This is a genomic window from Jiella mangrovi (assembly GCF_017815135.1).
Taxonomy (GTDB): Bacteria; Pseudomonadota; Alphaproteobacteria; order Rhizobiales; family Rhizobiaceae; genus Jiella; species Jiella mangrovi.
The window spans coordinates 1-53985 of the sequence record NZ_JAGJCF010000025.1; the positions used below are offsets into that span (position 1 = coordinate 1).

At 65.3% G+C, this 53985-nt stretch carries 54 protein-coding genes and 3 tRNA genes; 37 read left to right on the forward strand and 20 right to left on the reverse strand.

What is annotated here, in order from left to right; all coding sequences use genetic code 11:
* Positions 1–136: 136 nt before the first annotated feature.
* From J6595_RS21130 to J6595_RS21150, 5 genes are all read right to left on the reverse strand, one after another.
* Positions 137–212, reverse strand: a tRNA-Arg gene (locus tag J6595_RS21130).
* 20 nt (positions 213–232) lie between these two features.
* The gene (locus J6595_RS21135) at positions 233–538 is read right to left on the reverse strand and encodes an ETC complex I subunit (RefSeq protein WP_280891623.1); all 306 of its coding nucleotides are present in this window, start codon (positions 536–538) and stop codon (positions 233–235) included.
* Positions 539–585: 47 nt separating this feature from the next.
* Positions 586–662, reverse strand: a tRNA-Pro gene (locus J6595_RS21140).
* Positions 663–792: 130 nt separating this feature from the next.
* The gene (locus J6595_RS21145; protein WP_209597492.1) at positions 793–1257 is read right to left on the reverse strand and encodes a DUF192 domain-containing protein; all 465 of its coding nucleotides are present in this window, start codon (positions 1255–1257) and stop codon (positions 793–795) included.
* Between the two features lie 288 nt (positions 1258–1545).
* Positions 1546–2121, reverse strand: a complete 576-nt coding sequence (locus J6595_RS21150; RefSeq protein ID WP_209597494.1) for a cold-shock protein — start codon at positions 2119–2121, stop codon at positions 1546–1548.
* A gap of 343 nt (positions 2122–2464) precedes the next feature.
* On the opposite strand from J6595_RS21150, the gene J6595_RS21155 reads away from it, so the two are divergent.
* The 5 genes from J6595_RS21155 to J6595_RS21175 all read left to right on the forward strand — a co-directional run bounded on the left by J6595_RS21155 (position 2465) and on the right by J6595_RS21175 (position 6403).
* Positions 2465–2986 carry a hypothetical protein gene (locus J6595_RS21155; RefSeq protein ID WP_209597496.1) on the forward strand — a complete coding sequence of 174 codons (522 nt, stop codon included), beginning with the start codon at positions 2465–2467 and terminating at the stop codon, positions 2984–2986.
* A 374-nt stretch (positions 2987–3360) separates the two neighbouring features.
* The gene (locus J6595_RS21160) at positions 3361–3801 is read left to right on the forward strand and encodes a VOC family protein (RefSeq protein ID WP_209597498.1); all 441 of its coding nucleotides are present in this window, start codon (positions 3361–3363) and stop codon (positions 3799–3801) included.
* Positions 3802–4052: 251 nt separating this feature from the next.
* Entirely contained in the window at positions 4053–5090 is a 1038-nt protein-coding gene (locus tag J6595_RS21165; protein ID WP_245199014.1) for a YcbK family protein, read from the forward strand.
* 291 nt (positions 5091–5381) lie between these two features.
* Positions 5382–5457, forward strand: a tRNA-Glu gene (locus J6595_RS21170).
* Positions 5458–5560: 103 nt separating this feature from the next.
* Positions 5561–6403, forward strand: coding sequence for a sulfurtransferase (locus J6595_RS21175; protein ID WP_209597500.1), 843 nt, complete (start codon positions 5561–5563; stop codon positions 6401–6403).
* Between the two features lie 55 nt (positions 6404–6458).
* Here the strand turns inward: J6595_RS21175 and J6595_RS21180 are convergent, their stop codons facing one another.
* Positions 6459–7154, reverse strand: coding sequence for an FCD domain-containing protein (locus J6595_RS21180; protein ID WP_209597502.1), 696 nt, complete (start codon positions 7152–7154; stop codon positions 6459–6461).
* A gap of 158 nt (positions 7155–7312) precedes the next feature.
* Between J6595_RS21180 and J6595_RS21185 the strand changes: the two genes are divergently transcribed.
* The 5 genes from J6595_RS21185 to J6595_RS21205 are packed head-to-tail and all read left to right on the forward strand — an operon-like array spanning position 7313 to position 12916.
* A complete protein-coding gene (locus J6595_RS21185; RefSeq protein WP_209597504.1) occupies positions 7313–8812 on the forward strand; it encodes an ABC transporter substrate-binding protein in 1500 nt (499 codons plus the stop codon).
* Between the two features lie 3 nt (positions 8813–8815).
* A complete protein-coding gene (locus J6595_RS21190; protein WP_209597505.1) occupies positions 8816–9655 on the forward strand; it encodes an ABC transporter permease in 840 nt (279 codons plus the stop codon).
* A 5-nt stretch (positions 9656–9660) separates the two neighbouring features.
* Entirely contained in the window at positions 9661–10581 is a 921-nt protein-coding gene (locus J6595_RS21195; RefSeq protein WP_209597507.1) for an ABC transporter permease, read from the forward strand.
* Positions 10582–10583: 2 nt separating this feature from the next.
* Positions 10584–11933 carry a M20/M25/M40 family metallo-hydrolase gene (locus J6595_RS21200; protein WP_245199018.1) on the forward strand — a complete coding sequence of 450 codons (1350 nt, stop codon included), beginning with the start codon at positions 10584–10586 and terminating at the stop codon, positions 11931–11933.
* Positions 11930–12916 (forward strand): ornithine cyclodeaminase family protein, encoded by a 987-nt coding sequence (locus J6595_RS21205; protein ID WP_209597512.1) that lies wholly within the window; start codon positions 11930–11932, stop codon positions 12914–12916. Before J6595_RS21200 ends, J6595_RS21205 begins: the two co-directional genes overlap by 4 nt.
* A 90-nt stretch (positions 12917–13006) precedes the next feature.
* Here the strand turns inward: J6595_RS21205 and J6595_RS21210 are convergent, their stop codons facing one another.
* Together J6595_RS21210 and J6595_RS21215 are read right to left on the reverse strand one after the other, a co-directional pair.
* Positions 13007–13693: an SDR family NAD(P)-dependent oxidoreductase gene (locus J6595_RS21210; RefSeq protein ID WP_245199003.1), complete on the reverse strand. Its 687-nt coding sequence runs from the start codon at positions 13691–13693 to the stop codon at positions 13007–13009.
* A 2-nt stretch (positions 13694–13695) separates the two neighbouring features.
* Positions 13696–15540, reverse strand: a complete 1845-nt coding sequence (locus tag J6595_RS21215) for an ABC transporter ATP-binding protein (RefSeq protein WP_209597516.1) — start codon at positions 15538–15540, stop codon at positions 13696–13698.
* A gap of 256 nt (positions 15541–15796) precedes the next feature.
* Here J6595_RS21215 and J6595_RS21220 point away from each other — a divergent pair, with 256 nt between their 5' ends.
* From J6595_RS21220 to J6595_RS21235, 4 genes are all read left to right on the forward strand, one after another.
* Positions 15797–16801 carry a 1-aminocyclopropane-1-carboxylate deaminase/D-cysteine desulfhydrase gene (locus tag J6595_RS21220; RefSeq protein ID WP_209597518.1) on the forward strand — a complete coding sequence of 335 codons (1005 nt, stop codon included), beginning with the start codon at positions 15797–15799 and terminating at the stop codon, positions 16799–16801.
* A 3-nt stretch (positions 16802–16804) separates the two neighbouring features.
* A complete protein-coding gene (locus J6595_RS21225) occupies positions 16805–18832 on the forward strand; it encodes a hydantoinase/oxoprolinase family protein (RefSeq protein ID WP_209597520.1) in 2028 nt (675 codons plus the stop codon).
* Positions 18829–20406 carry a hydantoinase B/oxoprolinase family protein gene (locus J6595_RS21230; RefSeq protein WP_209597522.1) on the forward strand — a complete coding sequence of 526 codons (1578 nt, stop codon included), beginning with the start codon at positions 18829–18831 and terminating at the stop codon, positions 20404–20406. Before J6595_RS21225 ends, J6595_RS21230 begins: the two co-directional genes overlap by 4 nt.
* Before the next feature lie 106 nt (positions 20407–20512).
* Positions 20513–21196, forward strand: a complete 684-nt coding sequence (locus J6595_RS21235) for a tetratricopeptide repeat protein (protein WP_209597524.1) — start codon at positions 20513–20515, stop codon at positions 21194–21196.
* On the opposite strand, the gene J6595_RS21240 is transcribed toward J6595_RS21235, so the two are convergent.
* The 6 genes from J6595_RS21240 to J6595_RS21265 all read right to left on the reverse strand — a co-directional run bounded on the left by J6595_RS21240 (position 21171) and on the right by J6595_RS21265 (position 27551).
* Positions 21171–21872, reverse strand: a complete 702-nt coding sequence (locus J6595_RS21240) for a hypothetical protein (RefSeq protein ID WP_209597526.1) — start codon at positions 21870–21872, stop codon at positions 21171–21173. The genes J6595_RS21235 and J6595_RS21240 overlap by 26 nt on opposite strands.
* A gap of 73 nt (positions 21873–21945) precedes the next feature.
* Positions 21946–22806 carry an ABC transporter permease gene (locus tag J6595_RS21245; protein WP_245199006.1) on the reverse strand — a complete coding sequence of 287 codons (861 nt, stop codon included), beginning with the start codon at positions 22804–22806 and terminating at the stop codon, positions 21946–21948.
* On the reverse strand, positions 22803–24068 hold the full coding sequence (locus J6595_RS21250) for an ABC transporter permease (RefSeq protein WP_209597528.1): 1266 nt from the start codon (positions 24066–24068) through the stop codon (positions 22803–22805). The genes J6595_RS21245 and J6595_RS21250 overlap by 4 nt, the downstream gene beginning before the upstream one ends.
* A 3-nt stretch (positions 24069–24071) precedes the next feature.
* A complete protein-coding gene (locus J6595_RS21255) occupies positions 24072–25211 on the reverse strand; it encodes an ABC transporter ATP-binding protein (protein ID WP_209597530.1) in 1140 nt (379 codons plus the stop codon).
* A 76-nt stretch (positions 25212–25287) separates the two neighbouring features.
* Positions 25288–26217 carry a lysophospholipid acyltransferase family protein gene (locus tag J6595_RS21260; RefSeq protein ID WP_209597532.1) on the reverse strand — a complete coding sequence of 310 codons (930 nt, stop codon included), beginning with the start codon at positions 26215–26217 and terminating at the stop codon, positions 25288–25290.
* 185 nt (positions 26218–26402) lie between these two features.
* Entirely contained in the window at positions 26403–27551 is a 1149-nt protein-coding gene (locus tag J6595_RS21265; protein WP_209597534.1) for an extracellular solute-binding protein, read from the reverse strand.
* Positions 27552–27736: 185 nt separating this feature from the next.
* Between J6595_RS21265 and J6595_RS21270 the strand changes: the two genes are divergently transcribed.
* Complete coding sequence (locus J6595_RS21270; RefSeq protein WP_209597536.1) at positions 27737–28648, forward strand: CehA/McbA family metallohydrolase; 912 nt, start codon at positions 27737–27739, stop codon at positions 28646–28648.
* 22 nt (positions 28649–28670) lie between these two features.
* Here J6595_RS21270 and phnF read toward each other — a convergent pair whose 3' ends face one another.
* Complete coding sequence (gene phnF / locus J6595_RS21275) at positions 28671–29408, reverse strand: phosphonate metabolism transcriptional regulator PhnF (RefSeq protein WP_209597537.1); 738 nt, start codon at positions 29406–29408, stop codon at positions 28671–28673.
* 206 nt (positions 29409–29614) lie between these two features.
* Here phnF and phnG point away from each other — a divergent pair, with 206 nt between their 5' ends.
* From phnG to J6595_RS21290, 3 genes are read left to right on the forward strand one after another with little or no spacing between them, the layout of a single operon-like run.
* A complete protein-coding gene (gene phnG / locus J6595_RS21280; RefSeq protein WP_209597539.1) occupies positions 29615–30091 on the forward strand; it encodes a phosphonate C-P lyase system protein PhnG in 477 nt (158 codons plus the stop codon).
* Complete coding sequence (phnH, locus tag J6595_RS21285; RefSeq protein ID WP_209597541.1) at positions 30091–30693, forward strand: phosphonate C-P lyase system protein PhnH; 603 nt, start codon at positions 30091–30093, stop codon at positions 30691–30693. Before phnG ends, phnH begins: the two co-directional genes overlap by 1 nt.
* Position 30694: 1 nt before the next feature.
* The gene (locus J6595_RS21290) at positions 30695–31834 is read left to right on the forward strand and encodes a carbon-phosphorus lyase complex subunit (RefSeq protein ID WP_209597543.1); all 1140 of its coding nucleotides are present in this window, start codon (positions 30695–30697) and stop codon (positions 31832–31834) included.
* 14 nt (positions 31835–31848) lie between these two features.
* Here the strand turns inward: J6595_RS21290 and J6595_RS21295 are convergent, their stop codons facing one another.
* On the reverse strand, positions 31849–32019 hold the full coding sequence (locus J6595_RS21295) for a hypothetical protein (protein ID WP_209597545.1): 171 nt from the start codon (positions 32017–32019) through the stop codon (positions 31849–31851).
* 56 nt (positions 32020–32075) lie between these two features.
* On the opposite strand from J6595_RS21295, the gene J6595_RS21300 reads away from it, so the two are divergent.
* Positions 32076–32954: an alpha-D-ribose 1-methylphosphonate 5-phosphate C-P-lyase PhnJ gene (locus J6595_RS21300; RefSeq protein WP_280891639.1), complete on the forward strand. Its 879-nt coding sequence runs from the start codon at positions 32076–32078 to the stop codon at positions 32952–32954.
* Between the two features lie 173 nt (positions 32955–33127).
* Here the strand turns inward: J6595_RS21300 and J6595_RS21305 are convergent, their stop codons facing one another.
* Positions 33128–33523: an endonuclease domain-containing protein gene (locus J6595_RS21305; RefSeq protein WP_209597547.1), complete on the reverse strand. Its 396-nt coding sequence runs from the start codon at positions 33521–33523 to the stop codon at positions 33128–33130.
* Between the two features lie 251 nt (positions 33524–33774).
* Here J6595_RS21305 and phnK point away from each other — a divergent pair, with 251 nt between their 5' ends.
* The 15 genes from phnK (at position 33775) to J6595_RS21380 (ending at position 47845) form a co-directional block, all read left to right on the forward strand.
* Complete coding sequence (gene phnK, locus J6595_RS21310; protein WP_209597549.1) at positions 33775–34551, forward strand: phosphonate C-P lyase system protein PhnK; 777 nt, start codon at positions 33775–33777, stop codon at positions 34549–34551.
* Positions 34552–34554: 3 nt separating this feature from the next.
* Positions 34555–35280 (forward strand): phosphonate C-P lyase system protein PhnL, encoded by a 726-nt coding sequence (gene phnL / locus J6595_RS21315; protein WP_209597551.1) that lies wholly within the window; start codon positions 34555–34557, stop codon positions 35278–35280.
* Positions 35280–35894 carry a DapH/DapD/GlmU-related protein gene (locus tag J6595_RS21320; protein WP_209597553.1) on the forward strand — a complete coding sequence of 205 codons (615 nt, stop codon included), beginning with the start codon at positions 35280–35282 and terminating at the stop codon, positions 35892–35894. Before phnL ends, J6595_RS21320 begins: the two co-directional genes overlap by 1 nt.
* A 121-nt stretch (positions 35895–36015) precedes the next feature.
* Positions 36016–36888: a phosphonate ABC transporter ATP-binding protein gene (gene phnC / locus J6595_RS21325; protein ID WP_209597555.1), complete on the forward strand. Its 873-nt coding sequence runs from the start codon at positions 36016–36018 to the stop codon at positions 36886–36888.
* Between the two features lie 53 nt (positions 36889–36941).
* Positions 36942–37952, forward strand: coding sequence for a phosphonate ABC transporter substrate-binding protein (gene phnD, locus J6595_RS21330; RefSeq protein WP_209597557.1), 1011 nt, complete (start codon positions 36942–36944; stop codon positions 37950–37952).
* Positions 37953–38064: 112 nt separating this feature from the next.
* The gene (gene phnE, locus J6595_RS21335; protein WP_209597559.1) at positions 38065–38910 is read left to right on the forward strand and encodes a phosphonate ABC transporter, permease protein PhnE; all 846 of its coding nucleotides are present in this window, start codon (positions 38065–38067) and stop codon (positions 38908–38910) included.
* A gap of 60 nt (positions 38911–38970) precedes the next feature.
* The gene (locus J6595_RS21340; protein WP_209597561.1) at positions 38971–40110 is read left to right on the forward strand and encodes an alpha-D-ribose 1-methylphosphonate 5-triphosphate diphosphatase; all 1140 of its coding nucleotides are present in this window, start codon (positions 38971–38973) and stop codon (positions 40108–40110) included.
* Positions 40100–40684 carry a phosphonate metabolism protein/1,5-bisphosphokinase (PRPP-forming) PhnN gene (gene phnN / locus J6595_RS21345; RefSeq protein WP_209597562.1) on the forward strand — a complete coding sequence of 195 codons (585 nt, stop codon included), beginning with the start codon at positions 40100–40102 and terminating at the stop codon, positions 40682–40684. Before J6595_RS21340 ends, phnN begins: the two co-directional genes overlap by 11 nt.
* 173 nt (positions 40685–40857) lie before the next feature.
* Positions 40858–41139 (forward strand): BrnT family toxin, encoded by a 282-nt coding sequence (locus tag J6595_RS21350; RefSeq protein ID WP_209597564.1) that lies wholly within the window; start codon positions 40858–40860, stop codon positions 41137–41139.
* Positions 41136–41423, forward strand: coding sequence for a BrnA antitoxin family protein (locus J6595_RS21355; RefSeq protein ID WP_209597566.1), 288 nt, complete (start codon positions 41136–41138; stop codon positions 41421–41423). The genes J6595_RS21350 and J6595_RS21355 overlap by 4 nt, the downstream gene beginning before the upstream one ends.
* A gap of 174 nt (positions 41424–41597) precedes the next feature.
* A complete protein-coding gene (locus J6595_RS21360) occupies positions 41598–42881 on the forward strand; it encodes an imelysin family protein (RefSeq protein ID WP_209597568.1) in 1284 nt (427 codons plus the stop codon).
* 94 nt (positions 42882–42975) lie between these two features.
* Positions 42976–44505 carry a di-heme oxidoreductase family protein gene (locus J6595_RS21365; RefSeq protein ID WP_209597570.1) on the forward strand — a complete coding sequence of 510 codons (1530 nt, stop codon included), beginning with the start codon at positions 42976–42978 and terminating at the stop codon, positions 44503–44505.
* Between the two features lie 41 nt (positions 44506–44546).
* Complete coding sequence (locus J6595_RS21370; protein ID WP_209597572.1) at positions 44547–45677, forward strand: imelysin family protein; 1131 nt, start codon at positions 44547–44549, stop codon at positions 45675–45677.
* A gap of 65 nt (positions 45678–45742) precedes the next feature.
* A complete protein-coding gene (locus J6595_RS21375) occupies positions 45743–46867 on the forward strand; it encodes a DUF1513 domain-containing protein (protein WP_245199011.1) in 1125 nt (374 codons plus the stop codon).
* Between the two features lie 225 nt (positions 46868–47092).
* Positions 47093–47845 carry a hypothetical protein gene (locus J6595_RS21380; protein ID WP_209597574.1) on the forward strand — a complete coding sequence of 251 codons (753 nt, stop codon included), beginning with the start codon at positions 47093–47095 and terminating at the stop codon, positions 47843–47845.
* Positions 47846–48116: 271 nt separating this feature from the next.
* Here the strand turns inward: J6595_RS21380 and J6595_RS21385 are convergent, their stop codons facing one another.
* The 3 genes from J6595_RS21385 to J6595_RS21395 form a co-directional block, all read right to left on the reverse strand.
* On the reverse strand, positions 48117–48758 hold the full coding sequence (locus tag J6595_RS21385) for an MBL fold metallo-hydrolase (RefSeq protein ID WP_209597576.1): 642 nt from the start codon (positions 48756–48758) through the stop codon (positions 48117–48119).
* Positions 48759–48858: 100 nt separating this feature from the next.
* Positions 48859–49539, reverse strand: a complete 681-nt coding sequence (locus tag J6595_RS21390) for a spermidine synthase (RefSeq protein WP_209597578.1) — start codon at positions 49537–49539, stop codon at positions 48859–48861.
* Positions 49540–49631: 92 nt separating this feature from the next.
* Entirely contained in the window at positions 49632–50522 is an 891-nt protein-coding gene (locus J6595_RS21395; RefSeq protein WP_209597580.1) for a branched-chain amino acid aminotransferase, read from the reverse strand.
* 211 nt (positions 50523–50733) lie between these two features.
* Between J6595_RS21395 and J6595_RS21400 the strand changes: the two genes are divergently transcribed.
* The 3 genes from J6595_RS21400 (at position 50734) to J6595_RS21410 (ending at position 53610) form a co-directional block, all read left to right on the forward strand.
* Positions 50734–51282, forward strand: a complete 549-nt coding sequence (locus J6595_RS21400) for a MarR family winged helix-turn-helix transcriptional regulator (RefSeq protein WP_209597594.1) — start codon at positions 50734–50736, stop codon at positions 51280–51282.
* On the forward strand, positions 51279–52004 hold the full coding sequence (locus J6595_RS21405; RefSeq protein WP_209597582.1) for a response regulator: 726 nt from the start codon (positions 51279–51281) through the stop codon (positions 52002–52004). Before J6595_RS21400 ends, J6595_RS21405 begins: the two co-directional genes overlap by 4 nt.
* Positions 52005–52314: 310 nt before the next feature.
* Positions 52315–53610, forward strand: coding sequence for an ATP-binding protein (locus J6595_RS21410; protein WP_245199028.1), 1296 nt, complete (start codon positions 52315–52317; stop codon positions 53608–53610).
* The last annotated feature ends 375 nt before the right edge of the window (positions 53611–53985 follow it).

Genomic DNA, 53985 nt, shown 5'->3' on the forward strand with positions numbered 1-53985 from the left:
ATGAGGTACGATCTGGGATATATCGACCTGGAACAGAGAACCTTGCAAACAATCGACAATCCGTTCGGCACGAGATTGTCACCCATGTCTTAGGAACGTTCTGTCACCCATGTCTCCGGGCCGGACAATTCCGAACTGGCGACCCCGGCAGGATTCGAACCTGCGACCATCGGCTTAGAAGGCCGGTGCTCTATCCACTGAGCTACGGGGCCGAAGCCGGTCCTGCCCGCCCTCAGTGGGTCCAGGGCTGACGGCGATCGTATTTGAAGTTGTCGGCATAAGCGACCCGGGCCCGCTTCGGCGCGTGGGCTTCCTCGACACGGTAGAGAATATCGTTGCGCTCGGCATATTCGATCGCCTGCTCCTTCGTTTCGAAGGTGAGGCGGACCTGCGAGCGCGTGTCCTTGGAGGAGGTGTAGCCCATCAGCGGCTCGACCTCTTTCGGCGCTGCGGGCTCGAATTCGAGCATCCACAGACGCGTCTTCGCCTTCCCAGACTGCATGGCTGTACGAGATGGTCGAAAGATGCGTGCAACCATGTGCGCCCTCGCTACGTCGCTGTCCCTTGCGACCGGACACCCGTGTTTGGTCGGAGCGGCAGGATTCGAACCTGCGACCCTCTGGTCCCAAACCAGATGCGCTACCAGGCTGCGCTACGCTCCGCACACGGGGTGACCCGTTTCGCCAAAGCGGTCTGAAGGGCTTTGGCTGCCAAGTCAAGCATCATCGTCGCCAGCGCAGCAACGATCGGGGGATGGGGCGGGAAAAACGCTGCCGGCCGACGACCATCGGCCTATTGCGGCGGAATGACCTCGTTTTCCAGACGGTCGCCGATCGAGACGCCGTAACGGGCGGCAGCCCCGCCATTGAGTTCCAGCACATAGCGCACCGGCTCGCCCGAGGGGATGATCGCCAGCGACAAAGGCTGGGCGTTGGTCTTGATCGTCACCACCTCGCCGGCCTCGTCCATGAACAGCATGTCGAGCGGAATCAGCGTGTTCTTCATCCACATCGCGACGTCGCGCGTCTCGTCGAAGCGAAACAGCATGCCCTGGTCCTGCGGCATTTCCGGGCGATTCATCAGGCCGACTTCCCGCTCCTTCGGCGTCAAGGCGAGCTCCACCATGATCTCGTGATCACCCGTCTTGGTGTGCAGCACCGCTTTCGACAGGTCGCCGGCCGCCCAGGCGAAGTAGCCGGCGGCCAGAATTGCCGCGATCGCCACGAGGCCGCCGGTCAAGAGTTTTCTGGAACGCATGCGACCTCCACGCTTTCGGCACGACCCGTTCAGTCCCCGCCCGAGCACACCTCATAAGGCGCCGGGCCGGCTACGGGCACGTCCGGTCGTCACTTTCATGCATTGTTTTTCGCCGAGATGCCAGCGCGTCGCGGCCGTTCGCTCGCGAGACTACGAGACTGCCGGACTGATTCCGTTTGCACTCCGCCTGGTCATGGTCGCTCGCCACGACCAGATACGTCCGAAGGACTCGTCGCTCGAAGGGTTTCGAGGCAACGAGAGGCGACAGGCGCGACGGTCGTCCCGCGATCAGTGGACGGCCGGCCCGCTGCCGCTTGGCGTCTGGATTTCGGCGGCCATCAGCCCCTTGTCACCGGCGCCGAAGCGCACGAGGACTTCCTGGCCCGGCCGCAATTCGGACAGGCCGTAGCGTCGCAACGTCTCCATATGGACGAAAATGTCGGCCGTGCCGTCGCCGCGGGTGAGAAATCCGTATCCCCGCGTGCGGTTGAACCACTTGACCACGGCCGGAACGAGATCGCTGCTGGCGACGACGGTGGTGTGTGTGCGCGAGGGCGGGAGCTGCGCGGGATAAACCGCGGTGGAATGATCCATCGACAGGATCCGGAAGGCCTGCAGGCCCTTGTCGCCGCGCTGCACTTCGCAGACGAGACGTGCCCCCTCCGGCGCAGCCCCGTAACCGTCGCGGCGCAGGCAGGTAACGTGGAGAAGAATGTCTGGGCCGTCGTCGTCAGGGACGATGAAGCCGAACCCCTTCGACGCATCGAACCATTTGATATGTCCCGAAACGACGATGAGACCGACGTCACCGCTCGTCGCCGCATCATCGGAGGGACTGATCCGTGTCGAAAGTCTTTCCGGCATCCGGGGGTTCCGCCTTTTACGCCAACCGAATCGCGAGCCACAAACTTAGCATTAACTGTCCCATGTGCGGCAAGAGGCCGTAGGGTAAAATAGGGTTTTTCGACAGAAATCATGAGATTTCTCGACTATTGCAAATGATGCTGCAGGCTTACAAGCAACGCGCCGGCCGCCGCTCACCCTCGCCAAGCACTGCCGATGCGCGTGGTTTATCGACTTCATTGCCGACCAACGAACTACTCGGCGCGTCACGATCTCTCCCGCTTGCTGCGGCTGAGGAACCAAGCTGATCTTCCGCGAGTTCTCTTGGCTGGGCACAGCAGAACCCAAAACCGGGAGAAACGCCATGAAAAAGTTCATGATTTTCGCATCCGCCCTCACCATCTCCGCCGCCGGCCTCGGCGCTAGCGGCGCCTGGGCCGATTGCGCATCCGACCTAAAGGCCATGCGTTCTGAAATGGGACAGCAGAGTTCGACGCAGACGGCATCGACCATGTCCGGCGAGCAGTCCGGCTCGACCACGTCCTCGCCATCGAACGGCAATGAAACGGCGCAGAACGCGACCGGCGAGTTGAGCGGCGTCGCCCCGACGTCGGCCTTGGGCGAGGTCGCCGGCGGCAACCAGACGTCGGCCGACAAGAAGGCCGAAGAAGTCGATCAGAACGCCATGAGCGGCTCCAGCCAGTCCGACACGGCCTCGACCGACGACAGCCAGATGTCGACGGCTTCGACCTCGCCCAACGCGGGCGGCGGAGAGGAGAAGAGCCAGATGAGGACCGCCCATCTCGAAGCAGCCCAGTCGGCTCTCGACGCAGGTGACGAACAGGCCTGCATGGCCGCACTCGAGGCCGCCAGGTCGGCGAACTGACCAGACCGCGCCGCGCGGCGATCCGAACGGGTCGCCGCGGATGAAACCGGATCGGTCGCGGGGGCTCGCCGGCCCCCGCTTTTCTCGTGCGGTGGCGATGGCGGCCCGCATTTGGCAGCCGTGCCGCGCCGCGCCGAGTTCTCATGCCGGTTTTATCACTTCAACACACACAGTCTGACGGCATGGCGAAAGGACTTGGCACGAAAGGATGCGGCGCTAACCTTTCATGCGGCCGTCGCTCGCCCGGGGCAGCGCCGGCCAGCCGGAGTTTTACGGGCCCGTCCTTGCTCGATCACGAGATGGGGCCGGGTTGACGACGTCTCAAGCGCGTGAAGAGACCGCGCCTGGCGTCAACGAAAGATCAGGAGCCGAGAATGCGATATCTCCACACGATGGTCCGGATCACGGACATCGACCAATCCCTCGATTTTTACTGCAACAAGTTCGGCCTCGTCGAAACCCGGCGCATGGACAGCGAAAACGGCCGCTACACGCTGATCTTCCTGGCCGCGCCCGGTGACATGCCGGAAGCGGCAGAGACCAAGGCTCCGCTGATGGAACTCACTTACAACTGGGATCCGGAAGACTACAGTGGCGGCCGCAATTTCGGTCACCTCGCCTTCGAGGTCGATGATATCTACGCGACCTGCCAGAAGCTGATGGACGCAGGCGTCACGATCAATCGTCCGCCCCGCGATGGACGGATGGCTTTCGTGAAGTCGCCCGACGACATCTCCTTCGAACTGCTTCAGAAAGGCGATGCGAAGGAACCGGCGGAACCCTGGGCGTCGATGGAGAATACCGGCAGCTGGTGAAACGACTCGCCACAAACGTGAAAAGACTGTAAACGTCCTGAGGACACATTGTGGCCGTATAGATCGCCACGACGTTGCGTCAGATCGCTGCGGACATTTCGCAGGCCTCGATGGGGATCGAGGCATTTGGCGCAAGCAGGGCACCGGGTTCGGCTGCTAGGCCGGCCCGGAACAGCAATCGGCGGCACGGACCGCTTGGGGGATGACGGGTGGAGATCTTGCCCGTCGCGGAGAGGGAAAACTTGACGACCATGTCTGAGGTCGCCACGGGCCGCGTTTTCAGCCGAACCTTTTTTGCCGGTGCGCTGCTTGCAGCCATGCCGTTTTTCGCGTCTTGCGTTTCGGCCGTCGATGATACCTCGGCCTTTGGTTTTGCCGGAGCGTCCTCGAGCGCACCATCTGACGGCGACGATACCGAGACGGTGACGGCCTCTGGCGCCGACGGCGCGCCGGACGACGCAGCCAAGACGGCCGCAAACGGCGAGGCTTCCGACGCTTCGGCTCCGGCGGGCGGGGCGAGCATTGCCGACAACGATGCCGGGGCGGACGAGAGCCCGGCATCGCCCTCGACACTTCGAGACAGGATGACCAAGGCCCGTCCGGTCGCGGCCTATGCCGGCGGCTCTGTCACCGAAGGCGACGCGGTTGCGGCCGAAGAGACCGCCGCCCGCCCAGCGCAGACATCGCTGTTTGCATCGCTATTCGCCAAGGAGAAGGCGCGCACGCCGATCGCCAACGCCAGCAAGGGCAAAAGCCGCCGCGTCATCCTCAGGCACGACGAACAGACCGCCTCCGACGGCGGACTGTCCGACCTGCCGGGCGTCGATCCTTCCTCGCTGTTCGAAATCGGCCAGAAGGCTTCCGCCAACGAGGACGCAATCGACGACGTCATGTCGACCTATCGCGTCGCCTCGCTCGGAGGCTTAGCGCGTCTTTCGCCCAATGGTCTCAGCATCGCGCGTGACGACGTCCAGACCTCGTGCTTCCCATCCGACCTCGTCGCGCAGATACGCGCGATCGAGCGGCGCTTCGGCGCCAAGGCGGTCATCACCTCGGGCTATCGCAGCCCGACCCACAACGCCCGCGTCAACGGCGCGCGTCGCTCCCAGCACATGGGCTGCAAGGCGGCCGATCTCTACGTGCCGGGCGCCGATTCGAAGGCGGTCGCCGCTTACGTTCGCGCCCTGCCCGGCCGCGGCGGTGTCGGCACCTATTGCCACACCCAGGCCATCCACATCGATGTCGGCCCGAAACGCGACTGGAACTGGCGCTGCCGCCGGCGCAAATAGCTGCGAGCCGGAACCTACCGGCAATCAGACCGTGGCCCGCCGCCAGCGCGCCGCAGCGGCGTCGCGACGCACCCCAAGCGACTTTGGCGTCCGCCAGGCGCCCGGTATCCGGCCACGGCCCTCGCCCATATCCTATCAGTCTGCGCCTCACGCTGGCCGCTCAGACCGGCCATTTCATGCCGCCAAATCCGTGACACCGCGCCCTCGCATCGTCACCGGAAGATCGCGCGTCGAAAAACCACGCGCCCTCGCTTGCGAACTGCGAGAATCATCCGTATACACCGCGTCGCCGCGCCCATCGTCTAGCGGTCTAGGACGCCGCCCTTTCACGGCGGAAACACGGGTTCGAGTCCCGTTGGGCGTACCATCTCCCCTGTCGTAACAGCACCACATCGCCTGCCGGCATCGGGCGATGCTGTCGCGACCGAGAAATATATCGTACATCGCTGCGCATGAACGGAATCACCGCAATGCTGATCCAGCCGGATGAACTCGACCAGAAGCGCGGCTCGGACGATCTGGTCGTTCTCGACTGTGCATGGTCCGCGCCGGAGCTCGGACGGACGGGCAAGGAGGCGTTCTACGCCGAACACATTCCCGGCGCCCGCCATTTCGATCTGGAGGCCGCGTCTGATCCGGCGTCTGCCTATCCGAACATGATGCCGAGCCCCGATCATTTCGCCGAAGTCGTCGGCGCGCTCGGCATCGGCAATCAGACCGAGGTGGTGATCTACGACGGGAGCTACGTTTCGGCCCGGGTGTTCTGGATGTTCCGGCGGTTCGGCCATGAGCGGGTGTCGATCCTCGATGGCGGGCTCAAACGCTGGAAAGCCGAAGGCCGGCCGCTCGAGGCCGGTGATCCGGCCCCCTTCCTGCCAAAGACCTACGAAGCGAAAGAGCCGGACGAGGATATCGCCGAATGGCCCGACGTGCTGGCGGCGCTGAGAGAGGGTAGTGCCCAGGTGGTCGATGCCCGCACGAAGGAACGCTTCACCGGCGCCCTGCCGTCGGGCTATCCAGGCCTTGCCAGCGGCCACATGCCCGGCGCCATCAGCCTGCCATGGTCGACGATGATCGATCAGCAGCCGCCCTATCGCTTCAAGAGCGCCGAGGAAGCGGAGGCTGCGTTCCGGGCAGCCGGCGTCGATCCGGACAAGCCCATCATCGCGACCTGCGGGTCGGGCGTGACCGCCGCGGTCCTCGCTCTGCAGCTGACGCGGATGGGGCGGACTGGGTGGCTCGTCTATGACGGCTCCTGGAACGAATGGGGGCGCCGGCCGGACCTGCCCCGCTCCTCGCTCGGGACCGACTGACGCAACATTTCGTCCCGGCCCGGATCCGAACGAGATCTGTGTCGCGCAGCCGCCCTCAGGCGACGCCTGCCGCATCGCGGCGGGCGATTGCCTTCAGAACGCTCTTGGCGCCGTCGTCGATGGCGTGTTCGATCGCCTGACGCGCCGCTTCGGGCTCCCGCGCGCGAAGCGCCTTCAGAAGATCGTCGTAGTTGCCGTGTTCGGTGATCGCGGCATTGTCGCCGTCATAGAGATAGTTGAAGCCCGGCCCCGCCTTCAGCCAGAGCATCTCGATCACAGCCAGGAGGGTCGGCATCTGCGCCGCCTGATAGAGCGCGAATCGGAATTCCTTGTTGAGCGTCAAAGCCAGATGCGGGTCCGCAGCGGCCTTCGCGGCGAGATAGCGCGCCAGCAATCCCTCCATCGTGGCCAGCTCCTCCGGCGAAATCCGCAGCGCGGAATTAGCCGCGGCCAGCCCCTCGACGGATTTTCGGACCTCGCAGATCTCGCAATACTGATCACCGTCCAGCTTCGGGACCCTGAAGGATTGTGACGGCTCGGCCGTCAGGACACCGGATGCGACAAAGCGCACCAGCGCTTCGCGAACAGGGGTGATGCTCATGCCGAGCTGCTCGGCGAGGTCGCGCGTCACGAGCCGTGTGCCCGGCTTGAGCCGCCCCTCGATCAGCGCCTGACGCAGAACATCTTCCACGTAGGTCACAAGGCTCTTGCGCGGCGCGGTTGCGAGCGACGTCAACCCGGCCCCTGTCATGTTTTTCAATCCCGATGCCTCATCTTCGATCATCGTTGCCACCAGCGTATCTCTTGCGCAATGTGATATATCATATATTCTTTCACCGTTGCGATCCGTCCCGTTCCCGCGCAATGTTGCAGGTACACCACTAGGAGATGCTAGGAGATGCGTTTGCCATGGTAAACTTAAGAACATTCGTACTGGCCGTCGCAGCGCTCGTGCTGCCGTTATCGACAGCCGCCGCCGCGCAAAACGAAATCACCATCGCCAGGTCCGTTTCGACGACCGCGATGGATCCGGGCTTCCTGCGCGAGGCCGCAACCATCGTCGACAACATCTTCGACACGCTCGTCATGCGCGACGACGATATGAAACTCGTACCGGGTCTCGCCGATTCATGGAAGGCGATAGATGACACAACCTGGCAGTTCAATCTGCGGCACGGCGTGAAATTCCACGACGGCGAGGACTTCAACGCCGATGCGGTCAAGTTCACCATCGACCGCATTCTCGATCCCGCCGCGAACTCGCCGACGATCTCCTATATCCGCACCATCGCCAGCGTCGAGGTCGTCGATCCCTACACGGTGCGCATCAAGACCAACGGCCCCGATCCTCTGCTGCCGACGCGCATGAGCCGTTATCCGACCTATATCGTGCCGCCGAAATACGTCCAGAAGGTCGGAAACGACGTCTTTGCAAGGAAGCCGGTCGGGACGGGACCCTACAAGTTCGTCGAATTCATCCCGGACCAGCACGTCATTCTCGAAGCCAATGAAGACTACTGGCGTGGCAAGCCGTCCATCAAGAAGGTCACCTGGCGGGCAATTCCCGACGGCACGGCGCGGGTGACGGCCCTGATCACCGGAGAAGCCGATCTCGTCGAGAACGTCCCGGTCGATCTCGCGCCGATGATCGAGCAGAGCCCGGATGCCGATCTCGTCCAGGTCAAGAATGGCGGGCTGACCATCTATCTCGGCCTCGTCATGAAGGACAAGCCTCTCGACAACGTCAAGGTGCGGCAGGCGCTGGACGCCGCGATCGATCGCAAGGGCATCGTCGACAACATCCTGCGCGGCATGGCGACGCCCAAGGGCACGCAGGTCGGACCCGCCGATTTCGGCTATCTCGACATCCCGCCGACGAAATACGATCCGCAAAAGGCCAAAGAGCTGCTCAAGGAAGCCGGCTATCCGGACGGCTTCTCGATCAAGATGCAGTCGTCCCACCGCTACATGAAGGACGGTGAGGTCGCGCAGGCGATCGCCCAGCAGTTCGGCGACATCGGCGTCAAGGTCGATCAGGAAGTGCTCGACTGGTCCGTCTACACGCAGCAGGTTCCGCGCAAGGGCCCGATCTTCATGCTGGGATGGGGATCGACCCAGACACTCGATGCGGACGCCGCCATCTACGCCATCATGAGGAGTGGCGAGCCCTATTCGACCGCCGATGTCCCCGAACTCGACAAGCTGCTCGACGAGAGTCGCAAGATTGTCAATCCGGCGGCGCGCGAAAAGGTTCTCCACGAGGTGCAGAAGGTCGCGGCCGAGACGGTCCCGCTTCTGACGCTCTACCAGGAAGATTCGCTTTACGGCAAAGCCAAGGACGTGGTCTTCGCGGGCCGTCAGGATGCTCGCATCCCGGTGTTCGACATCAAGCTGAAATCCGCCGAATAGTCGATGACGCGGTTCTGGACAGTCCGGCGGAACGCAGATGCCGTCCTCGCCGTCGCCCTTCTGGCGGCGGTGGCCGGCCTCTGCATTCTCGTGCCTCTGCTCTGGCCCCTCGATCCGACGAGGGGCCTCTTGACGGCGACGTTCCGGCCGCCAATGTCGGTGGTGGACGGGCAGCTGCATCCGCTCGGCACCGATCAGCTGGGACGCGACCTTCTGGCAAGGCTCGGCCTCGGCACGGCGATCTCGCTCGGCATCGTCCTCCTCGCCGCGGTCATTTCCGTCGTTCTGGGAACCGTTCTCGGGATGCTGGCGGGCTATTTCGGCGGCTGGCTCGACATCGTCATCATGCGCGCCGTCGATATCCAGCTGGCGATCCCGTTCATTCTGCTCATTCTTCTGATCGTTGCCGTCGTCGGCCCCTCGATGGGCAACCTCGTCGTGGTACTGGGCGTCACCGGCTGGGCGATCTTCGCCCGCGTCGCCCGGGCGCGCACACTCGAGGTTCGCGAACTGGAATATGTCGAGGCCTCGCGCGCCATCGGACTGTCGAACACTGCGATCATCTTCCGGCATGTTCTGCCGAACATCGTCGGTCCGCAGACCGTTCTCGTCACGCTCGACCTGCCGAGGCTGATCATCCTCGAGGCCTCGGTCGGCTTTCTCGGTCTCGGCGTCCAGCCGCCGACGCCGACCCTCGGCAATCTTATCGGTGAAGGACGATCCTTCATCCTTCTCGCCAACTGGCTGGTGCTTTATCCCGGTCTGACGATCGGCGCGCTCGTCGTCGGCTGCAATCTCCTCGGCGACTGGCTGGTGCGCCGCGCCGACCGCAGGAACGCTTGATCTCCGTGAAGACCCTTTCCTTCATCACCGGCCGGGCCCTTCAGGGCGTGGTGGTCATGTTCGGCGTCTCGCTGATCGTGTTCTTCGCGCTGTTTCTGACCGGTGATCCGGCGGCACTGATGATGCCGCCCGAGGCGAGCCGCGCCGAGATCGAGGCGTTCCGCCAGGCGATGGGCTTCAACGATCCCGTCCTCGTTCAGTATCTCCGTTTCGTCGGCGGAATTCTGCACGGCGAGTTCGGCAATTCCCTGCGCTTCCAGCGCCCGGCCCTCGACCTTCTTCTCGACCGGCTGCCGGCAACCGCGCTGCTGGCCTTCGTGGCGCTCGCCTGGAGTTCGCTGCTCGGCTTCGTGCTGGGAACGATCGCCGCGATCCGCCAGAACAGCGGGATCGACTTCGCGATCCGGGTGATCTCGCTTCTCGGTCAGGCGATCCCGGTCTTCTGGCTGGCGCTTCTTCTCATCATCGTCTTCTCGCTCAACCTTCGCTGGCTGCCGAGCAGCGGCATCGGCACGGTGCAGCAGCTCGTGCTTCCCTCGCTGGCGCTCGGGGCGTATTATTTCAGCGCGATCACGCGGCTCGTGCGCGCAAGTCTCATCGAGGTCCTCGGCGAAAACTACATCCGCACGGCCAGAGCCAAGGGAATCTCGAACTGGCGGATCGTCGTTCATCACGCCCTGCGCAACGCGCTGATCCCGGTCATCACCGTCCAGGGCATGTATTTCGCCTCGCTCCTCGGCGGCGCCCTGATCACCGAGATCATCTTCGCCTGGCCCGGCATCGGCAGGCTGGCGGTGGATTCGATCCAGACCAAGGATTTTCCGGTCGTGCAGGCGGTCGTCATCTTCGCGGCGCTGGTCTTCGTCGTCATGAACTTTCTGGTCGACATCGCCTATGTCTTCCTCAATCCGAGGATCCGGCTGTGACGATGGTGAGCCAGAGCCTGACGGCCAAGGCGCTCGAACTGACCAAGGCCTGGTGCGCGATCCCCTCGGTGCGAGGCAACGAAGCGGCGCTTACGCGGCAGGCTGGTGCCATCGCCGACTGGATGAAGAACGAGCTCGGCGCGGACCTCATTGCGGCAACGTCCAGCCGCGGCCGGCCTCCGGTGATCCATGCGCGGCTCGATGTCGGCGCAGAGCATACCGTCATTCTCTACAACATGTATGACGTGATGCCGGCCGACGACGCGGGCTGGCAGGCTCCGCCCTTCGAAGGCGGGATCGTCGATCTCGCGGGCATCGGACCGAGCTTCGTCGCGCGCGGGGCGGAAAACAACAAGGGTCCCCTCGCCGGCATGCTTCAGGTGGTCAAGGACCTTGCCGACCGGGGCGCGCTCGGCGTCAATGTCGAATTCCTCGTCGAAGGTGAAGAGGAAAGCGGCAGCGGCGCGCTGCGGGACTATCTCGCCGATCCCGATTGCCCTGTCCGGCCTTCGTCCGGCGGGCTGTTTCCCTCCTTCTGCGAATATGGCGGCGGCCCGCCCCGCCTCTATCTCGGCTTTTCCGGCATCGCCAAGGGCAGGATCCGCGTTTGCGGCGGCGAGTGGGGCGGCCCGTCGGCGGCGATCCATTCGAGCAATGCGCCCTGGATCGCCAATCCATCGAGCAGGCTCGTCGAAGCGCTCGGCCATTTCGGCGCGCCGCCGACGGGCCGGCTCGGCCAGATCGCGCTCGATGACGAGGCCAAAACTATCGTCGCAGAACTCGCGGCGAACTTCGATCCGGCGGCAGAACTCAAATTCCGCAGGACCCGGCGTTATGCGGTCGCCGGAGATGCCGAAGCCTTGCTCTCCCACGTCCTTTCGACCGCATCGGCGACGATTTCGAGCCTGTCGACGAGCCCCGCATCCGGGGATGCGGTCATTCCCTCTGCCGCCGAAGCCGGCTTCGACCTGCGCTGCCCGCCCTCTCTCGATCCGGCGGACTATCTCGCCGCCTTCCGCCGGACGCTTTCGGAGAAATCCCTCGACGGCGTCGTTCTCGATGTCGCCGATTCCTATCCGGGCCATCGTTTTTCGCGCCAGTCGCCAGGCGCCGAAGCGCTTCTTGCAGCCTATGCCGAAACGTCCGTCACGCCGCAGGTCTGGCCCTGGGCGATCGGCTCGGCGCCCGGCTACGCCTTCGCGCCCCATACGCGCTCGTTTCTGATCGGCGGCGCCGGTCGCGGCGGCAATGCCCATGGCATCGACGAATTCCTGACGCTGGAGGGCTATCCCCGCTTTCTGAAATCGGTCGAGCTCTGGCTCGACGCGATGGCCGGAACGAAAGACCGGTGATCTCGCTGCGCTATCTCTCGCGTGCCGACATCCTCGCCGCCGGCGGCGGCGACTTTGCGCTCGCCGTCGCAAACGTGCGCGAGGCGACGCGGCTGTTGCGGTTCGGCGAAGCGACGATGGTCGCCGAAAGCGTCCTGCCGGTCGGTGGCGACGCCAGACAGAATGCCTATGGCCTGCCGGCTTCCTTGGGCGGCGGTTTCAACGCGGCGGGGCTGAAATGGGCGATGCACCGGGCAGAGCCGAAAGGCGACCTGCCGAGCATCACCAGCGCGACCTTCGTCAATCGTCTGAGCGACGGGCGCCCCATCGGCCTTGTCGAAAGCGCGCTTCTCACCCGCATGCGCACGGCCGCCGTGTCAGCGATCGCCATGCAATCGCTGGCGGCCGGAGCGATCCGGCGCGTTGCGGTGCTTGGCGCCGGAGCGCAGGCGGAGAGCCATGTGGAGATGCTCCGCACGCTGTTTCCGGACATCGCCGAGATCAGGGTCTGGAACCGGTCGATCGAACGGCTGAACGCGCTCGTCGGCGCGCTGGGGCAGACTTTTGGACCGGCACTGATCGCCGTTCCGACGCTGGACGAGGCGATCGACGATGCCGATGTCGTCCTGTCATGCACGACCGCGCCGGAGCCGCTGCTTTCGGCGCGAGCGGTGCGGCCCGGGCGGCTGATCGTCCAGGTCGGCTATCACGAGGTGTCCTTCGAGGCGATTGCCGCGTCCGACCACGTCGTCGTGGATCTGTGGGGCGAGTTTGCCGAGCGCAGCGCCAAGAGCCTGTTCCAGATGTATCGGGCGAGACGCTTCGCGCCCGAAGGCGTCGCCGCCGATCTGACTCACCTCGTCGTCGATGGCTGGCGCCCGCCTGCAGGAAGTTCGGTGTATTTTTCGAGCTTCGGGCTCAACCTCTTCGATATCGCGCTGGCGGCGCGGATCCTGCGAGAGGCCGAAGCTCGAGAGATCGGGACAGTCCTGCCCTTCGTCTGAGCGTCAGGCTCCGGCCGGCATCCGGATCGCCATGCCGGCTCGTTTCGAGAGACAGGCTTCGGCGGAGGCCGACGGTCGCTTTTCCAAGCCTCAGAAACAGTCCTCGACCGACCAGTGGATCGGGATCTCGGCGATGCTCGCCGTCGCCGGGAGTTCGAGGACGAGATGGACGATCCGTGCGACGTCTTCCGGCTGCGTCAGCTCTTCCGGAGGCCTGTCGGTGATCGCGGCGGCCATGTCGGTCGCAACGAAGCTCGGACAGATCGCGGTGGACCGCACACCCGCCTCCTTTCCGCACTGGCGCAGGGCGTGGGCAAGGCCGACGGCGGCGAATTTCGACAGGGCGTAGAGCCCTCCGCCCGGCGACTTGACCCGCTTGCCCGAGAGCGAGGCCATGGTGACGATCCGCCCTCTCGCGGCGGCCAGATGCGGCCATGCGGACTGTGTCAGGCGCATCGGCGACTTGACGTTGATCGCGAAGAGTTCGTCAAAGGCCGCGTCGTCGGCATCGAGCACCGATGTCCGCGGCGCGATGCCGGCGTTGTGAACGAGACCGTCGAGCCGGCCGAAGCGCTCGATCGTGTCCGCGACCCAGGCTTTCTCGCTGTCGGGGTCGAGGGCGTCGAAGCGGCAGACGAGGACGGTCTTTCCGGACAGCCTTGAGGCCGAAGGATCGCGCATTCCCAGACTGACGCACCAGCCGCTTTCAACGAGCCGAGTCGCGATCGCCGCGCCGATGCCGCGCCCTGCCCCGCTGATCATTGCCACCTTTTGCATCGTCACGCCGCCTTTCCCGCGCTTTCGGACCACTCTTCGCCCCAAAGCTGCACCTGATGGCCCGGCGAGACGGTCCGCCATTCGCGCCTCGGCGGGACGTAGTCGACCGGCCGGATCGGGTTCTTGATCTCGGCGTCGTCGATCGCCCGGCGGATGCCCTTGCGGGCCGGATCGGGAATCGGCACCGCCGCGAGCAGGCGCTTGGTGTATGGATGCTGGGGGTTCTCGAAGATCGCCGCGCGGGGGCCGATCTCGACGATCTCGCCGAGATACATGACCGCGACCCGGTGGCTGATCCGCTCGACCACCGCCATGTCGTGGGAGATGAAAAGAAACGCCAGTCCGAGGTCACGCTGCAGATCGAGCATCAGGTTGATCACCTGAGCCTTGATCGAGACGTCGAGCGCCGAGACCGCCTCGTCGGCGACGATCACCTTCGGCTCCAGTGCAAGGGCGCGCGCGATGCAGATGCGTTGGCGCTGGCCGCCGGAAAACTCGTGCGGATAGCGTGATGCCATCGACGGATCGAGACCGACCAGAGGCAGGAGCCGGGAAACCTTCGCCCTCGCCTCCTCGCGCGTCGCCGTCCTGTGCACGAGCATCGGCTCGGCGATGGCGGCACCGACGCGCATTCGCGGATCGAGACTTGCGAAGGGGTCCTGGAAGATCATCTGGACGCCGCGGCGAAGGAAGCCAAGATCGGAGCCTTTTGGGCCCAGAACCTCGCGGCCGTCCAGCTTGACCGAGCCGGACCGTGCGTCGGTCAGGCGCATGATCGCGCGGCCCGTCGAGGACTTGCCGCAGCCCGATTCGCCGACGAGCGCCAGCGTCTCGCCCGCCAGGAGATCGAATGACACGTTCTCGACGGCATGAACGCGGCCGCTGACGCGGCCGAAAAAGCCCGAGGACGTATCGAAGCGGGCGACGAGATCGCTCACCTGCAGGACGGGCGTGTCGGCGGCGGGCGGCGCGGCGACGGTTTCGCCGACGCCGTCCGGAAGGCCGGTCTCGCCGTCGATCAAGGGAAAGCGCGCCGGCAGAAAGGTCCCGCGCATCGAGCCGAGCTGCGGAACGGCGGAGAGCAGCGCCCGCGTGTAAGCCTGTTTCGGCGCATAGAAAATCTTGTCCGTCGGACCGGCCTCGACGATCTCGCCGCTGAACATGACCGCCGTGCGGTCGGCGATTTCGGCGACGACGCCCATGTCGTGGGTGATGAAGAGGACGGCGAGATCCTCCTCTTCCTGCAGGATCTTGATGAGTTCCAGGATCTGAGCCTGGATCGTCACGTCGAGCGCGGTGGTCGGCTCGTCGGCGATCAGCAGCTTTGGCCGGCAGGCAAGCGCGATCGCAATCATCACGCGCTGGCGCATGCCGCCCGAAAGCTGATGCGGATATTCCTCGAAGCGGCGCGCCGCAGCCGAGATGCGGACCTTTTGAAAAAGCCGCAGCGTCTCGGCCTTGGCCTCGCGAAACGACAGCTTCTGATGCTGGACGAGGACTTCGGAAATCTGGTCGCCGATCGTCAAAGCCGGGTTGAGGCTGGTCATCGGCTCCTGAAAGATCATCGCGACGTCGTTGCCGCGAATTCCTCGCATCGCCCCCTCGGTCATGGGCAGAAGATCGCGGCCATCGAGCATCACCCGGCCGGTGATCCGGCTGGTCTCGTGGGGCAGGAGCCGCATCACCGACAGCGCCGTCACGCTTTTGCCAGAGCCGGATTCGCCGACGAGCGCCAGCGTCTCGCGCGGCCGGACGGAGAAGGACACATTTCTTACGACCGGATGCCACCCGCCCTCGCGAAAGAAGGACACGGCAAGATCCTCGACGCATATGATCGGTTCGCTCATCGGCTTCTTTCCGTCAAACCTGTCCCTCGTCCGCAATCAGGGCGGAACACCGTCGAAGCGCCGGCCCGTCAGGACCAGCGGGATTTGCCAGTTCCATCGCGCCTTCAGCCTGCTATGACCGTCTTTTCGCGGCAAGCCCGTCATGAAGGGCTTCGGCCATAAAGCCCTTGCACGAAGCTTAAAGAATATATCATATATCGTAAAGACGAACATGGAGGGCTGGACGTACTGCCGCCCGAGCGAAACCGGAGCTTCGATGGAACTCAACGACATCCCACGCCTCCCTCTCGGCTTCCTCCCCACCCCGATCGAAGATCTCAAGCGTCTCGGCGACGAACTCAGGATCGACCTGGCGGTCAAGCGCGACGATTTCACCGGCTTTGGTGGCGGCGGAAACAAGGTTCGCAAGCTCGAATTCCTGATGGCCGAGGCCGTCAGCCGGGGGGTGGACGTCCTCATCACCACCGGCGGGCACCAGTCGAACCATGCCCGCATGACGGCGGCCGCCGCCCGCAAGTTCGGCATGAAGCCGATCCTCGTCCTGCGCGGCAACAAGCCGTCGGTGATGCAGGGCAATCTCCTGCTCGACCATCTTCTCGGCGCCCAGATCGACTTCCTCGATCCGGACGCATATTTCACCGAAATCAATCCGCGCATGCAGCACCACGCCGACGCTGCAAGAGAGCGCGGCGAGACCCCCTATATCATCCCGCTCGGCGGGGCGAGCGCGCTTGGCGCCATGGGCTATGTCGCGGCGGTCCGGGAACTTTCCGAACAATACGAGGCCCTCAACCGCCTGCCGCCGGAATACATCGTCGCTCCGGTCGGCTCCGGCGGCACGCTGGCCGGCCTTCTCATCGGCTGTGCGATGTTCTGGCCATCGACGAAGATCCTCGGAATCGCCGTCAGCGGCAGCGCCGTGCCCTTCAGCCAGCGCATCGCCGACATGGCGAATGGCGGCGCCGAGCTTCTCGGCCTCGATCACCGCTTCTCCCCGACTGACGTCGCGATCGAGAACGGCTATGTCGGAGAGGCCTATGCCGTCCCGAGCCCGGAGGGCAACGCCGCCATCGCGCGTGTCGCCCGAAGCGAGGGCATGTTCCTCGATCCGGTCTATACCGGCAAGGCGATGGCCGGCCTCATCGACTGCGTGAAACGCGGCAGCATCGCGCCCGGCCGGCGCGTCCTCTTCCTTCACTGCGGCGGATCGCCGGCGCTGTTCCCCCATGCCGAACTCCTCACCAGCGACAGGGTGGACTGAGCCGTGGCGCATCGCATCGGCTGCGACGTCGGCGGCACCTTCACCGACCTCTGCCTGTTCGACGATGCGACCGGGACGACGACCCTCGTCAAGATCCCGACGACGCCCGGACAGCAGGATGGCGCGGTGATCGAGGCGACCCGGCTGGCGCTGCAGGCCGGCGGGATCGCGGCAGAGCACCTCGCAAGCTTCGCCCACGGCACCACCGTCGCCACCAATGCGATCCTGGAGCGCCAGGGCGCGCGCACGGGCCTTCTCGTGACGGAGGGCTTCGCCGACCTTCTCCAGATCGGCCGCCAGACCCGGGCCCATCTTTACGACCAATATGCCCGCCGGCCCGATCCCCTTGTCCCCGCCGAGCTCGTCTTCGAGATCCGCGAGCGCTCCGGGCCGGATGGCGCAGCGAAGCTGGCGCTCGACGAGGCTTCGGTGCGAAAGGCCATCGCCGGCCTGCGGGCGGGCGGCGCCGAGGCCGTCGCGGTCGCCTTCCTGCACTCTTATGCCAATCCGGCTCATGAGCGCCGGGTCGCCGAGATCCTTGCAGAGGAGGCGCCGGAGCTGAAGGTCTCGATTTCCGCCGACATCCTTCCCGAACCCGGCGAGTTCGAGCGCGCCTCGACGACGGTGATGAACGCCTATCTGATGCCGCGGCTCGAGGACTATCTCGGCCGCATCGCCCGCACGCTCCGGGCCGACGGCGTCACGGCAGAGCCCGCGATCATGCAGTCGGGCGGCGGCGTCATGCCGATCGAGACCGCGAGCAGCGTCAAGGCCGTCCATACCTGCCTCTCCGGGCCGGCCGCCGGCATGATCGGCGCCGAGCGTTTTGCCGCCGCAGCCGGCTATCGCAACGTCGTGACCATCGACATGGGCGGCACGAGCTTCGACGTCGGGCTGATCCGGAACGGCGAGATCCTCACCCGCTACGAGAGCGAGATCGAGGGCTTTCCGCTCCGTGTGCCGATGTTCGACATCATCACCCTTGGCGCCGGCGGCGGCAGCATCGCCAGCGTCGACGCCGGCGGCCTCCTCAAGGTCGGACCGCAAAGCGCCGGCGCCCGGCCCGGCCCGGCCGCCTATGGCAAGGGCGGCGAGCGGCCCACCGTCACCGACGCCAATGTCGTCCTCGGCCGATTGCGACCCGGCCGGCACCTCGGCGGCGGCATCGTCATCGACCGCGAGAAAGCCGCGCAGGCGATCGACGCCCATGTCGCCAAGCCGCTCGGCCTGACCGTCGAGGCGGCGGCGGTCGGCATCCTGAAAATCGTCAACGCGGCGATGGTGCGCGGCATGCGCCGCGTCACCGTCGAGCGTGGCCTCGACCCGCGCGATTTCGTCGTCGCCGCCTTCGGCGGCGCCGGGCCGCTCCATGCGGTCGATCTTTGCGCAGAGTTCGACGTGAAGACGCTCTACGTGCCCCCTTCGCCCGGTCTTCTGTGCGGCATCGGCCTGCTTCTCGCGCCCTGGCGGCACGAGGAGACCGCGATGATCGGCCGGACGGCGGCCAATCTCCCGAGATCACTTGTCGAGGAGACGATCGCCGAGAACTGCCAGCGGCTTCGCGCCCAGGCCCGGCGCGACGGAATCGACCCGGAGACGATGCTCGTCAGGATCTCTCTCGACATGCGCTATCGCGGCCAGGGTCACCAGATTTCCACTCCCTATGACGGCGATCTTCATCGGTCGATCAGGGCGTTTCATGCCTCGCACAAGAGCGCCTTCGGCTACGATCGGCAGGAGGAGGACGTCGACGTGGTGCTTCTCAGGCTGCGCGGCATGGCGCCGGCGGCGACCCACAGGCTGCCCCTGCCAAATTTCAAGCTCGGCGAAGATCCCGTGATCGACCGCTCGATGCTCTGGACCGATGGCGGCTTCGTCGATGTCCCAGTCTATGATCGCGCCCGACTGGCGCCGGGAACGCGCCTCGAAGGCCCGTTGATCGTCGAGCAGCAGGACACGACGCTGATCGTCGGCCGGCAGAGCCTGACGGTCGACGAATTCGGCGGCATCAGTATCGGGATGATGCCATGAGTGACGGCTCGATCCTTGCCGAAGTGGTACGCCACGGGCTTCAGGCCGTCGCCGAGGAGATGGGCGCGGCGCTGATCCGCACGGCGCATTCGGTCAACATCCGTGACCGGCGGGACTTTTCCTGCGGCGTTTTCGACGAAAAGGCCCGCCTCGTCGCCCAGGCCGAACACATCCCGGTTCATCTCGGGCTGCTCGCCGGCGTCGTCGGCCGCGTCGTCGAAGACCTCGGCGCGGACGTGTCGGCCGGCACGATGATCGTCACCAACGATCCCTGGCTGACCGGCTCGCATCTGCCGGACGTGGTCGTCATCGCCCCGGTCGATCACGAGGGCGTCCGCCTCGGCTATGTCGCCAACATGGCCCATCAGGTGGATCTCGGCGGCATGGCGCCGGGCTCGCTCGCACTCGGCACGACGGAGGTCATGCAGGAGGGCCTGCGCGTTCCCCCGACCGTCCTGATGCGCGGCGGCACGGTGGAGCGCTCGACGCTGCGCCTGTTCGAACTTGCCAGCCGCACGCCCGATGTTGTGGCCGGCGACCTCCTCGCCCAGGCCGCAGCGAACGAACGCGGCGCGGCACGGCTTGCCGAACTCGTTTCGCGCACCGGCCATGATCGTTTCAGCGAGGCGATCGAAACGCTCGTTGCAGCGACCGAGCGACGCGTCGAGGCCGAGCTCCTGAAGCTTGGAGACTGCCAGAGCGCATTCGAGGACGTTCTCGAATGGTCCGAACAGGGAAGACCCGTGGACCTTTCGATCAGGGCCTCGGTGCGCGTCTCGAACGGCCGTCTGACTGTCGATTTTACCGGTACCGCGGGCCAGGTGGCGGGGCCGGTCAACGCGCCGCGCTTTTTGACCACGAGCTGCGTTCTTTATGCGGTGAAAGCCCTGCTCGATCCGGAAATCGCCTCCAATGACGGGCTTTTCGCGCAGATCGACGTTGTCACGCCCGAACGCAGCATCGTCGATGCCGCGGCGCCGGCGCCGGTCGCCCTGTGCACCTCGATCACCAGCCAGCGGATCACCGACGCGCTGATCGGCGCCTTCAACGTGCTCAGCCCCGAGCGGGCGATCGCCGCATCCACCGGCAGCATGAACGCGCTGATCATGGGCGGCCGGGACGAAAGCACCGGCCGCGCCTATTCCTATGTCGAGACCTATGGCGGCGGCCAGGGCGGGCTGCCGGGGATGAACGGCGCCGATGGCGTCCACTGCCACATGACCAACACCGCCAACTCCCCTGTCGAGTTCATCGAGCGGGAATATCCGCTGACAGTCCTCAACTATGCCCTCGTCGAGAACAGCGGCGGCGCGGGCGAATTTGCCGGCGGACGGGGCCTGACGCGGACGATCCGGCTGGAGTCGGATGCCGTCGTGACCGTCCATCTCGACCGGACCCGCCATCGCCCATGGGGCGTTCACGGCGGCGAAGCAGGCGGCCATTCGCGCCTCGTCGTCGAAGAAGACGGCAAGACGCGCAAACTTGCCGGCAAGAGCACGACCAGCCTCAAAAAGGGCGCGGTGCTGACGATCGCGACCGCTGGCGGCGGCGGCTGGGGCAAGGCGAAAGCATAGCCGGCCTGTGTTGTGAGGCGATCCCTGCCGACTTGCCTCTTGCCGCAGATCCGCCGAAGCTGCGATTGATCCCCCGGATCGACGCAAGCGAAGGGAGCGAGACGTCATGGCGCGAGGTGGCCAGCGAAATGGCAGCAGGCGAGACCGCCGCGAGAGCGGGTCGGACCGGCCTCGCCGGCGCCCCGACCTTCGCGCCGCGGCCGCGCCGGCAGACGTCCATGCCGCCTCCACGGTGCTGATGGCGGCACTCGAGCGCGGCGATTACGCCGCCGCAGCCGACGCGCTGGACATCCTCGCCGCCGCTGAGCCGGACAATGCCGCGCTGCATTACAACCGCGCCCTCGCCCTGCGGCTTTCCGGCCGGCCAAGGGACGGCTTCGACGCCGCCCGGCGCGCCCGCGCGCTCGATCCGGCAAACGGCAAGGCCGTGTTCGAGGTCTGCGCCTGCGGCCTCGAATGCGGCGAGCCACAAGCCTCGCTCGAAGCCGGCACCGCCTATCTCGCCGTCCATCCCGGCGACGCGGACGCGGCGCTGAACAGCGCGCGAGCCGCTCTCCTCCTCGACCGGCCGGAAGACGCCCTCGCCCTTCTCGGTCAGGTCCCCGCGAACCAGCTTTCCGACGATCATCGCCTCTGCCGGGGCGAAGCGTTGCGAGATCTTAGCCGTTTCGATGAGGCCGAGTGCGCCTGGGCACATGCTGGTTCAGCAAGCGCCGGGCTCGTTCTGTCGCTGCGCACCAAAGGCCCGCGTGGCCGGCTCGCCCTCAATCCGGCGCGGCTTTCGCCCTGAAGCGCTTGCGATAGACGCCGGGATCGGCATCGAGCGCGTCCTGCAGCGCGAGGCTCGCGGCAAGCTCGGCCTCGTCCATCTCGCGGCATGACACCGAGACGGGCTCACGGCGCACGAAAACCGCCTGCGCCACCGGCGTTCCGGCCGGCACGACGCCTTCGAAATCCGGATCGGTCCAAAGGGCGGGAAAGTGGATGAAGCCCGCCGGAAAGTCGTCGACGAGGCCGGTAAGCGTGCGAAACGGCAAGTCGAGAAGGTTGTGCGGATGAGAGAACAGCATCGACCAGCCCGCGACCATGTCGAACGCCCAGGGATTGGTGAATTTCACGGCGAAGCGATCGGGATCGGCGCCTGGAAAGCCGCTGAGCTGCTCGGGCAGATGAACCCCGACGGGAGAGCGGGTGAGCCGTGCGACAGGATGGGCGGGAAGCCCGCTATCCCATTCGAAGAGGCCGTCCTTCACATGAAGATCGGCGATCAGCGGAAACAGGATGCCGGCGCCCATCGCATCGACGAAGGGCGGGCACTGCTTCACCGTCCGCACCTCGGCACCAATCAGCTCCGAAACGGCGCTGCGCGGCATGGTCTTCAGCCACTGCGGCAGACTGCCGGCGGCGGCTTTCGGCTCGGGGATTTTGCCCTTCCAGCCGGGCAGGCAGCGAAATTGAAGCTTCATGCGTCAATCTCTGACGAAAGCGACGCAAAGGGGCAAGGCACCGGATAAGACCCGTCGGTCGTCGCCGGCGTCCTCACCCGGCGCCGGCTCGTCGCTTGGCCCGCATCTGGCCCATAGCCCAGACCAGCGAGGCGAGGATCGTCACGGCGATGAAGATGACGCCGATGGCGTTGATCATCGGCGAGAGGCCGAAGCGCATGCGGCTGGCGATCTCCGTCACCAGCGTATAGTCCGGCCCGATCGAGAAGAAGGTGGTTGGAAAGTTCTCGATCGACTGCAGGAAAGCCAGCACCGCGGCCGTGCCGATGGTCGGCGCCAGGAAGGGCAGCGTCACTTTGCGAAAGGTGAAGAACGGCGTCGCGCCGAGGTCTGCGGCCGCCTCGTCGAGGCTTCGGTCCTGACGCGACAGCCGCGCCATGAAGAGCAGGAGGCAGTAGGAGGCGATGAATGAGGACTGCGCCATCATCGCCGTGAACAGCCCGGCATCGACGCCGAAGGCATCACGCCAGAAGATCATCGAGGTGCCGCCGAGGACGATGCCCGGGATCATGATCGGCGCGACGAGGACGGTGTAGAGGAAGCCGTTCGCCCGGCTCTCCAGCCGCGTCAGCAGCAGCGCTCCGGCGATACCGAGCGGAATGGCGAGGGCGATGACCCCGCAGGCAATGAGGAGCGAGTTGTACAGCCCGGTCATGATCCGCGCATCGTTGAAGGCCGCGACGAACCATTTCAGCGTGAAACCCTGCCACATGGTGATCGAGGGGGAAGGATAGGCGTTGAAGGCCGCCGCCACCATGATGAGGATCGGTGCGAAGAGAACGACGAAGAAGACGCCGAGATAGATCTTGATCAATGTCTGGCCGAGGCCAGCGGGATAGGACTTGGAGGACACCGTGGCGTCGATGGCAGCCGTATCGCCGACGGTAGCGCTCATTTGGCGATCTCCCGGATCGAGACCTTGAACAGCGACAGCACCATCAGGATGAAGACGATGCAGCTCATCAGCAGCATCAGGGAATAGGCCGAACCCTGATTCCAGTTGCCGCTCTCGAAAAAGCGACGGTAGATCACCTGGCTGAACCAGTCCGGATGAAGGCCGCGCCCGAGCAGTTCCGGCACGGTGATGACGCCCGCCGACAGCATGAAGACCAGGATCGAGCCCATGGCGATCCCGGGTTTGGCATGGGGCATGACGACCCGGTAGTGCACCCGCCACACCGAGGCGCCGAGATCGCGTGCCGCCTCGACCTGGCTGCGGTCGAGCGTGCCGAGCGCGTTCATCAGCGGGAACATCATGAAGAGGACGAAGGTATAGGCCGAAACGAGGAAGACGGTGTTGTTCGAGGCGACCCATTGCGGCGGATCGGCGCCGACGAGGCCGAGCCATTGGAGCGCGGAGTTCAACACGCCCTCGCGTGCGAGGATCATCACCCAGGCATAGACCCGCAGAAGCTCGTTGATCGAATAGGGAATGACGAGCAGCAGAAGGATCGCGCCGGCCCCGAGCGCGCCTTGCACATTGGAAGCGAAATAGGCGACGGGATAGCAGACGGCGAAGGATATCAGCGTGACGAGCGTCGCGTAGAAGATCGTCTTGACGAAAATCGTCAGGTGCAAGGGCGAGATCGTCGAATAGTTCTTCAGCGAATAGCGCGGGGCATTGGCTGCTTCCGTCACGAGCCGCGCCTGCTTTTCCCGAAGCGTCGCCATCTCCTTGTCGGCGAGGGTGCGCTTGGCCTTCAGATCTGCAACCTCCTTGGCGAGGGAAGCGGGCGTCTTCTCGGCCGACGAGGCGCCCGGAAAGGATGGCAGCAGCGGAGATGACGGCGAAGCCGGTGAAGGATTTTTCGCCGCATCGGGCCTGTTTTGCGCCGAGGGAACGCTCATGCCGGGCACGAGAAAGCCACCAACGCTTCCGGCTTCCTCGGCGGCGCCATCGCCAGGCGTCTTGGCCGAAAGACCGGCGATCTCCTGTTCGTGGGCCTTGATGTCGTAGTCGAGCGTCGCGATGTCGCGCGACAGCGCGTTGACGGCGGTGTTGGTGCGGGTGAGTTCGTCGCCGCGATCGACATAGACGAACGAGCGCTCGGCCATGGTGAAGAGCGGTGCGGCAATCATCCCGCCGATCCACAGAACGACCAGCCCGAGGATCAGCGCCGTCAGCGGCCCGCCATAGGTTCGAAGCAGCGCGCCCATGGCTCAGGCCCCCGCCGCGGCAGGCGCGGTGCCCGCCTCGTCCACCGCGGCCTCTGCCGCCGCGATCCCGTCCCGGGCCGGCATGACGATCGCATCCTCCGGCTTGAAGCCGATCACCGCGGCGCCACCGGTCGGATGTGCGCGGCCGTCATTCGACAGATGCAGGACGACCCGCCGGCCCGTCGCGTCGCGGGTGACGAGGTTGAGATAGGGGCCTTCCAGCTCGCGTCCCTCGACCCGGGCGCTCAGCCGATTGCCGTTCGCCCCTTCGGCATCGACGATCCCGGTCCGCTCTGGCCGGACCATCAGGATTGCCTGATCACCGACCGCGACGTCGATCATCCGCCGGCCGGTGAATGTGCCGCCCGCCCCGTCGATCCTGGCAAAGCCGTTCTCGATCGCGGTGACCTTGCCCGTGAAGACGTTCTGTTCGCCGACAAAGCCCGCGACGAAGGGTGTCGCCGGCGCGTCGTAGATTTCGGCGGGCGTGCCGACCTGCTCGATCCGGCCCTTGTTCATCACCGAGATCCGGTCCGACATGGTCAGGGCCTCGCCCTGGTCGTGGGTGATGTAGATGAAGGTGACCCCGGTGCGCTTCTGGAGCGCGCGCAATTCGGAGCGCATGTGCTGACGAAGCTTCAGATCGAGGGCCGAAAGCGGCTCGTCGAGGCAGAGCACCGATGGCTCGACGGCGAGCGCGCGAGCGACGGCGACGCGCTGGCGCTGGCCGCCCGAGAGCTGGTCCGGCCGCTTGTCGGCATGGGTTTCGAGCGCCACGAGCGCGAGGAGCTCGTCCGCCCTCTCATGGCGTTCGCGCTTCGAAACGCCCCGCGCCTCGAGGCCGAAGGCGACGTTTTCGCGCACGCTCATGCGCGGAAACAGCGCCAGGGACTGAAAGATCATCGCCGTCGGCCGCCGATTGGCCGGCAGATGATCGACCGGCTCGCCACCGATCAACACCCTCCCAGCGCTCGGCCGCTGGAAACCCGAGACAATGCGTAAAAGCGTGGTCTTACCGCAGCCGGACGGGCCGAGGATCGAATGGAACTCTCCCGCCGGAATGCTCAATTGCGTCGGGTGGACGGCGGTAAAACCGTCGAAGACCATGGTGACGCCAGCCAGTTCGACGCTCTTGCCATCCATGACACCTACCCCACCTCGATTGCGCAGAGCACCGGGCATCTGCCCGTGCCCGACCTTGAATCATCCTTCCGGCCCGTCAGATCGCCTGCATGGCGTCGGTTTCGGAGGTCTCGTCCTCGAACATGCCGGCGAAGATGTCCGGCTCCTCGGGGACGCTGGTCGTTCCGAGCGAAAACACCTGCCAGCGCAGCCACTGCGTCAGCGCCACGGCATCGGAAAAACCGGCAATCACCGCCGGCTCGACCGGCCGGCCGATATTCAGCGCGATCCGCCCGTCGATCATGAGCGCTGCTTCGTGGAATAGCAAAGCATAGCGAAGCGATTGCGACAGGTGGCTGGCGATCTGAAACGGCAGGGAGTTCTGGCCCGGCATGTGGACCGGCAAAACGGTGGCGCCCGAACGCATGATCAGCCGCGCCGACAGCGGCCCCCAGGCGAGTTCGACGGCGCGTCGTGCCAGGGGATGCGGCGTCGTCATGACAGCGCCGGCCGGAAACACCATCAGGCAGCCACCACCCTTGAGATGCGCCAGCGCCTCGGCGCGGGCCCTGATGTTGCCACGCTCGGCCTCTCTGGTGCCGGAGAAATCGATCGCGAACAGCTTTTCGGCGAGTTCGGGAACCCGCGCCAGCGCCGAATGGGCGATGATCTTGACGTCGCCGCGAACCCGGCCGAGCAGGCAGCCGAGCGCGATCCCGTCCATCGCCCCGTAAGGATGGTTGGCAACGACCGCGAGCGGCCCCTCGCGCGGGATCCGCGCCATGCCGCGGGCGGCGAGGCGGATGTTCATCCGCGAGATCGCCTCGGCGAAGAAATCGCCCCGGGCCGGATCGTCCAGATAGTCCTGATAGAGCCGTTCGAGGCGCCGCTGCCCTGTCATCGCCTCGAGGCCGAGGCAGAGCCGGCGCATGAGGCGGTGATCGATGGTCGCCGCGTAGGACAGGCGCACGCCCGATTGCGGCGATCTTTCCACGAAGCTGTCGTCGAACGGTGTCTGGTCGTCCAATTCCCGTGACCTTCTGGACCATGGGGCCGTCTCGGCACCCTGGATTGAATGGCGGCGCACGAGACCCGTCGGGCTCGCACGCCGCAGTCGTTCATCCCCTGGCGGCCCGCGCCTCTCTCCCTCGCCCCCGCGCCTTTCAGCGACGCGTCGAGGGCGCTCGAACGACCGAGCCAGCCACGGGTTGATCAGGACGCGTTGGTGATGCGGTCGACATATTCCTGCTGACCGGAGGCAAAGAACGGCGTATCGGGCTGCCACCACCACAGATTGGCAAGGTTCTCGGCGTTGTAGACCTCGCCGAACTGCTTGGCGTAGGTCTCGCCGGCATATTTCGCGCCGCCGTCGACGCAGGAATTGTAACCGGTATTGGCGCTCATCAGGCCGGCCATCTCGGGGTCCAGCATGGCGTTGATGAAGGCATAGGCCTGTTCGATATTTTCCGCGCCGGACGGGATCGCCATCGAATCCATCCAGGTCATGCCGCCTTCCTTGGGCATGCGATATTTCAGCTCCGGCTTGTCGCGGTTGAGCAGGAGGCCGGTCGAGTCCCAGGTCTGGCCGGCAACGCAGCCCGACTGCTGGAAGGCGTTGAGCGCCTCGGTGGCGTTGTTCCAGAAGGCGCCGAAATTCTCCTTGTGGTCGACGATGTAGCTCGCCACCTTGTCGAACACCCGGCGCATGTCCGCTTCGCTCTTGTAGACGTCGAGCATGCGGTTCGACTGGATTTCACCCTTGGCGTCGAGGTAAAGGCCGGTGCCGATCAGCACCGACTTCTGCCGGAAGGCCGCCTTGCCCTTGGCTTTCGGGTCCCACAGCATGCCGTATGAAACGTCCGCGTCGTCGACGCCGTCGAAGACCGACGAATCGAAGGTCACCGCCTCGGTGCCCCAGTTGAACGGGATGGCGACGCGCTTGCCGTTCTGAACCGCGCCGAGCTGGATCGAATCGCGGTACATCGACGGGATGACCTTGTCGACATTCGCCTTCTTCTCGTCGATGGGCTGCAAGAGGAAGGTGTCGCCGTCCTGATAATTCGCGACATTGGTGATCGACGGGAAGATGATGTCGAAGCCCTTGCCGCCGGACGCCTTCAGCTTCTGCGTCGCCTCGTCGTTGGAGCCGTAGGTCGACACGTTCAGCTTGATGCCGGTGTCCTTCTGGAACTTGTCGATCATGTTCTGCTGAACGTAGTCGCCCCAGACGAAGACGTTGACGGTGCCGGAACTCTGACCGAAACCGGGGCGCGTCAGAACGGCGGGCGCGGCGAGGAAAGCGGCGGTAGCGGCGCCACCCTTGAGCAACGAGCGGCGGGAGATCGGCTTGGCGAGGGTCATAAAACGATCCATCCGGGAAAGGGGAAGATTTAACGCAGCCTTTTAGACCGGGCAGATGACGCTTCGTTATCAGCGCGATGACAGAGTGATGACGGCACCGGTGCGCGCGTCATCCCGGCGTCATCGCCCCGTCATCGAACCGGCGGCAGGATCGCGCATCCATCCACCACCGGAGACGAGACGACATGGACGGGCGCGAGGCCTTTTCGGCCGACGGGCGATTTCATCGCGGCAACATTCATACCCATTCGAACCGGTCCGATGGCGCGCGCGCCCCGGGCGAGGTCTGCGGGCTCTACCGGGAGATGGGCTATGATTTCCTCTGCCTGTCGGACCACTTTCTCGAGCGCTTCGACTTCCCGATCACCGACACGACGGCCCTTCGCGGCAGTGGCTTCACGACGCTGATCGGCGCCGAGATCCATGCGCCGCAGAACAGCCAGGGCGAGATCTGGCACGTTCTTGCCTGCGGACTGCCGGTGGATTTCGAGCCACCTCAGGACGGCGAGCGCATGGAGAGCCTGGCCGCCCGAGCCAGACAGGCCGGCGCCTTTGTCGGCATTGCCCATCCCCAATGGTCGTCCCTGACCATCGAGGACGGCCGGGCTCTGGCGGGTATCGCCCACGCCGTGGAAATCTGGAACACCGGCTGCGCGCTGGAGACCGCACGCGGCGACGGCACCGCGCTATTCGACCAGCTCCTGAACGAGGGTCACCGGCACCTGACCGGCTACGCCACCGACGACGCGCATCTGAAAATTCCCGATGCCGGCGGCGGCTGGATGATGGTCAAGGCCGAGGCGAACGATCCGGACGCGCTGCTCGCGGCCATGAAGGCCGGGATCTACTATTCGAGCCAGGGCCCCGAACTCATGGCGATCGAGGCGGTTGCAGAGAGGCTGGTGGTACAGAGCTCGGCGGTTCGGATGATCTCGATCGTCGGCCGGGGCAGCCGGGCGGAGACCGCCTATGCCCCGGAGGGAGCGCTGACCACCGCCGAGCTCCCGCTCGAGCGCTTTTCGGGCGACTGGTGCCGCGTCGTGGTTTGCGACGCCGAGGGGCGTATCGCCTGGTCGAACCCGATCTTTCCGGACTGAAAGCCCGTAGGGCGCGCCAGCGTCACACCGGCTCGCCGGTGTGATCGAAGACCAGCTCGACCCGGCTGCCGAGAAAGCGCGAGCGGGCATATTGCAGCGGCTCGCCCGCCGCCGTCACGGTGAGGCTGGTGGTGGCGATCAACGGCGTCGACAAGGCACAATGCAGGTGCTCGGCGTCTCTTGGATCGGCGGGGATCGCCGCGACCTTCGTCCAAAGCCGGCGCTGGCCGGAAAAGCCCAGTTTCGTCAACGCCCCGGTCAGCGACCCCGCCTCCGCATAGGCGGGAATGATGCCCGCCAGACGGGCCTCCTCGAACCAGATCGTCGAGACGATCAGCGGCGCGCCATCGGCGACGCGCAGAAGCTCCAGCCGGATCACGGTTGCATTCGCCCGGCAGCCGAACGCCTCGGCAAGCTCTGCCGAAGCCATCTCGCGGGCCGATGCGATCATCGTTCCGCCCGGCTCGCGCGAGGCCGCGCCGATATTTTCCGAGAACCGGCTTTGCGAGCCGACAGGATAGACGATCCGGCTGGGCCGCGGCGCCGCGAAAGTCCCGCGGCCGCGGGTCGCCGTCAGGAGGCCTTCTTCGCTCAGCGTCGCGAGGGCCCGGCGCACCGTATGGCGATTGACGCCGAAGCGCTCGGCAAATTGCGTCTCGCCCGGCAACCGCCCGGCCAGCCGGCCCTCGGCGATGTCGAGGCGAAGGCTGTCGGCGATCTGCCGCCAGCGGGCAATGCCTGCTTTGTCGTCTGCCGTCACGCGCATTCCATCCCTTGCCGCTGCCACTCGGGTGCCTCGGCGCCCGCGCGCGGGCACACACCGACCGTCGGCTTTTCAGGCCACCGTCATTTACCCGTCACACCCGACATGCTAGAGAGATATACAGTAGTTGTCTATACAAATAAACAAATAAAGCGGGGACCGAACGCCCGCCCGAGCGTTCGAGCATCACAGCCAGATCCATGATGACAGATCCCGAAACGCCCATTCCGAGAAACGGCGAAGCCACTGCCCGCCGTCGCGCTGTATCGGTTTTCGCGCAAGCGGATGCCCGGTTTCTTGAGGACGCATGGAAACGGCTCTGCGGAGACCGGGAGATCGCTCCTCTGCGAGGCCCCGAAACCGGCCTCGTCATGGTTCGCGGGCGGGCCGGCGGCGGCGGCGCGCCGTTCAACCTCGGCGAGGCGAGCGTCACCCGGGCGAGCGTGCGCATCGGTGGCGACAGCGTCGGCCACGCCATGGTTCTCGGCCGCGACCTCGAGCGGGCGAAATTTGCCGCCGCCTTCGATGCCCTCTGGCAGATCGAGACCGAGCGCCAGTCGATCGAAACGCAGGTCGTGGCGGTCGTCGAGGCGGCAATGGCCGAACAGGATGGTCAACGCCGCGCCGAGACCGAGGCCACCAGGGTCGATTTCTTCACCCTGATGCGCGGAGAGGATTGATGACCGGGACCGCCGAAATTTCCCGCCGCGCCGTCGAGGGCGGCTTCGCCGATCCGGTTTTCGATGCCCAGGCGGTCTTCGCCGCGATCCTCGAGGCGATGTCGCGCCCCGGCACGATCGTCGATCCCGGGACAAGGACAACGCCCCCACAGCCGCTGTCTCCAGCCGCAGGCGCCGTCCTCTGCGCTCTCGCCGATGCCGATACGCCGGTTTTCGTCGAAGAGGCCGACGATGCTCTCGCGGCCTGGCTCGGCTTTCAGACGAGCGCGCGGCTGGCAGATCCCGCAAACGCACGGTTTGCCGTGGTGCGGCGCTTCGACAAGGCGTCGCTCGAACGTTTTTCCCTCGGCACCCTGGCGTTTCCGGACCGCTCGGCGACCCTGATCCTCGAAGTCGCGTCACTCGAAGACGGGCCGGGCTTTCGTCTCACGGGACCAGGCATCTCCGGCAGCACGCTCATGCAGGTCGGCGGACTTGGCAGGGAGTTTGCCGTCGCAAGGCGGGCGAACCGCGCCCTCAGCCCTTGCGGGCTCGATCTGATCCTCACCTGCAAGACCCGGATCATCGGCCTGCCGCGCTCCACCATCGTCGAGGAGGCGTAAGATGTATGTCGCGGTGAAAGGCGGCGAGGCCGCCATCGCCAACGCCCACCGGCTGCTCGCCGACCGGCGGCGGGGCGAGCGCTCCCTCCCGGCACTGACGCTGGAACAGATCGCCGGCCAGCTGGCGCTCGCCGTCGACCGGGTGATGGCCGAGGGCTCGCTCTACGACCCGGAACTTGCCGCGATGGCCGTGCGCCAGTCGCGCGGCGACCTGATCGAGGCGATCTTCCTCATCCGCGCCTATCGCACCACCCTGCCCCGCTTCGCCGCATCCCGCCCGATCGATACCGGCAAGATGCAGATCGAGCGGCGGATTTCGGCGACCTACAAGGACTTGCCCGGCGGCCAGCTGCTCGGTCCGACCTTCGACTACACGCACCGGCTGATCGAGCCCGACATGGCCGAGGACGGCCCGGTCGAAGCGCCGGCGAGCCGGGAGCCGGCGGACAGCGGACCATCGCCGCGCGTCACCGACATTCTGGGCGATGACGGTCTGATCGAGGGCGACGGCGAGGACGACGGCCGCGAGCCGGCCGACCTCACCCGCTCGCCGCTCGCCTTCCCCGCCTCCCGCGATCTGAGGCTCCAGGCGCTGGCCCGCGGCGACGAGGGCTTTCTCCTCGGCCTCGGCTATTCCACCCAGCGCGGCTATGGCCGCACCCATCCCTTCGTCGGCGAAATCCGCATCGGCGAGGTGGAGGTCGAGGTGGATCTGCCGGAATTCGGCTTTCCGGTGGTGATCGGCCGGGTCCGCGTCACCGAATGCCAGATGGTCTCGCAATTCACCGGCTCGAAGTCGGAGCCGCCGCAGTTCACCCGCGGATACGGCCTGGTATTTGGCCAGCTGGAACGCAAGGCGATGGCCATGAGCCTCGTCGACCGGGCGCTTCGCGCCGACGAATTCGACGAGGAGCGCCGCTCACCGGCGCAGGACGAGGAATTCGTCCTCGCCCATTCAGACAACGTCCAGGCGACCGGCTTCGTCGAACATCTGAAACTGCCGCATTACGTGGATTTCCAGGCCGAGCTCGATCTTTTGAGGACGATGCGCAAGGTGGACGCACCAGTTACAGAAGACGAACCGCCGCACCGGGACGGGCGATCCCCCTCCGACCCTAGCCGGAGGGACGCCGCGGAATGACCCGCCGCTCCGGCTCAATTCTCCTTGGGATCCTCGCGTCTGGTCGCATCGTCAGGCTCACGCGGACGGCCGGTGATGCCGCGACCATGCTTGCCCGTGACGGGATCGCGGTAAACCAGGAAATACCAGCCGGCCAAGAGACCGACGAGAACCGCGAAAAGCTCGCCGAGCGCCATCCAGTTCATTGCCTCGCCCTTTCCCTGTTGGCGCCGACGCTCAACCACTCTGGAGTTTCGCTCCGATGACCATGGCGCTTCCCGCCTACAACTTCGCCTATCTCGACGAACAGACCAAGCGGATGATCCGCCGGGCGATCCTCAAGGCCGTCGCCATTCCCGGCTATCAGGTGCCGTTCGCCTCCCGTGAGATGCCGATGCCCTATGGCTGGGGCACCGGCGGCGTGCAGGTGACGGCGGCGATCCTCGGGCCGGACGATGTTCTCAAAGTCATCGACCAGGGCTCCGACGACACCACCAACGCCGTCTCGATCCGTGCCTTCTTCGCCAGGGTGGCGAATGTCGCGGTGACGACGAAGACGGCCGAGGCGACGATCATCCAGACCCGCCACCGCATCCCGGAGGTCCCGCTCACCGAGGGCCAGACGCTGGTCTATCAGGTGCCGATACCCGAGCCTTTACGGTTTTTAGAGCCGCGCGAGACCGAGACGCGGATCATGCATGCGCTGGAAGAATACGGGCTGATGCACGTCAAGCTCTATGAGGACATCGCTCAACACGGCCACATCGCCACCACCTACGCCTATCCGGTCAAGGTCGAAGGGCGCTACGTCATGGACCCCTCGCCGATCCCGAAATTCGACAATCCGAAGATGGACGACTGTCCCGCGCTGCAACTCTTCGGCGCCGGCCGCGAACAGCGGATCTACGCCATCCCGCCTTATACGCGGGTGGAAAGCCTCGATTTCGAGGACCATCCGTTTGCGGTCCAGACATTCTCGCAACCCTGCGGGCTGTGCGGGGCAACGGGGGTTTATCTCGACGAGATCGTCACAGACGACCGGGGCGGACGGCTCTACGCCTGTTCGGATACCGATCACTGCGAGGAGCGACGGGACGCGGGGCATGTGGGGTCGGAAGCCTTCACGGGGGCGCGGCCATGAGCGTTTCGGTGAAGGTAGCGGCCGCGATACCCCCTTCTGCCTGCCGGCATCTCCCCCACAAGGGGGGAGATCAAAGCGTCGATGACGCCGCCGGAGGAACTCGCAACGACAGCCCCCGCCGATCTCCCCCCGTGTGGGGGAGATGTCCGGCAGGACAGAGGGGGGTGCTCCAGCTAGCCTCCCGGCGTCCGACAGAATGCCCCCGGCGACCTCTCCTCGATCACCGCCAGAATGTGGCTGCAGACGCCGTCGATGTCCTTCAGAACATTGTCGTTCCAGAACCGCACCACCGTCCAGCCATCGGCTTCGAGACGCCGCGTTCGAACCGCGTCGCTTACTTGCGCTCTGTCGTCTCCGTGCTGCGATCCGTCGATCTCGACGATCAGCCGGTGCACCGGACAGACAAAGTCGACGATGTAGCCGGCAATGGGCACCTGCCGGCGAAAGCCGAGCCCCATCAGCCGATGCGCCCGCGCGGCGTTCCAGAACTTCAGTTCCGCCTCGGTCATCGCCTTGCGCATCGACCGGGCGTTGTCGCGGTTTTTTGGCGGAACGGGAGCATGGGGCACGTGACGACCTTTTCCAAGACCCGCTATCCTGGCGTGTCTCTGCCCACGTTCCTACCCCCCTCTGCCTGCCGGCATCTCCCCCACAAGGGTGGAGATCGAACGCGTTCGGGCCCCCGTGCCAGCTGGTCAACGAAGGAAGCGCAGCCGCCAAAGCTGCCGATCTCCCCCCTGGTGGGGGAGATGTCCGGCAGGACAGAGGGGGGCGCGCCGCGCGGCGAAAGCAGATTGGCCTCCTATCAAAGGCTCACCCCATGACCGACCTCCCCCTCCTAACCGCACATGCCCTCACTCGTCATTACGGCAATCATGTCGGCTGCGAGGACGTCTCCTTCGATCTCTATCCCGGCGAGATCCTCGCCATCGTCGGCGAGAGCGGTTCCGGCAAGACGACGCTGCTCAACTGCCTCTCCTGCCGGATGCCGGCATCAAGCGGCGCGGTCTCCTATCGGATGCGCGATGGCGAGATGCGCGATCTGGCGACGCTCACGGAGGCCGAGCGGCGGTTCCTGATGCGCACCGACTGGGGTTTCGTCCATCAGAACCCGGCCGACGGCCTGCGCATGCGGGTTTCGGCCGGCGCCAATATCGGCGAGCGGATGATGGCGGTCGGCGAGCGGCATTACGGCCGCATCCGCGGCACCGCCGAAGACTGGCTCGGCCGCGTCGAGATCCCCGGCGCGCGCATCGACGACCGGCCGACGGCCTTTTCCGGCGGCATGCGCCAGCGGCTTCAGATCGCCCGCAATCTCGTCACCGCCCCGCGCCTCGTCTTCATGGACGAGCCGACCGGCGGGCTCGACGTCTCGGTTCAGGCGCGGCTGCTCGATCTGTTGCGCGGCCTCGTCGGCGAAATGGGGCTGTCGGCGATCGTCGTCACCCATGATCTCGCGGTCGCGCGCCTTCTGTCGCACCGCATCATGGTGATGAAGGGCGGCCACGTCATCGAAAGCGGCCTGACCGACCGGGTGCTCGACGATCCGCAGCACGCCTACACCCAGCTTCTCGTCGCCTCGATCCTGGAGGTCTGAGCCATGGCTGACGTTTCCCAAAAGACACGGCTCGTCCTTCAGGACGTTGCCAAGAGCTTCACCAACCATCTGCGCGGCGGCATTCATCTGCCGGTGGTGAGCGGCGTGGAATTCTCGCTCGCAGCCGGCGAGGTCGTCGTTCTCGGCGGGCCGTCCGGCGTCGGCAAGTCCTCGATCCTGCGGATGATCGTCGGCAATTACGGCATCGAGCGCGGACGCATCCTGATGCGGGGCGAGGACGACGGCGAATTCATCGACATCGCCGCCGCGACGCCGCGCGAGACGCTGGCTCTGCGCTGCAACGTCATCGGTTATGTCAGCCAGTTTCTGAGGGCGATCCCCCGCGTTTCGACGCTCGATGTCGTCGCCGAGCCGCTTCTCGCCCGCGGCGTTGCGACCTTGGATGCGCGCCGGCGCGCAGGCGAACTCCTCGAACGGCTGAACCTGCCCGCCGCCCTTTACGACCTGCCGCCGGCCACCTTTTCGGGCGGCGAAAAGCAGCGGGTGAACATTGCCCGCGGCTTTCTCACCGACCATCCGATCCTCCTCCTCGACGAGCCGACGGCCTCCCTCGACGCCGCCAATCGCGACGTCGTCTGCGACCTGATCGACGCCAAGCGAGACACGGGTGTCGCAATCCTCGGCATCTTCCACGACGAGGAGGTGCGCGGCCGGATCGCGACGCGCATCGTCGACGTTTCCGGCTTCTCCGCCCGAAAGGCAGCCTGATGGCAAAGCTCTCCGAAACCCCGCTCATCCATCCGACCGCCCGGGTCGAGGATTGTCACATCGGCCGCTACACGGAGATCGCCGAGCGCTGCAACATCTCCGAGACGCGGCTCGGCGATTATTCCTACGTCACCCGCGATTGCGGCATCTGGGCGAGCGACATCGGCAAGTTCGTCAACATCGCCGCCGCCACCCGGATCAATGCCACCAACCACCCGACCTGGCGCGCGACGCTGCATCACTTCACCTACCGGGCCGGGGACTATTTCGACGGCGAGGAAAACGAGGCCGAGTTCTTCGAGTGGCGGCGCTCGAACGCGGTGAAGATCGGCCATGACGTCTGGATCGGCCACGGCGCCACGATCCTGCCGGGCGTCACCATCGGCAATGGCGCCGTGGTCGGCGCCGGGGCGGTGGTTTCCAGGGACGTCGCCCCCTATACGATCGTCGGCGGCGTCCCCGCCAGGCTCATCCGCCGGCGGTTTTCCGAAACGGTTGCCGAGCGCATGGAGAGGCTCGCCTGGTGGGACTGGCCACACTCCGCACTCCACGCCGCGCTCGCTGATTTCCGCACGCTCGATGCGGAGCAGTTCCTCGATCGGTACGAACCCTGAGCCCCTCTTCCCATATGGTTTTCATCGTCATCGAAGCATCATCTGAACGTCATCCCAGTCACATGGAGCCCCCGTAAAGCTCTCACCAGAAAACGACATTGCGTCGATCGGGAGCTCTGCCATGACGGCGATCGCAGTCGAAAATCTCTCCAAGCGGTTCGGCAGGAAACAGGCGTTGTCCGGGATCGATCTCGCGATCGCCAAAGGAGAAATGGTGGCGCTGATCGGCGCTTCTGGATCCGGCAAGTCGACCCTGATGCGCCATATCGCCGGTCTGGAACGCGGCGATGGCGGCTCGCTCGTCAGGATTCTCGGCGATATCCAGCAAAAGGACGGCCGCTACGGCGCCGACATGCGGGCGCTGCGGGGCCGGATCGGCGTGATCTTCCAGCAGTTCAATCTCGTCGCGCGGCTGCCGGTGATCACCAATGTGCTCGTCGGCATACTTGGTCGCATATCCGCGTGGCGCGGCACGTTCGGCGTCTTCAGCAAGGCCGAGAAACGCGCCGCCATCGAAGCGCTCGGCCGGGTCGGCATTCCGGAAGTCGCCTGGCAGCGGGCCTCGACGCTTTCCGGCGGCCAGCAGCAGCGCGCGGCGATCGCAAGAACGTTGATGCAGCGCTCGGAGATCCTGCTCGCCGACGAGCCGATCGCCTCGCTCGATCCGGCATCGGCACGGCGGGTCATGGATGTCCTCGCCGACATCAACCGGACCGAGGGAATGACGGTGCTCGTCTCGCTCCATCAGGTCGAATACGCCCGCGTCTATTGCGACCGCACCGTCGCGTTGAGGGACGGAAAGGTCGTCTATGACGGTCCATCCGATGCTCTTTCCGACAGCTTTCTGACCGAGCTCTATGGCGCGGCCTCCGAGGAGCTGGTCCTGCCGCAGAAGCTGCCGGTCCGGCCTGCCGCCGCCGATCCCGCGACAAAGGCCGATGCTCACGCCGGCCGACATGTCGACGAGAAGACCAAGACGTTCGAGCCCGCCTGACCGCGGCCGGCTTCGACGATCGACGAAACCACCAACAGGGAAACCACGACCCCATGAAGCTCATCGCGAAACTCATTGCGGCGGCGACGCTCGCCGTGTCCTTCACCGGCATCGCCCATGCCGAGGACGGCAAGACAATCAATTTCGGCATCATCTCCACCGAGAGCCAGCAGAACCTGCGCCCGAAGTGGGAGCCGTTCCTGAAGGACATGGAAGAGCAGACCGGCCTCGACGTGAAGCCGTTCTTTGCCTCCGATTATGCCGGCGTCATCGAGGGCATGCGCTTCGGCAAGGTGCAGGTGGCCTGGTTCGGCAACAAGTCGGCGATGGAAGCCGTCGATCGCGCCGACGGCCAGATCTTCGCCCAGACCGTCGATGTCTCCGGCAACCCCGGCTACTGGTCGCTGATCCTCGTCCCCGCCTCTTCCAAGCTTCAGACGCTCGACGATCTCCTGAAGTGCGACAAGACGCTGAATTTCGGTCTCGGCGATCCGAACTCGACCTCCGGCTATCTCGTGCCGATGACCTTCGTCTTCGCCAAGAACGGCATCGATCCGAAGGAATGCTTCAAGACGGTGACCAACGCCAATCACGAGACCAACGCCATGGCCGTCGCCATGGGCCAGGTCGACGCGGCGACCAACAACACCGAGAATCTCGCGCTGATCGAGAAGAACCATCCCGAAGCCTTCAAGAAGATCCGGATCCTGTGGAAGTCGACGCTGATCCCGTCCGACCCGCTGGTCATATCCAAGAAGGTCGACGACGCCACCACCAAGAAGATCGAAAACTTCATCCTGACCTACGGCACCGACCAGTCGAAGGGTGACGTCGCCGAGGAGAAGAAGGTGCTCGCCGGCCTCGAATGGGCGCCGTTCAGGAAGTCGAGCGACGACCAGCTCCTGCCGATCCGGGTGATGGAAGTGTCGAAGAAGATCGGCCAGCTGAAGGCCGACGACAAGATGGACGCTTCCGCCAAGGCCGCCGAGATCGAGAAGCTCGAGGCTCAGAAGGCCGAATACGAGAAGAAGATCGAGGCCAACGACAAGAAGTCCGGCGCCTGAGCTTTCCCACATTCCGGCCGGCTCCGATGCCGGCCGACCCGACACGGCGGCCGGTCTCCGACGAGGTGACCGGCCGTTTCGACGCGACGCTTCCTGACAGGGCTGACCAGACATGAGCACGACGAGCGAAACCCTGGCGCATGCCGCCCCGGACGCCGCCACCAGAGCGCAGCTTGCCGGCATCAACGCCGGTCGCGACTGGTCCCGCACGCTATGGAACTTCGTGATCCTCGCAGGCCTGATCGCGGCGCTCGCGATCAGCTGGGGCCCGGCGGAGATGGGCCAGTGGACCTTCCTCTTCACCGATTCCGCCAATATGGTGGAATACGCCTCTGGCTTCCTGCGTCCGGATTTCACCGACGGGGCCTATTACGTCCACGAGATGATCGTCACCGTCGAGATCGCGCTCTGGGGCACCTTCTTGTCGCTGATCGTCTCGATCCCCTTCGGCATCCTGTGCGCCCACAACATGGTGCCCTGGTGGGTGCTGCATCCCTGCCGCCGGCTGATGGACTTCTTCCGGGCGATCCACGAGGTGGTCTGGGCGGTGCTCTTCGTCGTCGCCGTCGGGCTCGGCCCGTTTGCCGGCGTGATGGCGCTGTTCGTCCATAACACCGGCATCATGGCCAAGCTCTTCTCCGAAGCCGTCGAATCCATTGATCCGCGCCCGGTCGAGGGCATCCGCTCGACGGGCGCGACGCGGATCCAGGAAGTGGTCTTCGGCGTCATCCCGCAGGTGCTGCCGCTCTGGGTCTCCTATACGCTCTACCGGCTCGAAACCAACGTGCGCACGGCGACCATCCTCGGCGTCATCGGCGCCGGCGGCATCGGCCAGGTGCTGTTCGAATCGGTACGCGGCTTCTATTATCCGCAGTCGTCGGCGATCCTGATCATCATCGTCGCGACGGTCGTTCTCACCGACCTCCTGTCTCAGCAGCTGCGCAAGTTCGTGACCTGAGGGTCGGCGCCCCGCAAAGCCGGCATCCGCCCTCTTGTCCAGCATTCCGAAAGTCTTCCTATGCCGTCCGAAACAATCCTCAGCAACGCCCGCATCGTCCTGCCGGACGAGACGATCGAGGGCCATGTCGTCCTGCGCGACGGCCTGATCGCCGAGATCGGCTCAGGCCATGCGAGCGGCGAGGACATGGGCGGCGACACGCTCATCCCCGGCCTGGTCGAGCTTCACACCGACCATATTGAAACGCACTTCATGCCCCGGCCGAAGGTCTTCTGGAACATGTTCGCCGCGCTCCAGGCCCATGACGCCCAGATCGCAACCTCCGGCATCACAACCGTCTTCGACGCGATCCGCGTCGGCACCGACGAGGACGCGACGCTGACCGTCGATACGATGGAACAGCTGTCCGACGTCATTGCGGAAGCCGCCGAGACGGATCTCACCCGGGCGGAGCATTTCATCCATCTTCGCTGCGAGGTCTCCGCACCTGATGCCGTCGAGGGCTTCGAGCGGCTGTCGAGGAACCCGCGGGTGCGGCTGGCCTCGCTGATGGACCATGCCCCCGGCCAGCGCCAGTTCGTCAGCCTCGAAACCTACCGCACCTATTACCAGAAGAAGAAGGCGCTCTCCGACGAGGAGTTCGAGCGCTTCACCGAGCGCCGCATCGCCGAGTCGAACGCCAATAGCAGCCGATCCCGGCAGGCGATTTCCGCCGCCGCCCACGAGCGCGGCATCGCCCTCGCCTCCCATGACGACGCGACCCTCGCCCATGTCGACGAGGCGCTCGCCCTCGGCACAAAGATCGCCGAGTTCCCAACGACATCGGAGGCGGCCGAGGCCTCCCACGGTGCCGGCCTCGGCGTGTTGATGGGCGCGCCGAACATCGTGCGCGGCGGCTCCCATTCCGGCAACGTCGCCGCCCACGACCTACTTTCCGCCGGCCATCTCGACATTCTGTCCTCCGACTACATCCCCTTCTCGATGCTGCAGGCGGCGTTTCTTCTCGCCGGGAACAGCACGCTCGATCTGCCCGCCGCTATCCGCCTCGTCAGCGCCAATCCGGCAAAGGCGGCGGGGCTTTCAGACCGCGGCGAGATCGCCGTTGGAAAGCGCGCTGATCTCGTGCGCATCGGTGCGGACAAGCCCGGGCGCCCGCCCCTCGTCGCCAGCGTCTACCGGGCCGGACGCCGTGTCGCCTGAACGAGAAGCGCTTCAGGGCCTCGGCGCCTTCGTCGCCGTCGTCGGCCCGAGCGGTGCCGGCAAGGACACGCTGATCGGCCTCGCGGCGCAGCATTTTTCGCGCGATGGCGGCTTTCATTTCGCGCGGCGCTTCGTCACTCGCCGCTCGGATCCGGACTCTGAGGATCATGCAGAGATCGACGAAGCCGAATTCACGCGGCGCTGCGGCGCCGACGCCTTCGCCCTTTCCTGGCGTGCCCACGGCCTCGGCTACGGCCTCGACACGACCCTCCTCGAACGCGTCGCGCGCGGGCAGACGGTGATCGCCAACATCTCCCGCCGCAAGATCGGCGACGCAGCAGCGGTGTTTCCGCGCCTTGCGATCGCCCATGTCGTCGTCGCCGAGGCGCTGCTCGTCGAGCGGATCGTCAAGCGTGGTCGCGAGGACCGCACAGCCGCCCTGGAGCGCGCCCGGCGCGAAGCGCCGCTCGACGTGCCGCGCACGGTCTGGCGAGTGGCGGAGATCGACAATTCCGGCGCGCTGGAACTGGGAGTGGCGCGGTTCATCGACTTCCTGGAGACGTGCAGGTCTTAGCGGTCCTGCCGAGACGCCGCAGCAGCGGAACGCCAAGGGCCCTCTCGGGAGATTGGTGACACCACTTGCTTGCATGGCCTCAACCTTGCACGCTCTTCCCCCGGCCGTCATTGGCCACGGGGGTGTCATCTTGATTTTCTTATCATGTAAGTACAATGTATGTACGAGCGACAATGCCAACGTTTGATTGGGATGATGGCAAGCGTCGCTGGCTGATTGAAGATCGTCAGATCGACCTCGAGGACATGACGGTGCTTTTTGATGGGCGCCCTCGTTTCTCCTACCCCTCGCAAAGGGCCGGCGAAGATCGGGTCGTCTCAGTTGGCGAGATCAACGGTCGCATTTTCGCGGTCGTGTGGATGTGGCGAGGCGATGTCCTCTGGCTGATCACGGCGCGACGGGCGTGGAAGCGCGAAGAGCGCCAATTCCTTACAGAGATCGGGAGGCACTTATGACCAGGCGCGGCAAAACGGACTTCGAGCGCATCGATGACGACGCCGAACTTGCGCGGCAGGAAACGGCCGATGCCGATCTGCAGGACATTCCGGCGGACTGGTTCGCCCATGCCCGGCTGGAAACGGGCATACCCGCGCCACCCTCGCCCGAGAACAAGCGCCCGGTTACCATCCGCCTCGATCCGGAAGTCCTCGCCTATTTCAAAGGGCAGGGCCGGGGCTGGCAGACACGGATCAATGCAGTGTTGAAGGCATTCGTCGCAGGACGACAGTCCGAGACGTAAACTCTTCTAACCTTTGAATCATTCCAGACAGCTCTTTGATCGATTCCAATCTTCGCCGCGGCGGTTGACAGGGAAAGTTGACCGCCTTAGCCAAGATTTGTCGTATCCGCCGTGCCCATTCCCGCACCATCGATCACTGGACGCTGCCCCGCGCCCGGGAGGAGATCCGTCGCCATGAAAATTCTCGCCCGCTCCGCCACCTTCGCAATCGCCGCCGCAGCGGCGCTGGCCGCAGGCCAGACCGCAAGAGCCGAAACCCCTTCCGCCGAAACCGTCCTCAAAAACTATGCCGACATCGCGCTGGCCGGCTATTCCGACGCTTTGACCAAGGCCAAGGCGCTGAACGAGGCCACCGACGCGCTGATCGCCAATCCCAGCGAGGAAACGCTGAAGGCCGCCCGGCAGGCCTGGCGGGACTCGCGGCCCTCCTATCAGCAGACCGAGGCCTTCCGCTTCGGCAACCCGATCGTCGACGACTGGGAAGGCCGGGTGAACGCCTGGCCGCTCGACGAGGGCCTGATCGACTATGTCGACCAGAGCTACGGTTCGGAATCCGACCAGAACTCGCTTTACACCGCGAATGTCATCGCCAACCAGTCGATCACCGTCAACGGCGAGACCGTCGACGTTTCCAAGATCACGCCGGAGCTCCTCCAGGACAAGCTCCAGGAGGCCGGCGGCATCGAGGCGAATGTCGCCACGGGCTACCACGCCATCGAGTTCCTGCTCTGGGGCCAGGATCTGCACGGCACCGGCCCCGGCGCCGGCGAGCGCCCCTACACCGACTATGCCAAGGGCGATGAGTGCACCGGCGGCCATTGCGACCGCCGCGGCGAATATCTTGACGCCGCGACCGATCTTCTCGTCTCCGATCTGCAGGAAATGGTCGGAAACTGGCAAGACGATGGCGCGGCGCGCAAGGCGCTGCTCGACGATCCTCAGAAGGGCCTTTCGGCGATCCTGACCGGCATGGGCTCGCTCTCCTATGGCGAACTCGCCGGCGAGCGGATGAAGCTCGGCCTGCTCCTGCACGATCCTGAGGAGGAGCATGACTGCTTCTCCGACAACACCCACGTGTCGCATCTCAACGACGTTCTCGGCATCCGCAACGTCTATACCGGCCAGTACGAACGGGTGGACGGCTCGATGGTCGAAGGCCCGGCGATCGCCGATCTCGTCGCCGCCAAGGCGCCGAAGATCGACGAGGAAATCCGCACCGACCTCGACGACAGCGTTGCGAAGTTCGGGGCGATCGCCACGGCCGCCGAGAATGGCGAGGCCTACGACCAGCAGATCGCCGAGGGCAATGACGAGGGCAATGCCCGCGTCCAGGCCGGCATCGACGCCCTGATCACCCAGACGCGGGCGATCGAGCGGGCCGTCGCGGCCCTCGATCTCGGCGGTGTCTCGATCGAAGGCTCGGATTCGCTGGACAATACCGAGGCGGTCTTCCAGTAAGGCGCCGTCGAACGGGCATCGGTTCGAAAACGAAGTTGCGAAGGGCCGCCGGGGCGGCCCTTTTCGCCGTTGATATCGGATGGAGACGCAAACAATGCGTTTCGCCACGCAAGTGACGCTTCTCGCGGGCATGATCCTTCTGCCGGCGACGATCCCCATATCTGCCGCTCTCGGCCTCGACCGACCCGTCCGGCACGATGTTTCGAAGATCGATCTCGCCCGGGTGCGAGCCGTCACCAAGCCGACGACGGATTTTTCCAAGCCGGAGAAATTCGAGGCGATGCAGGCCGGCGGGGCGACCACGACCAAGATGGTCAATCGCGATTCCTTCTCCCAGGTCTCGGCCAACCAGACCTTCGAGGGCGAGGATCGTTTCAAGCTCGGCAACGCTCTCTTCCGCAAGCTTTGGGTCTCGTCGCCCTCCTCCACCGAAGCCTCCGACGGGCTCGGGCCGCTGTTCAACTCGCGCTCCTGCCAGTCCTGTCATCTGAAGGACGGGCGCGGCCATCCGCCGGAAAACGGCGAGCCGGCGGTCTCGATGTTCCTGCGCCTTTCGGTGCCGCCGAAGACCGCCGAGGACCGCGAAAAGCTCGCGCGCCACGAGCTCGCCCGCATTCCCGAGCCGACCTATGGCGGCCAGTTGCAGAATTTCGCCGTCGGCGGGCTGAAGCCGGAAGGCCGCCTGGTCGTCACCTACCGCGAAGAGCCCGTCACGCTCGGCGACGGAACGGTCGTCAGCCTGCGCCACCCGACCTATTCGGTGGCCGATCTCGGCTACGGCCCGATGGAAGCCGACGTGATGCTCTCGCCGCGGGTCGCGCCGCCGATGATCGGCCTCGGCCTCGTCGAACAGATCGAGCCCGCCGACATCCTCGCCAATGCCGATCCGAACGACGCCAACGGCGACGGCATTTCCGGCAGGGCCTCGATGGCGCGCGATCCCGAGACCGGCAAGCTCGTCCTCGGCCGCTTCGGCTGGAAGGCGACGACGCCCTCGATCAAGGTGCAGAGCGCCGATGCCTTTTCCGGCGACATCGGCATCTCGACCCCGCTCGTCACCGATGCCTTCGGGGAATGCTCGATCGCCCAGACGATCTGCCGCGACGCGCCATCGGGCGTGCAAAAGCGGCTCGGGGACGTCGAGGCGCCGGACCCGATCCTGCCTCTCGTCACCTTCTATTCGCAGAATCTCGCCGTTCCGGCCCGGCGCGATGTGGGCGACCCGCAGGTCCTGCGCGGCAAGAAGCTCTTTTATGACGCCGGCTGCACCTCCTGCCACACGCCAAAATTCGTCACCTCGAAAAACGCCCCCGACAAGGCCCAGCGCTTCCAGCTGATCTGGCCCTATTCGGATTTCCTCCTGCACGACATGGGCGAAGGTCTTGCCGATCACCGGCCGGTGGGCGACGCGTCCGGCAGCGAATGGCGGACCCAGCCGCTGTGGGGCATCGGCCTCACACAGACGGTGAATGGTCACACCCTGTTTCTCCATGACGGCCGAGCGCGTAATCTGTCCGAAGCGATCCTGTGGCATGGCGGCGAGGCGAAAGCTTCCCGCGACGCCTATGCCGCGATGGACGAGGCCGACCGCCAAGCGCTGCACCGTTTCCTGGAGTCCCTATGAGCCGAACTTCTTTTGCAACGCGCGCGGCGTATCCGGCACACTTGCCAGGCCGGCGCGCCATCTTCGGTGCGTTTCTGGCGGGCCTGCTTTTGTTGCCGGCGCTGACGGGTCCGGCCGCGGCTCAGGAAGCCTCCCAGCCCGACGTGACCAGCGCGACCCGCGAGCAGAAGCTCGATGTCGTGTGGAACGCCATCGACGGCTACATCCGCCCCGGCTACGCCAATGTCGTCGACGCGGCGGAAGAGGCCAGCGGCGCGATGGACGACCTCTGCCGGCTACCTGCGGGTGAGAATCTCGAGGACGCGCGCGAGGCCTTCGGCCAGCTCGTCAATGCCTGGTCGCATGTCGAGTTCGTCCAGTTCGGACCGGTGATGGAAGACAATCGCGGCTCGCGCATCCTGTTCTTCCCCGATCGTCGCGGCATTGGGCTCAAGCAGGTCCAGGCGATCATCTCGGGCAAGGACGAGAGCGCCACGCTGCCCAAGGATCTCGCGGCCAAGTCGGTCGCCGTTCAGGGCCTCGGGGCGCTGGAATACGTGCTCTATGGAAAGGGTGCCGACAGCCTGAAGACCAAGGACGGCAATTTTCGCTGCCGCTACGGCCAGGCCATTGCCGGCAACGTTCTCAGCCTCGCGACCGCGATCCAGAATGGCTGGGCGAAGGACATCGGCGGCATCGCCGAACGGATGACCGACCCCAAGGCCACCGACCCGGCCTATCGCAGCGCCGACGATTCCCTGAAGGAGATCGTCGGAATCTTCATCACCGGCTTCGAGGCCATCCGGGACCTGCGGCTGAAACCAGCCATGGGTGAAAGCGAAAAGAGCGCCAAACCGAAGCTCTTGCTGTTTTACCGCGCCAACCTCGCCCTCGTCGCGCTGCGGGCGGACTTTAACGGACTGAAGGACCTCTTCACCGCGTCGAACGTCGCCTCGCTCCTGCCCGAAGCGCATGCCTATCTGAAGGATTCCATCCAGTTCGAGTTCGAAAATGCCGAACTCACCTTCCAGAAGATATCGCCGCCGCTCACCAAAGTCGTCACCTCCACCGAGGACCGGCAGAGCCTCACCTATCTCCAGATCGTCGTCGACAGTCTCCAGACCCAGTTCGCCAACCAGCTTTCGCCGCTGCTCGGGCTTTCGTCCGGCTTCTCCGCGCTGGACGGCGACTGAGCCCTACACTGGACGCGGTGCGCTACAGCCGGCACCGGGCGATCGCAACCGAGGGAGCCAAGCGCTTGCGCCTCTTCGACAAGAACACGATGGTCAAAAGCGGGGCCATCGACCGCCGCAGCTTCATGCTCGGTGCGGGAGCCGCCTTCGCCGCCGGCCTGTCGCCGCGCGCCGCGGCGGCTTTCGACCGGGCCGATGCGCTGTTCGGCGCGTCATGCCTGCGCCCCGACGGGCGCTTCGGCTGCGCCGTCTTCACCGATCGCGGCGAGCTGGTCTCGTCGCTCGCCTTGCCCGATCGCGGCCACGACGTCGCCTTCGATCCCCGTTCCGGCCGCGCCGTCGTCTTCGCCCGCCGCCCGCGCACCTTCGCCATCGTCTTCGATCCGGTTTCGGGCGAAACGATCAGGACGCTGACGTCGCCGGAGGGACGGCACTATTTCGGCCACGGCTTCTTCTCGCCCGACGGGAGGCTGATGTATGCGACCGAGCACGACTTCGACGCCGCACGGGGACTTGTCGCAGTCTACGACGTCGAGGCCGGCTATACCCGCATCGGCGAGTTCGACGCGCACGGCATGGACACGCATGAAGCGCTTCTGATGCCCGATGGCGAGACCATCGTGATCGCCAATGGCGGCATCGAGACCCATCCCGACTATGGCCGGCAGATGCTCAACATCCCGACCATGGAGCCGTCGATCGTCTTTCTCGACAGAAAGACCGGCGATCTGATCGACAAGCAGCTTCTGCCGAAAGCTCTCCACAAGCTGTCGCTCCATCATATCGCGATCGATGCGCAAAACCGCGTCTGGTTCGGCGGCCAGTATCAGGGCGCCGCCTCCGATACGCCGCCGCTCGTCGGCTATGCCAGAGCGGGGGAGCCTTTGACCCTGAGCGAATTCCGCCCGGCCGAGCTTGCCTCACTTTCCAACTATATCGGCTCGGTCGCGGCAAGCCGGGATGGGGAGCGGATCGCCGTCTCCTCGCCGGTCGGCGGAACGCTGATGATCATCGAGGCGAAGACCGGCAATGTCCTCAAGCGGTTCGCATTGAAGGACGGCTGCGGCCTTGCGCCCGACGGACCGGACTTCCTCGCAACCAGCGGCAAGGGAGCGGTGCTGCGTCTCGAAGAGGACGACGCGCCGACACTGGCCGATCTCGAATGGGACAATCACATTCTGGCGCTGTGATGAGCTTTGGCTCCGATTGAGAGCCTGGCAGCGTCCTGTCTGCATGCGCAGGAACGCAGGGAGGCCCTGAGTGCGCCCCGTCCCAAATCGTTACCGAAACGTTAACAGCCGTGCCAAACCGGTGCAAAAGTGCCGGATTCGTCCCATTTCGGTGCAATTTCGGCTGGCATGAAACCTGCTGCATCCCTGATAGGTTAACAAGTCCTTACCGTCAGGGAGACACGCATGAGACGCTACAGCCTCTTCGCCGTCACCACCATTCTCGCCGCCTCCGCTGTGGCCCTGCCCTTCGATGTCATAGAGGCAGCGGCCGGCGATACGACATACGAGATCGCCCAGAACGACCCTCAAGGCAGCGGCCAGCGCTATCTGCGTGACGGCGGCTCCATCCGCATCCCCGCCTCCGTCGACCGTCAGCGCGGGGACAGAGGCGAAAGCGATCCGGCAGGCGGCCAGCTCGACGGCGTCAGCGGTATCGACCGGCTGAACGGCGACGACATCCTCGAAGAGGCCCGCGAGGACAATCTCGGCACCGCTCCCGACATCTATTCGACGCAGGAGCGAGAAGAGTTTCTTGAAGACGGCGGCTCGATCCGGCCAGTCTTCGAAGACGCGCCCGGCGGTGGCGTGACGGTCTTGCGCGGGAAGAACATCGAAGGCCACTGGCGCCATGTCGTGGTCAAACCGGTCAATCTGAGCAGCCACGGATCCTTCGCCGTCATCACCTCGGATGTCGGCTACGAGCCGGGAAATCGCGGCTCGGTGCGGCACGTGTCGAGCAACGGCCCGGCGGAGACCTTGGATTATCGGCGCTTTTCGTCGGCCCCCAAGATCATCCATGTCGAGAACGAGCGTCTCGACCGCCGGCCGATGCCCTCCTCCGGGATCGAAACCATCTATTCGGGCGGCGCCAAGATCATCCGGCTCTCCAGAGGCTATCGCATGAGCGACGACAGGGACGTGTCCTCGCTGAAGTGAGACCGTCTTCCGCTGCCGGTTTCGCGATAGTCTCGGCGGCATGGGCGATCATTGGCCCTGCCGCCCAGAAGGGCATAAAGGTGGGCAAGCACGGGCTCGGTACTCTGGCGAAGCGTGAGGCACCCGACCCTGCCCTCGCCGACCCGGCCCCGTTGGCGGGCGGCGACGCAGCCCTCGGGACGGCGATCTCTATAGCCGGCAGCGAGGCCAGCGCAGCATGACGCAGGGGTCGCCGGCAGGGCCAGTCTCCCCTCGCCGACGGGCGGGCGTTCTATTGCAAGAACGGATTGGTCCGCTTTTCGTCGCCGATGCGACTGCCCGGTCCGTGCCCGCAGAGAAAGCCGACCTCGTCGCCCAGCGGCAGGACCTTCTCGCGGATCGACCGCAACAGCGTCTCGTGATCGCCACCGGGCAGGTCGGTCCGCCCGATCGAACCGGCAAAGAGCACGTCGCCGAGATGGGCAAAGCCCAGAGCACGATTGACGAAGATGACGTGTCCCGGCGCGTGGCCGGGCGTGTGATAGACCTCGAAATTGTGGCTGCCGAAGGAGACCGTCTCGCCCTCGCTCAGCCATCGGTCGGGCGTGCAGTTCTTCATGCCGGGCCCGGCGCCGAACATCTTCGCCTGATCTTCGATCGAATCGAGCAGCATCCGGTCGTCCTCATGCGGGCCGACGATGGTCGCGCCGATCATAGCCTTGAGATCCATCGCCCCTCCGGCATGGTCGAGATGGCCGTGGGTGAGCCATATGTCCTTCACGGCGATGCCGAGTTCACCGATGGCCGAGGCGATCGTGTCGGCGTCTCCGCCGGGATCGATGACGACCCCAACCTTTTCGTCGGCATCGAACAGGATGCAGCAGTTCTGCTCGAACGGGGTGACGGGCACGATGCGGGCACTGAGTTTGGTCAAGACGGGCTCGCTCCTGGGGTTCTCGAGGCGCTTTGTGACCGCCATGATAGGCAGAGGCGGCCGGCATGACTACGCTCGCCCGCCGACATCCTTGCGAAAATCAGGCGTCCGGCTTCGTCCCGAACCAGATCACGTGCCTTGCGCCCCGTTTGCCACGATGGGCTTTCACCCGGACTTCCTCGACATCGAAGGCGCTTTTTCGCAGGCGCGCGGCAAAGCGTTCGTCCGGTCCCTGCGACCAGACGGCGAGGACGCCGCCGGGCTTCAGCGCGCGCCGCGCCTCGCCGAGCCCCTTTGCCGCATAAAGCGCATCATTGACGTCGCTCGTCAGCCCTTCGGGCCCGTTGTCAACGTCGAGCAGGATCGCGTCGAAATGAGATTGTGTCTCCGCCATGAGTTCCGCGACGTCCCGCACGACGATCTCGACGCGCGGATCGTCGAGACAGCCCTCGAAGATATGCGCCATTTCGCCCCGCGCCCAAGCAACGACGGCCGGAACGAGTTCGCAGACGACGATCCGGGCATCTTCGGGAGCAACGGCGAGAAGCGCGCGCAGGGTGAACCCCATGCCGAGCCCGCCGACGACGATCGTCGGCGCCGCGCGCCCGGCGATCTTTTCCACCGACAGCCGGGCCAGCGCCTCTTCCGAGCCCGACAGCCGGCTGTTCATCAGCTCGATCTGCCCGAGCATGATCGAATATTCGGCGCCGCGCCGCATCAGCTTCATGTCGCCCTCGCTGCCGGGGATCGACGAGGTGGCAAGGTGTTCCCAGGGAATCATGGACGGGCACTTCGATCTGTTGGGCAAGAACGCGCTGCGGCCCGGAAGCGACGAGCCACCGGGCCGCATGAGGTTCGATTTGAGGGATCGGGCTATTCAGCCGCCGCGCGCTTCGGCGTCACTTCGGCCGCATAGTCCTCGACAAGGCGCTTGGAGATCTCGCCCGGCGTGAACCGCCAGTCGGCGATCTCGGCCACCGGCGTGACCTCGGCAGCGGTGCCGGTCAGGAAGCACTCGGAAAAGCCGGAAAGCTCTTCGGGCATGATTTCGCGCTCGATCACCGTGAGGCCGCGACGCTTGGCGAGATCGATCACCGTGCGGCGGGTGATGCCGTCGAGGAAACAGTCAGCCTTCGGTGTGTGGATGACCCCATCCTTCACGAAGAAGACGTTGGCTCCCGTGGCTTCGGCAACATATCCGCGCCAGTCGAGCATCAGGGCGTCGGCATAGCCTTTGGCCTCGGCCGCATGCTTGGAGATCGTGCAGATCATGTAAAGCCCGGCGGCCTTCGACTTGGAAGGCGCGGTCTTCGGGTCGGGCCGCCGATATTCGGCAAGGTCCAGCCGGATGCCCTTCATCTTCTGCTCGGGGTCGAAATAGCTCGGCCACTGCCAGATGGCGATGGCGACGTTGATGCGGTTGTTTTGGGCCGAAACGCCCATCATCTCCGAACCGCGCCAGGCGACCGGCCGGACATAGGCGTCGGCAAAGCCCTGCCTGCGCAGGAGCTCGTTCGTCGCGGCATCGATCTCGTCGGCGGAATACGGAACCTTGAAGCCGAGGATGCGGCCGGATTCGATCAGCCGCTCGGTATGCTCGCGCAGCTTGAACACCTCGCCGCCATAGGCCCGCTCGCCCTCGAAGACGGAGCTGGCATAATGCAGACCGTGGGTCAGCACGTGGATCTTGGCATCCTTCCAGGCGACGAATTCGCCGTTGAACCAGATTTCGCCATCACGTTGATCGAATGGAACCGCGCTCATGGTGTCTCCAGCGCCACTGACGGGCGCTCTCCCTAGATTGCCGTTGGACGTGGCATCGCATTGCGGGCAGAATTTTGACGGTCGCAATGCGAAAGGACGGCGATTGATGGTATCTGCTCGGTGCCGCCAAAGGCGGTATCGCGCGGTTTCCACATCCAGGGCGCCGGTGTAACAATAAAGCCAAATTACGTCAATGGTGCTGACCTATCTTATGGACACCCCGGCCGTTCGAAGCGATCCGACCTCTGACGAGGAGCGCGCCATCGTGCGCGAGGCGCTGCCAACCCATGGCAGCCTCGACTTCCGCGTCATCGAACTCTTCTTCTTCGCCTATCGCGAGTTCACCGGCGACGCTGATTCGATTCTCCTGCGCTACGGTTTCGGCCGCGCCCATCATCGGGTCCTGCATTTCGTCAATCGCGATCCGGGCCTGACCATCGCCGAACTCCTCGACATCCTGCAGATCACCAAGCAATCCCTGTCACGGGTCCTGCGGCAGCTGCTCGACGAGAATTTCATCTGCCAGGTCCCCGGCGACGAGGATCGGCGTCAGCGCCGGCTCTATCCCACGGAAAAGGGCCGCGCGCTGACGGTCGAACTCTCCGAAGCGCAGAACCGCCGCATCGAGGCGGCGCTCGCCAAGACCAGCGACGAGGACATGCGCCCCATCGCGGCCTTCCTGAAGGCCATGGCCTCGGACCGCGCATCGGCCCGCGAGTGGTTCGCCAGGAAGGACATCAGTTGGAGCGACAGCGAATGAGCGACACCGAAGCAGACGGCGGCGAGACCTCCGGGGCGATCGGCGACGATGCCCCGCACATCCTGATCGTCGACGACGACAGGCGCATTCGGTCCCTCCTCTCCCGCTTCCTGTCGGCCCGCCACTTCCGGGTCTCGGCCGCGGCCGATGCCGCCGAGGCGCGGCGCATTCTGGGCGGCCTCGATTTCGACCTCGTCGTCGTCGATGTGATGATGCCCGGCGAGAACGGCATCGATCTCGTGCGCTCGATCCGCAAGACCCGGGACGCACCGATCCTGATGCTCACCGCCCGCTCCGAGACGGAAGACCGGATCGAGGGGCTGGAGGCCGGCGCCGACGACTATCTGCCCAAGCCCTTCGACCCGCGCGAGCTTCTGCTTCGCATCAACAACATCCTGAAACGCGGCGCGCCGCAGACGGTGGTCAAGCTCGAGCATGTCCGGTTCGGCCCGTTCACCTTCTTTCTGTCGAAGCGCGAGCTCAAACGCGGCTCCGAGATCATCCGCCTCACCGACCGCGAACAGGAGATCATGAGCCAGTTCGCCGCCAAGGCCGGGGAGACGATCCCGCGAATGGAACTGCTCGGCGAGGAAAGCGAGGTCGGCGAGCGCACCGTCGACGTCCAGATCAACCGGCTGCGCCGCAAGATCGAACAGGATCCGACCAACCCGCTCTGGCTCCAGACCGTGCGCGGCATCGGCTACAGGCTGAACATCGACTGAGGCTTCGGCGCGCGGCCCGAAGCTTCGCAGGCCCGTCAATCCAGGACGGCGACCGGTCCAGTTGGCGGCCGTTTCGAATTTGCATTATGGGTGCGGACCGCCCCATCTATGTTGGCAGATGACCCTGATCGACCGCATCCTTCGCAACGGCAAGCATGCTCCCGGAGCCCCCCGGCTGCGGGATCTGCGTGCGCGGCAGGCTTCGGGACCCGTTGCCCGGACGGCCGCCTGGCTTCGCGCCCGCGCCCCCCGGCGCGTCGATGTCTGGCGTGGACCGCTGCGGCCGATCCCCCGCTTCGTCCGGCGCTTCCTGCCCAAGGGGCTTTATCCGCGCTCGCTGATCATCATCCTCGCGCCGATGATCCTGCTTCAATGCGTCGTCACGGTCGTGTTCATGGAGCGCCATTGGGCGATGGTCACAGAACGGCTTTCGGAAGCCGTCGTCGAGAACATCGCGGCGGTCGTCGATCTGATCGAGACGACCAAGAATACCGCCGAAATCGACCGCGTTCTGCAGGTCGCCCAACGCCGCCTCGACCTCAATATTTCGCTGCTTCCCCCCGGCGAACTGCCGCCCCCGACGCCCAAGCCCTTCTTCAACATTCTCGACGGGATCCTGTCGGAGGAGCTGACCAAGCAGATCGGCCGGCCGTTCTGGATCGACACCGTTGGCAATTCCCGGATCGTCGAGATCCGCATCCGGCTCGACGACGGCATCCTCAGGGTCTTTGCACCGCGCAATTCCGCCTATGCCTCGAACACCCACATCTTTCTGGTCTGGATGGTCGGCACGTCGCTGGTGCTTCTCGTCATCGCCGTCCTCTTCCTGCGCAACCAGATCCGCCCGATCCAGGCGCTGGCGGCGGCGGCCGACGATTTCGGCCGCGGCAAGCCGATGCCGCAGGATTTTCGCCCGCGCGGGGCGTCCGAAGTGCGCCAGGCCTCGGTCGCCTTCATCCAGATGCGCGACCGCATTGAACGCCAGATCGAGCAGCGGACCCGCATGCTGAGCGGCGTCAGCCACGATCTGAGAACGGTGCTGACGCGCTTTCGCCTGCAGCTCGCTCTTCTCGGCGAGGGCGAGGATCAGGACGAGCTCAACGCCGACATCGACGAGATGCAGCGCATGCTCGAAGGCTATCTCGCCTTCGCCAAAGGGGAAGCGGGCGAGGACGTCGAGGAGATCGATCTGGAACCGCTGCTCGATCGCTACGAGGCAGAGGCGGAACTGAAGGGCAAGACCCTCACCCACGAGATCACCGGCGACACCCGCGTCACCGTCCGGCCGGATGCTTTCACGCGGATGATCTCGAACGTCGTCGCCAACGCGCTTCGCCATGGCGACAAGGTGGAGATGTCGGTCACCCACGACACCCGCTGGCTCTCGATCGTCGTCGAGGATGACGGACCCGGCATTGCCGCCGATCAGCGCGAGGCGGTGTTCAAGCCCTTCGTGCGCCTCGATGTCGCGCGCAACCTCGACGCCGGCGGCACGGGCCTCGGCCTCGCCATCGCCCGCGACGTTGCACGAGCCCATGGCGGCGACATCCTCCTGTCCGACAGCGCGCTCGGCGGCCTGCGGGCGCTCATCCGCGTTCCCGCCTGACTCTGGCAGAACCGAAAGCGACGTCGGTATTGAAAGGCGCCTTGCCACATCTGCAGCATCGGCCTGAGAATCGTAATCGATTTTCGGAAAGCACGATGCGGTGATTCAATAGGTTAGACTAGAGCGTCCGTTGTGCGTTGATTCAGTGTGCGCGACACGATCCTCGAGAGCCGGCCACGACTTGACCGATAAGGCGCAGCATTCGACGCTTCGTCATTCTCGGGCCCCGTCCCGAGAATCCTGTGTGTTCGAATTGGTGTATGGTGGGAGGCGGGAAGGAGGCCGAGAGAATCCTGGTCGTCCGCAAGGCAGACCGGTGCCTGGCATGGCCCCTTCCCGCGCCGTCTTCGAAACCTGAACAGTTGCATGAGGCTG

Excerpts from the sequence above, each read along its gene's own strand:
- J6595_RS21135 (WP_280891623.1), bottom strand. The coding sequence starts at position 538 with ATGGTTGCACGCATCTTTCGACCATCTCGTACAGCCATGCAGTCTGGG.
- J6595_RS21145 (WP_209597492.1), bottom strand. The coding sequence starts at position 1,257 with ATGCGTTCCAGAAAACTCTTGACCGGCGGCCTCGTGGCGATCGCGGCA.
- J6595_RS21150 (WP_209597494.1), bottom strand. The coding sequence starts at position 2,121 with ATGCCGGAAAGACTTTCGACACGGATCAGTCCCTCCGATGATGCGGCG.
- J6595_RS21155 (WP_209597496.1), top strand. The coding sequence starts at position 2,465 with ATGAAAAAGTTCATGATTTTCGCATCCGCCCTCACCATCTCCGCCGCC.
- J6595_RS21160 (WP_209597498.1), top strand. The coding sequence starts at position 3,361 with ATGCGATATCTCCACACGATGGTCCGGATCACGGACATCGACCAATCC.
- J6595_RS21165 (WP_245199014.1), top strand. The coding sequence starts at position 4,053 with ATGTCTGAGGTCGCCACGGGCCGCGTTTTCAGCCGAACCTTTTTTGCC.
- J6595_RS21175 (WP_209597500.1), top strand. The coding sequence starts at position 5,561 with ATGCTGATCCAGCCGGATGAACTCGACCAGAAGCGCGGCTCGGACGAT.
- J6595_RS21180 (WP_209597502.1), bottom strand. The coding sequence starts at position 7,154 with ATGACAGGGGCCGGGTTGACGTCGCTCGCAACCGCGCCGCGCAAGAGC.
- J6595_RS21185 (WP_209597504.1), top strand. The coding sequence starts at position 7,313 with ATGGTAAACTTAAGAACATTCGTACTGGCCGTCGCAGCGCTCGTGCTG.
- J6595_RS21190 (WP_209597505.1), top strand. The coding sequence starts at position 8,816 with ATGACGCGGTTCTGGACAGTCCGGCGGAACGCAGATGCCGTCCTCGCC.
- J6595_RS21200 (WP_245199018.1), top strand. The coding sequence starts at position 10,584 with ATGGTGAGCCAGAGCCTGACGGCCAAGGCGCTCGAACTGACCAAGGCC.
- J6595_RS21210 (WP_245199003.1), bottom strand. The coding sequence starts at position 13,693 with ATGCAAAAGGTGGCAATGATCAGCGGGGCAGGGCGCGGCATCGGCGCG.
- J6595_RS21215 (WP_209597516.1), bottom strand. The coding sequence starts at position 15,540 with ATGAGCGAACCGATCATATGCGTCGAGGATCTTGCCGTGTCCTTCTTT.
- J6595_RS21220 (WP_209597518.1), top strand. The coding sequence starts at position 15,797 with ATGGAACTCAACGACATCCCACGCCTCCCTCTCGGCTTCCTCCCCACC.
- J6595_RS21230 (WP_209597522.1), top strand. The coding sequence starts at position 18,829 with ATGAGTGACGGCTCGATCCTTGCCGAAGTGGTACGCCACGGGCTTCAG.
- J6595_RS21235 (WP_209597524.1), top strand. The coding sequence starts at position 20,513 with ATGGCGCGAGGTGGCCAGCGAAATGGCAGCAGGCGAGACCGCCGCGAG.
- J6595_RS21240 (WP_209597526.1), bottom strand. The coding sequence starts at position 21,872 with ATGAAGCTTCAATTTCGCTGCCTGCCCGGCTGGAAGGGCAAAATCCCC.
- J6595_RS21245 (WP_245199006.1), bottom strand. The coding sequence starts at position 22,806 with ATGAGCGCTACCGTCGGCGATACGGCTGCCATCGACGCCACGGTGTCC.
- J6595_RS21250 (WP_209597528.1), bottom strand. The coding sequence starts at position 24,068 with ATGGGCGCGCTGCTTCGAACCTATGGCGGGCCGCTGACGGCGCTGATC.
- J6595_RS21255 (WP_209597530.1), bottom strand. The coding sequence starts at position 25,211 with ATGGATGGCAAGAGCGTCGAACTGGCTGGCGTCACCATGGTCTTCGAC.
- J6595_RS21265 (WP_209597534.1), bottom strand. The coding sequence starts at position 27,551 with ATGACCCTCGCCAAGCCGATCTCCCGCCGCTCGTTGCTCAAGGGTGGC.
- J6595_RS21270 (WP_209597536.1), top strand. The coding sequence starts at position 27,737 with ATGGACGGGCGCGAGGCCTTTTCGGCCGACGGGCGATTTCATCGCGGC.
- phnG (WP_209597539.1), top strand. The coding sequence starts at position 29,615 with ATGACAGATCCCGAAACGCCCATTCCGAGAAACGGCGAAGCCACTGCC.
- phnH (WP_209597541.1), top strand. The coding sequence starts at position 30,091 with ATGACCGGGACCGCCGAAATTTCCCGCCGCGCCGTCGAGGGCGGCTTC.
- J6595_RS21290 (WP_209597543.1), top strand. The coding sequence starts at position 30,695 with ATGTATGTCGCGGTGAAAGGCGGCGAGGCCGCCATCGCCAACGCCCAC.
- J6595_RS21295 (WP_209597545.1), bottom strand. The coding sequence starts at position 32,019 with ATGAACTGGATGGCGCTCGGCGAGCTTTTCGCGGTTCTCGTCGGTCTC.
- J6595_RS21300 (WP_280891639.1), top strand. The coding sequence starts at position 32,076 with ATGACCATGGCGCTTCCCGCCTACAACTTCGCCTATCTCGACGAACAG.
- phnK (WP_209597549.1), top strand. The coding sequence starts at position 33,775 with ATGACCGACCTCCCCCTCCTAACCGCACATGCCCTCACTCGTCATTAC.
- phnL (WP_209597551.1), top strand. The coding sequence starts at position 34,555 with ATGGCTGACGTTTCCCAAAAGACACGGCTCGTCCTTCAGGACGTTGCC.
- J6595_RS21320 (WP_209597553.1), top strand. The coding sequence starts at position 35,280 with ATGGCAAAGCTCTCCGAAACCCCGCTCATCCATCCGACCGCCCGGGTC.
- phnC (WP_209597555.1), top strand. The coding sequence starts at position 36,016 with ATGACGGCGATCGCAGTCGAAAATCTCTCCAAGCGGTTCGGCAGGAAA.
- phnD (WP_209597557.1), top strand. The coding sequence starts at position 36,942 with ATGAAGCTCATCGCGAAACTCATTGCGGCGGCGACGCTCGCCGTGTCC.
- phnE (WP_209597559.1), top strand. The coding sequence starts at position 38,065 with ATGAGCACGACGAGCGAAACCCTGGCGCATGCCGCCCCGGACGCCGCC.
- J6595_RS21340 (WP_209597561.1), top strand. The coding sequence starts at position 38,971 with ATGCCGTCCGAAACAATCCTCAGCAACGCCCGCATCGTCCTGCCGGAC.
- J6595_RS21350 (WP_209597564.1), top strand. The coding sequence starts at position 40,858 with ATGCCAACGTTTGATTGGGATGATGGCAAGCGTCGCTGGCTGATTGAA.
- J6595_RS21355 (WP_209597566.1), top strand. The coding sequence starts at position 41,136 with ATGACCAGGCGCGGCAAAACGGACTTCGAGCGCATCGATGACGACGCC.
- J6595_RS21360 (WP_209597568.1), top strand. The coding sequence starts at position 41,598 with ATGAAAATTCTCGCCCGCTCCGCCACCTTCGCAATCGCCGCCGCAGCG.
- J6595_RS21365 (WP_209597570.1), top strand. The coding sequence starts at position 42,976 with ATGCGTTTCGCCACGCAAGTGACGCTTCTCGCGGGCATGATCCTTCTG.
- J6595_RS21380 (WP_209597574.1), top strand. The coding sequence starts at position 47,093 with ATGAGACGCTACAGCCTCTTCGCCGTCACCACCATTCTCGCCGCCTCC.
- J6595_RS21390 (WP_209597578.1), bottom strand. The coding sequence starts at position 49,539 with ATGATTCCCTGGGAACACCTTGCCACCTCGTCGATCCCCGGCAGCGAG.
- J6595_RS21395 (WP_209597580.1), bottom strand. The coding sequence starts at position 50,522 with ATGAGCGCGGTTCCATTCGATCAACGTGATGGCGAAATCTGGTTCAAC.
- J6595_RS21400 (WP_209597594.1), top strand. The coding sequence starts at position 50,734 with ATGGACACCCCGGCCGTTCGAAGCGATCCGACCTCTGACGAGGAGCGC.
- J6595_RS21405 (WP_209597582.1), top strand. The coding sequence starts at position 51,279 with ATGAGCGACACCGAAGCAGACGGCGGCGAGACCTCCGGGGCGATCGGC.